At 65.2% G+C, this 57,671-nt stretch carries 49 protein-coding genes and 2 pseudogenes (1 of these 51 running past the window's edge); 30 read left to right on the top strand and 21 right to left on the bottom strand.

Features of this window, described 5'->3' with window-relative positions; genetic code table 11:
* Both ACFTWF_RS15805 and ACFTWF_RS15800 read right to left on the bottom strand, forming a co-directional pair.
* A protein-coding gene (locus tag ACFTWF_RS15805; RefSeq protein ID WP_378462145.1) for a kelch repeat-containing protein crosses the window boundary here: on the bottom strand, positions 1-1,433 show its 5' end (the start). It extends 1,582 nt beyond the left edge of the window; only the first 1,433 of its 3,015 coding nucleotides appear in the window; it begins with the start codon at positions 1,431-1,433; its stop codon lies beyond the left edge, outside the window.
* A 270-nt stretch (positions 1,434-1,703) separates the two neighbouring features.
* Positions 1,704-3,110: a diguanylate cyclase domain-containing protein gene (locus ACFTWF_RS15800; RefSeq protein WP_378462362.1), complete on the bottom strand. Its 1,407-nt coding sequence runs from the start codon at positions 3,108-3,110 to the stop codon at positions 1,704-1,706.
* A 182-nt stretch (positions 3,111-3,292) separates the two neighbouring features.
* On the opposite strand from ACFTWF_RS15800, the gene ACFTWF_RS15795 reads away from it, so the two are divergent.
* On the top strand, positions 3,293-3,790 hold the full coding sequence (locus ACFTWF_RS15795) for a hypothetical protein (RefSeq protein WP_378462361.1): 498 nt from the start codon (positions 3,293-3,295) through the stop codon (positions 3,788-3,790).
* 40 nt (positions 3,791-3,830) lie between these two features.
* Here the strand turns inward: ACFTWF_RS15795 and lexA are convergent, their stop codons facing one another.
* Positions 3,831-4,493, bottom strand: coding sequence for a transcriptional repressor LexA (gene lexA, locus ACFTWF_RS15790; RefSeq protein ID WP_378462144.1), 663 nt, complete (start codon positions 4,491-4,493; stop codon positions 3,831-3,833).
* Positions 4,494-4,663: 170 nt separating this feature from the next.
* Here lexA and ACFTWF_RS15785 point away from each other — a divergent pair, with 170 nt between their 5' ends.
* Positions 4,664-4,876, top strand: a complete 213-nt coding sequence (locus ACFTWF_RS15785) for a molybdopterin-binding protein (protein ID WP_378462143.1) — start codon at positions 4,664-4,666, stop codon at positions 4,874-4,876.
* 12 nt (positions 4,877-4,888) lie between these two features.
* On the opposite strand, the gene ACFTWF_RS15780 is transcribed toward ACFTWF_RS15785, so the two are convergent.
* Positions 4,889-5,764 carry a class I SAM-dependent methyltransferase gene (locus tag ACFTWF_RS15780; protein WP_378462360.1) on the bottom strand — a complete coding sequence of 292 codons (876 nt, stop codon included), beginning with the start codon at positions 5,762-5,764 and terminating at the stop codon, positions 4,889-4,891.
* 188 nt (positions 5,765-5,952) lie between these two features.
* Positions 5,953-7,230 carry a sensor histidine kinase gene (locus tag ACFTWF_RS15775; RefSeq protein WP_378462142.1) on the bottom strand — a complete coding sequence of 426 codons (1,278 nt, stop codon included), beginning with the start codon at positions 7,228-7,230 and terminating at the stop codon, positions 5,953-5,955.
* Positions 7,231-7,470: 240 nt separating this feature from the next.
* Between ACFTWF_RS15775 and ACFTWF_RS15770 the strand changes: the two genes are divergently transcribed.
* Positions 7,471-8,385 (top strand): hypothetical protein, encoded by a 915-nt coding sequence (locus ACFTWF_RS15770; protein WP_378462141.1) that lies wholly within the window; start codon positions 7,471-7,473, stop codon positions 8,383-8,385.
* A 103-nt stretch (positions 8,386-8,488) separates the two neighbouring features.
* On the opposite strand, the gene ACFTWF_RS15765 is transcribed toward ACFTWF_RS15770, so the two are convergent.
* Positions 8,489-9,208 carry a FadR/GntR family transcriptional regulator gene (locus ACFTWF_RS15765; RefSeq protein ID WP_378462140.1) on the bottom strand — a complete coding sequence of 240 codons (720 nt, stop codon included), beginning with the start codon at positions 9,206-9,208 and terminating at the stop codon, positions 8,489-8,491.
* A gap of 157 nt (positions 9,209-9,365) precedes the next feature.
* On the opposite strand from ACFTWF_RS15765, the gene ACFTWF_RS15760 reads away from it, so the two are divergent.
* The 5 genes from ACFTWF_RS15760 to ACFTWF_RS15740 all read left to right on the top strand — a co-directional run bounded on the left by ACFTWF_RS15760 (position 9,366) and on the right by ACFTWF_RS15740 (position 13,888).
* Complete coding sequence (locus ACFTWF_RS15760) at positions 9,366-11,006, top strand: bifunctional 3-(3-hydroxy-phenyl)propionate/3-hydroxycinnamic acid hydroxylase (protein WP_378462139.1); 1,641 nt, start codon at positions 9,366-9,368, stop codon at positions 11,004-11,006.
* Positions 11,007-11,047: 41 nt separating this feature from the next.
* A complete protein-coding gene (locus ACFTWF_RS15755) occupies positions 11,048-11,929 on the top strand; it encodes a fumarylacetoacetate hydrolase family protein (protein WP_378462138.1) in 882 nt (293 codons plus the stop codon).
* A gap of 12 nt (positions 11,930-11,941) precedes the next feature.
* The gene (locus ACFTWF_RS15750; RefSeq protein ID WP_378462137.1) at positions 11,942-12,868 is read left to right on the top strand and encodes a VOC family protein; all 927 of its coding nucleotides are present in this window, start codon (positions 11,942-11,944) and stop codon (positions 12,866-12,868) included.
* Positions 12,869-12,967: 99 nt separating this feature from the next.
* Complete coding sequence (locus tag ACFTWF_RS15745) at positions 12,968-13,435, top strand: hypothetical protein (protein WP_378462136.1); 468 nt, start codon at positions 12,968-12,970, stop codon at positions 13,433-13,435.
* 75 nt (positions 13,436-13,510) lie between these two features.
* Positions 13,511-13,888, top strand: a complete 378-nt coding sequence (locus ACFTWF_RS15740; RefSeq protein WP_378462135.1) for an ANTAR domain-containing protein — start codon at positions 13,511-13,513, stop codon at positions 13,886-13,888.
* 13 nt (positions 13,889-13,901) lie between these two features.
* On the opposite strand, the gene ACFTWF_RS15735 is transcribed toward ACFTWF_RS15740, so the two are convergent.
* Positions 13,902-15,194 carry a wax ester/triacylglycerol synthase domain-containing protein gene (locus ACFTWF_RS15735; protein WP_378462134.1) on the bottom strand — a complete coding sequence of 431 codons (1,293 nt, stop codon included), beginning with the start codon at positions 15,192-15,194 and terminating at the stop codon, positions 13,902-13,904.
* A 69-nt stretch (positions 15,195-15,263) separates the two neighbouring features.
* A pseudogene (locus ACFTWF_RS15730) lies at positions 15,264-15,717 on the bottom strand (malic enzyme-like NAD(P)-binding protein); the annotation flags it as partial.
* A gap of 59 nt (positions 15,718-15,776) precedes the next feature.
* On the opposite strand from ACFTWF_RS15730, the gene ACFTWF_RS15725 reads away from it, so the two are divergent.
* Entirely contained in the window at positions 15,777-16,304 is a 528-nt protein-coding gene (locus ACFTWF_RS15725; RefSeq protein ID WP_378462133.1) for a hypothetical protein, read from the top strand.
* Between the two features lie 154 nt (positions 16,305-16,458).
* Here ACFTWF_RS15725 and ACFTWF_RS15720 read toward each other — a convergent pair whose 3' ends face one another.
* Both ACFTWF_RS15720 and ACFTWF_RS15715 read right to left on the bottom strand, forming a co-directional pair.
* The gene (locus ACFTWF_RS15720) at positions 16,459-17,757 is read right to left on the bottom strand and encodes an acyl-CoA dehydrogenase family protein (RefSeq protein ID WP_378462132.1); all 1,299 of its coding nucleotides are present in this window, start codon (positions 17,755-17,757) and stop codon (positions 16,459-16,461) included.
* Between the two features lie 316 nt (positions 17,758-18,073).
* Positions 18,074-18,330 (bottom strand): annotated as a pseudogene (locus ACFTWF_RS15715) (NAD-dependent malic enzyme); the annotation flags it as partial.
* A gap of 198 nt (positions 18,331-18,528) precedes the next feature.
* Between ACFTWF_RS15715 and ACFTWF_RS15710 the strand changes: the two are divergent.
* The 4 genes from ACFTWF_RS15710 (at position 18,529) to ACFTWF_RS15695 (ending at position 22,976) form a co-directional block, all read left to right on the top strand.
* Complete coding sequence (locus ACFTWF_RS15710) at positions 18,529-19,278, top strand: rhomboid-like protein (protein WP_378462131.1); 750 nt, start codon at positions 18,529-18,531, stop codon at positions 19,276-19,278.
* Between the two features lie 130 nt (positions 19,279-19,408).
* Positions 19,409-20,032, top strand: coding sequence for a carboxymuconolactone decarboxylase family protein (locus tag ACFTWF_RS15705; protein ID WP_378462130.1), 624 nt, complete (start codon positions 19,409-19,411; stop codon positions 20,030-20,032).
* Positions 20,033-20,265: 233 nt separating this feature from the next.
* Positions 20,266-22,089, top strand: a complete 1,824-nt coding sequence (locus tag ACFTWF_RS15700; RefSeq protein WP_378462129.1) for an amino acid permease — start codon at positions 20,266-20,268, stop codon at positions 22,087-22,089.
* Positions 22,086-22,976: a universal stress protein gene (locus ACFTWF_RS15695; protein WP_378462128.1), complete on the top strand. Its 891-nt coding sequence runs from the start codon at positions 22,086-22,088 to the stop codon at positions 22,974-22,976. The genes ACFTWF_RS15700 and ACFTWF_RS15695 overlap by 4 nt, the downstream gene beginning before the upstream one ends.
* Before the next feature lie 354 nt (positions 22,977-23,330).
* Here ACFTWF_RS15695 and ACFTWF_RS15690 read toward each other — a convergent pair whose 3' ends face one another.
* The 5 genes from ACFTWF_RS15690 to ACFTWF_RS15670 all read right to left on the bottom strand — a co-directional run bounded on the left by ACFTWF_RS15690 (position 23,331) and on the right by ACFTWF_RS15670 (position 29,682).
* The gene (locus tag ACFTWF_RS15690; RefSeq protein WP_378462127.1) at positions 23,331-24,089 is read right to left on the bottom strand and encodes a GntR family transcriptional regulator; all 759 of its coding nucleotides are present in this window, start codon (positions 24,087-24,089) and stop codon (positions 23,331-23,333) included.
* Positions 24,090-24,346: 257 nt separating this feature from the next.
* On the bottom strand, positions 24,347-25,513 hold the full coding sequence (locus tag ACFTWF_RS15685) for a CaiB/BaiF CoA transferase family protein (protein WP_378462126.1): 1,167 nt from the start codon (positions 25,511-25,513) through the stop codon (positions 24,347-24,349).
* 1 nt (position 25,514) lies between these two features.
* Positions 25,515-26,666: a zinc-binding dehydrogenase gene (locus ACFTWF_RS15680; RefSeq protein WP_378462125.1), complete on the bottom strand. Its 1,152-nt coding sequence runs from the start codon at positions 26,664-26,666 to the stop codon at positions 25,515-25,517.
* Between the two features lie 21 nt (positions 26,667-26,687).
* Entirely contained in the window at positions 26,688-28,202 is a 1,515-nt protein-coding gene (locus ACFTWF_RS15675; RefSeq protein WP_378462124.1) for an aldehyde dehydrogenase, read from the bottom strand.
* A gap of 109 nt (positions 28,203-28,311) precedes the next feature.
* On the bottom strand, positions 28,312-29,682 hold the full coding sequence (locus ACFTWF_RS15670) for an MmgE/PrpD family protein (protein ID WP_378462123.1): 1,371 nt from the start codon (positions 29,680-29,682) through the stop codon (positions 28,312-28,314).
* 445 nt (positions 29,683-30,127) lie between these two features.
* Between ACFTWF_RS15670 and ACFTWF_RS15665 the strand changes: the two genes are divergently transcribed.
* The 3 genes from ACFTWF_RS15665 to ACFTWF_RS15655 all read left to right on the top strand — a co-directional run bounded on the left by ACFTWF_RS15665 (position 30,128) and on the right by ACFTWF_RS15655 (position 33,626).
* Positions 30,128-31,513, top strand: a complete 1,386-nt coding sequence (locus tag ACFTWF_RS15665; protein WP_378462122.1) for an MFS transporter — start codon at positions 30,128-30,130, stop codon at positions 31,511-31,513.
* Positions 31,514-31,528: 15 nt separating this feature from the next.
* Complete coding sequence (locus ACFTWF_RS15660; RefSeq protein WP_378462121.1) at positions 31,529-32,269, top strand: GntR family transcriptional regulator; 741 nt, start codon at positions 31,529-31,531, stop codon at positions 32,267-32,269.
* A 94-nt stretch (positions 32,270-32,363) separates the two neighbouring features.
* Positions 32,364-33,626, top strand: coding sequence for an MFS transporter (locus ACFTWF_RS15655; protein WP_378462120.1), 1,263 nt, complete (start codon positions 32,364-32,366; stop codon positions 33,624-33,626).
* Between the two features lie 4 nt (positions 33,627-33,630).
* On the opposite strand, the gene ACFTWF_RS15650 is transcribed toward ACFTWF_RS15655, so the two are convergent.
* Positions 33,631-37,113, bottom strand: coding sequence for a protein kinase (locus tag ACFTWF_RS15650; RefSeq protein ID WP_378462119.1), 3,483 nt, complete (start codon positions 37,111-37,113; stop codon positions 33,631-33,633).
* A gap of 254 nt (positions 37,114-37,367) precedes the next feature.
* Between ACFTWF_RS15650 and alr the strand changes: the two genes are divergently transcribed.
* A complete protein-coding gene (gene alr, locus ACFTWF_RS15645; protein WP_378462359.1) occupies positions 37,368-38,552 on the top strand; it encodes an alanine racemase in 1,185 nt (394 codons plus the stop codon).
* Positions 38,553-38,624: 72 nt separating this feature from the next.
* Here the strand turns inward: alr and ACFTWF_RS15640 are convergent, their stop codons facing one another.
* The 5 genes from ACFTWF_RS15640 to ACFTWF_RS15620 all read right to left on the bottom strand — a co-directional run bounded on the left by ACFTWF_RS15640 (position 38,625) and on the right by ACFTWF_RS15620 (position 44,529).
* A complete protein-coding gene (locus ACFTWF_RS15640; protein WP_378462358.1) occupies positions 38,625-39,935 on the bottom strand; it encodes an MFS transporter in 1,311 nt (436 codons plus the stop codon).
* A gap of 112 nt (positions 39,936-40,047) precedes the next feature.
* Entirely contained in the window at positions 40,048-40,791 is a 744-nt protein-coding gene (locus tag ACFTWF_RS15635; RefSeq protein ID WP_378462118.1) for an SDR family NAD(P)-dependent oxidoreductase, read from the bottom strand.
* A gap of 72 nt (positions 40,792-40,863) precedes the next feature.
* Positions 40,864-41,643: an alpha/beta fold hydrolase gene (locus ACFTWF_RS15630; RefSeq protein WP_378462117.1), complete on the bottom strand. Its 780-nt coding sequence runs from the start codon at positions 41,641-41,643 to the stop codon at positions 40,864-40,866.
* 126 nt (positions 41,644-41,769) lie between these two features.
* On the bottom strand, positions 41,770-43,083 hold the full coding sequence (locus ACFTWF_RS15625) for an MFS transporter (RefSeq protein WP_378462116.1): 1,314 nt from the start codon (positions 43,081-43,083) through the stop codon (positions 41,770-41,772).
* Positions 43,084-43,797: 714 nt separating this feature from the next.
* On the bottom strand, positions 43,798-44,529 hold the full coding sequence (locus ACFTWF_RS15620) for a GntR family transcriptional regulator (RefSeq protein ID WP_378462115.1): 732 nt from the start codon (positions 44,527-44,529) through the stop codon (positions 43,798-43,800).
* A 281-nt stretch (positions 44,530-44,810) separates the two neighbouring features.
* Here ACFTWF_RS15620 and ACFTWF_RS15615 point away from each other — a divergent pair, with 281 nt between their 5' ends.
* From ACFTWF_RS15615 to ACFTWF_RS15555, 13 genes are all read left to right on the top strand, one after another.
* Positions 44,811-46,346, top strand: coding sequence for an aldehyde dehydrogenase family protein (locus ACFTWF_RS15615; protein ID WP_378462114.1), 1,536 nt, complete (start codon positions 44,811-44,813; stop codon positions 46,344-46,346).
* Complete coding sequence (locus ACFTWF_RS15610; protein WP_378462113.1) at positions 46,343-47,455, top strand: NDMA-dependent alcohol dehydrogenase; 1,113 nt, start codon at positions 46,343-46,345, stop codon at positions 47,453-47,455. The genes ACFTWF_RS15615 and ACFTWF_RS15610 overlap by 4 nt, the downstream gene beginning before the upstream one ends.
* A 219-nt stretch (positions 47,456-47,674) precedes the next feature.
* Positions 47,675-48,850, top strand: a complete 1,176-nt coding sequence (locus ACFTWF_RS15605) for a thiolase family protein (protein ID WP_378462112.1) — start codon at positions 47,675-47,677, stop codon at positions 48,848-48,850.
* Entirely contained in the window at positions 48,847-49,245 is a 399-nt protein-coding gene (locus ACFTWF_RS15600) for a Zn-ribbon domain-containing OB-fold protein (RefSeq protein WP_378462111.1), read from the top strand. Before ACFTWF_RS15605 ends, ACFTWF_RS15600 begins: the two co-directional genes overlap by 4 nt.
* Complete coding sequence (locus tag ACFTWF_RS15595; RefSeq protein WP_378462110.1) at positions 49,242-50,378, top strand: CaiB/BaiF CoA transferase family protein; 1,137 nt, start codon at positions 49,242-49,244, stop codon at positions 50,376-50,378. The genes ACFTWF_RS15600 and ACFTWF_RS15595 overlap by 4 nt, the downstream gene beginning before the upstream one ends.
* Positions 50,378-51,313, top strand: a complete 936-nt coding sequence (locus tag ACFTWF_RS15590; RefSeq protein ID WP_378462109.1) for an SMP-30/gluconolactonase/LRE family protein — start codon at positions 50,378-50,380, stop codon at positions 51,311-51,313. The genes ACFTWF_RS15595 and ACFTWF_RS15590 overlap by 1 nt, the downstream gene beginning before the upstream one ends.
* Entirely contained in the window at positions 51,310-52,992 is a 1,683-nt protein-coding gene (locus tag ACFTWF_RS15585) for an AMP-binding protein (protein WP_378462108.1), read from the top strand. Before ACFTWF_RS15590 ends, ACFTWF_RS15585 begins: the two co-directional genes overlap by 4 nt.
* 161 nt (positions 52,993-53,153) lie before the next feature.
* Positions 53,154-53,546, top strand: a complete 393-nt coding sequence (locus tag ACFTWF_RS15580; RefSeq protein ID WP_378462107.1) for a Zn-ribbon domain-containing OB-fold protein — start codon at positions 53,154-53,156, stop codon at positions 53,544-53,546.
* Positions 53,543-54,688: a thiolase family protein gene (locus ACFTWF_RS15575; RefSeq protein WP_378462106.1), complete on the top strand. Its 1,146-nt coding sequence runs from the start codon at positions 53,543-53,545 to the stop codon at positions 54,686-54,688. Before ACFTWF_RS15580 ends, ACFTWF_RS15575 begins: the two co-directional genes overlap by 4 nt.
* Complete coding sequence (locus ACFTWF_RS15570; RefSeq protein ID WP_378462105.1) at positions 54,685-55,182, top strand: hypothetical protein; 498 nt, start codon at positions 54,685-54,687, stop codon at positions 55,180-55,182. The genes ACFTWF_RS15575 and ACFTWF_RS15570 overlap by 4 nt, the downstream gene beginning before the upstream one ends.
* Complete coding sequence (locus ACFTWF_RS15565) at positions 55,179-55,973, top strand: SDR family NAD(P)-dependent oxidoreductase (RefSeq protein ID WP_378462104.1); 795 nt, start codon at positions 55,179-55,181, stop codon at positions 55,971-55,973. Before ACFTWF_RS15570 ends, ACFTWF_RS15565 begins: the two co-directional genes overlap by 4 nt.
* 323 nt (positions 55,974-56,296) lie before the next feature.
* Positions 56,297-56,446, top strand: a complete 150-nt coding sequence (locus ACFTWF_RS15560) for a hypothetical protein (protein WP_378462103.1) — start codon at positions 56,297-56,299, stop codon at positions 56,444-56,446.
* 22 nt (positions 56,447-56,468) lie between these two features.
* The gene (locus ACFTWF_RS15555) at positions 56,469-57,227 is read left to right on the top strand and encodes an SDR family NAD(P)-dependent oxidoreductase (RefSeq protein WP_378462102.1); all 759 of its coding nucleotides are present in this window, start codon (positions 56,469-56,471) and stop codon (positions 57,225-57,227) included.
* Positions 57,228-57,671: the final 444 nt, after the last annotated feature.

Raw genomic sequence — 57,671 nt, 5'->3', positions numbered from 1 at the left:
GGCAGGTCCGGACCGGCCTTCCACGTGTCGATGGCCGGGTCGTAGCCCTCTTGCCGAGCGGAGACGCCGTCGTCGTCCAACCCTCCGAAGACCCACATCGTGCCGTCCGCGACGGTCGTCGCCGTCTGCTGGCGGGCAACGCGGGCATCGGCGACCGGCCGCCACGACGCCGTCGGGTCGACTGCGGGAGATGCGCCGGAATCCCCGGCGGCCGGTGCCGGGGCGCCGGGACCGGACGCTTCTCTGACCACCAGATAGCCGCCGACGGCCAGCGCGAGCACGACGACAAGGGTGAGCACGGTCAGGATCCCGCGTCGAGGTGTGCGGACCGGCGCGGGTGGCGGGGGCGGCGGGTCTGTCGGCGGCCAGAACCACGGGCCCGACGGGTGGGGCTCCGGCTGAAACTGGTGGGTCGGTGCGGTGAACTGCTGCGGGCCGACGATCGCGTCTTCGTGCCCGAACCGTCGGTCGGTACCGTCACCCGCGGCCGGCTGGTGCGGATCGGTGGTGTGCGCGGTTTCCCTGGGCGCCAGAGCCATCGTGTCCGAGCGCAAACCGGTGTTTCGCTGTGCCGCCTGGAGTTGGTGACCGAACTCCTCGGCGGAGGCCGGGCGGGCCGAGGGCGTGGTCGCCATCGCTCTCTCGATGGCGGCGCACACGACGTCCGGGAAGCCCTGGGCGCGCAGGTCCGGTACCGGCTGACTGCTGATCCTTACGAATTGCGCAATCAGCTCCTCGCCGGACCTCCGTTCGAATGCCGCCCGCCCTGCGATGAGCGAAAAGATCGTCGCGCCCAATCCGTAGACATCGGATCGTGTGGTCGGCGATTCACCGTTGAGCACTTCGGGCGCGGTGAACGCCAGTGACCCCGTGAATCCGCCGGTGGCCGTCTCGTAGCCGCCGGCGATGTGTGCAATGCCGAAATCGGTGAGCTGCGGCTCGCCGTAGTCGGTGAGGAGAATGTTCGCGGGTTTGATGTCGCGATGCAGGGTGCCGGTCCGGTGCGCCGTCTCCAGCGCTCCCGCCAACTTCACCCCGATACCGATCGCCTCGGGCCAGGGCAGCGGACCTTCGCGGCGGATCTGTACTGCCAGCGAATCCCGCGGATGGTAGTGCATGACGATGTACGGGCGACCGGCGTCGGTCACGCCGACCTGCAAGATGTTGACGATGTTCGGGTGACCCGAGAGCCCACCCATCGCGTAGCCCTCCCGGAGGAAACGCTCACGATTCCCGGGATCCAGATCCGACGTCAGGACCTTGATCGCAACAATCCGGCCCAGTGACCGCTGCAGAGCGCGGTACACGACACCGAAGCCTCCTCGCCCGACCTCCTCGGCGCCCGCGAACCCGGCGTCGTCCAACTCGGCCACGATCCCGCGGCCCTCTGGGCGGACCGCCGCCCGGGTCGCGTCCGGGTCGAGATCGGACATCGCGGCACCTCGGTTCTGTGATGCAGGGCGACCGGTTTCGTCGCTGATCACGACGGACGACGACTCGAATGTCTTTCTCTCACAATGGCGATGCGCGGAACCTCCGCGCCGAATGCCGGTGGGGTCCACCCTGTAGGCAAAGTATTCGGCCGGCCGGGATCTGCGTCAAGATGACAATTTCACCTCCCTAGGGTGCCTATCGGCAGCGCCAACTTCGTGTGTCGCGCCCCGGCAGACAGGACTCCGAGCACATCGGGTTCTGCTGCCGCCCTAGAAGGTGCCGTCGTAGAACGCGTAACCGCCCGCCCCCGCGGCCTTCGCCCGGTACATCGCCGAGTCTGCCCGGCGAACAAGTTCTTCGCGGGTGCTCTCCGGGTCGGAGAGTGCGACACCGACACTGCCGCTGATCGGCCACTCGAGCGCCCCTGCCCGGTTCAGGTCGGCGAGGCCCCCGGTGATGCGGGCTGCAATCGCTGCAGCCTCCGTTGCACCCGCGACGTGCTCACACACCACCACGAATTCGTCGCCACCGAGGCGGGCGACGGTGTCTCCCGGGCGCACCGCAGCCCTCAGATGGCCTGCGAGAACGATCAGTGCGTCGTCGCCGCCGGCATGTCCGAGACTGTCGTTGACGGTCTTGAAGTCGTCCAGATCGACCAGCAACAGCGCCACCCGCGTGTCACTTCTGCGCGCCGCATCCAGGGCCTCGTCGATCTGGCGGCGGGCCAATTCACGGTTCGGAAGTCCCGTCAGTGGGTCGTGCAAACTCTGGTGGACCAATGCCGCTTCCGCCTCGATGCGGCGAATCGCCGCGGAGAGCACCGCCGTCACCGAGCGCAGAAACGTGAGGTCGCGGTCGGTGTAGTCGCGGGGCCTACGACTGTGCGCGGTCAGCACACCCCACACCGCTTCGGAGCCGAACGGAACACACACCCCGCTCTGCAGCCCCCGACCGCTCATCCCCACCGTGGAGAACCGGGTCTCGGCGATCCGATCGGCGCACACGGTCACCTCCCCGCTGGCGGCGGCGAATCCGGGCTGTGAGCCCGTTCCCGGTGCGAAGGTCGCCGGTGACGGAGCGGGACCCCGATAGGCGAGCACCGTCAGTTCGCCGTCGTCGGACACCCGCGCGATCGACGAGCATTGCACACCCATCAGCGCCGCCGCCGCCCCCGCCGCCGCCAAGAGCAGTTCGTTCAGGTCGCCTGCGACAGCGAGTTGGCTCAGGTCGGCGATCGCCTGCTGTTCGCGGGCCCGGTACGCGGACTCCCCCAGAGCGCGGTACATGCGTTGCTCTTCGTCCTCCGCGCTCCGCCGGTCCTGTGCGATCGAGGCGATCAGCGACGGGCCGCCCGACGCGTGCTGCAACACGAACGTCGAAATCAGCGCCGGGATCGGCTCGCCCGTCACGAAATGGCGAAATTCCGTCAGACCGTTCCACTCACCCCGGTCGGCCAGAGCCGACTCGACCTCACGCGCCTGCACGAGACCGACATCGGTGAACAGCTCCGCCGTCGTCCTGGCGTAGGCGTGCACGGCTTCACCCAGGCCCAGCAGATCGACACCCGCGGGATTGAGATACACGATCCGTCCGGACACGAATTCTGACACGCACACCAGCGTCGGGGCTTGTTCGAGCACCGCGAGCAGCATCCCCGAATCCGGCAGCGACTCCATGGACACTCCCTCTCCTGCGGACCTTCCGTTCCGCACACGCCCGATGACCACCATCCACGATAAGCAGCGCCACCGAACACCGAGGTCGCCACGCATCCGCACAATCGATGCTACGAATTCTTCGGCACGGACGCGGGCGTGGGACGTTGATTCTGCCGTGGTCCAGGTGCACGATCGTGGACATGCGCCGAGCGCGTTGGCCGGCATTCGCGCCGCCGACAGCAGGTGGGACCGCAGTACACGGTCCCACCATCCTGGCGTCCGGAACTCACATCACCCTGGACCTGCTCGGCATCGTCGCCTTCTCGTCCGGAATCCAGGTCCGTCTCGCGCTCACTGCGACCGGGCGCGCCGCCGAACGTGCCCATCACGAGACACGGCCGTTGTCCGATCCGGCGGATGCGGACGCCCAGTGGTCGTATCTGTCGGTGCTGCTGCAACTCGGATCGATCGTGGGCGACGCCGACCCCTACCTGCCGCGGTCCGGCTCGCCGCTGAAGTGGGGCGGGGTTCCCGCGTACCGCACGGAGCCGAACTACTGGCTGGGAACGTGCACGCGCCCGCACGACATCATGATCTCGGCGGGGTGGCCGGAGATCGGCCTCGGGCCGACCTCCGTCACCACACTGCTGGAACCGAGCCCGTCCGCCGTCACATCCGACCGACACGACGCGGGGTGACGGCGGCGAGACTCGCTACACCGCCCGGGTGGCACGATCCTCAGATACGCCGCATCACCGATACCACCTTGCCCAGGACGACGGCGTCGTCGCCGTCGATGACGGTGTATGCGGGATTGCGGGGCTCGAGGTAGACGTGGCCGTTACGGCGCCGGAGCACCTTCACCGTGGCCTCGCCGTCGATCATCGCGGCCACGATCTCGCCCGAATGGGCTTCGTCCTGGCGTCGCACCACGACGACATCGCCGTCGCAGATCGCGGCCTCGATCATCGACTCCCCGCGCACCCGCAGCCCGAACACGGTGCCGGAGCCGACCAGCTCGCGAGGGAGCGTCAGCATCTCGTCGGCGTGTTCCTCGGCGAGGATCGGTGCGCCGGCTGCGATGTCGCCGACCACCGGCACCGCCACGTTTTTGTCTGAGGAGGAACCTCGCTTCGCCTCCGAGAGGAACGGGCGCACGTCCAATTGCCGAGCCATGGCCGCGCCCCGTCGGAGGAAGCCTTTTTCTTCGAGGCTCTTCAGATGCTTGGACACCGACGACGTCGACCGCAGGCCCACCGCGTCCCCGATCTGCCGGGTGCTCGGCGTACATCCGTGTGCCGCCACCCAATCCCGGATCGTTGCCAGGATTCGCTGCTGGCGGGGCGGCAGGGTGGAGGCATCGAGGCCACCGAACATGTCGAGATCGTCGTAATCGGTCACCGAAGAATGGTAGGGGGTGACGGCCGTCGCCTCGAGCACGGTGGGGTTGGGACCAGGAGCGGGTCGTGGTGCACCTGCCGCAGTCGGTGCCCGGATATCCCGCGGAATCCACGACGCCGGGCAACCGCCCCGGCTAGCGTCGAAACTACCCACCCGAGATGGAGGTCCACATGCGCTTGTCCACCCGGAACCAGCTCGCCGGCACGATCACCGACGTCACCCTCGGCAGTGTGATGGCGACGGTGAAGGTGACACTCGACGGAGGCGAGCAGATCGTCACCGCATCCATCACGAAGGAGGCGGTGGAGGAACTTGGCCTGAAGGCCGGTGTCGCGGCGACCGTGCTCGTGAAGTCCACCGAGGTGATGCTCGGCGTCGAGTAGACGCCGCCGGCTCTATTTCACCGCGGTCAGATACGACGACCGCTTCGACAGGCCGGCAAGCTCTTCGGGCAACTCCGGAACCGGCCGCCCATAGGCCGCTGCCAACTCGAGCGGATTGACGCGCTGCACCGACCAGCCACGCTCGGTCAACCATTGCACCGGATCGGCCCGCTCGTCGCCGTAGAACAATTCGGACACGTCGAGGTCACCGAACGGGTCCTTCGGAAAGTACTTCGCCCTGATGGCATCGAAGCGGCGCATATCCGCTCCTGCCGAAAAGTTGTCGACGGCAAGGTGGCTACCCGGTGCGGAGAGTTCGTCGATCCGCTCGAACAACGCGTCGTGCGCCGCGCCCGGGAGATAGGCGGGCAACCCTTCCGCCGACCACGCCGTCGGCTTCCCTGGGTCGAACCCCGCCGCCTCGAGAGCTGCGGGCCAGTCGTCGCGCAGATCGACGGCCACCGGACGACGATCTGCCTTCGCAGTGGCACCGTGCTCGACGAGCACTTCCTCCTTGAACTCCAGCACCTTCGGCTGGTCGACCTCGAAGACCGTCGTGCCCGCATCCCAATCCAGGCGGTACGCCCGCGCGTCCAGCCCGGCGGCCAGGATCACCGCCTGCGACACTCCCGCCGAGGTGAAGAACTCGTCGAAGAACCTCGTCCGCATGCCCATGAAACCCGAGAAGGGTGTGTCACCCAGTGACGACGGATCGGCCAACAGGCCGGTGAAATGCGGTTCACCCGCCGCCTCGACGAACCACGGCGCGAAGTCGTCCCGGATCAACGCATCGGGGCGGACGGTCTCCAGCGCGCGGAACGTCGCCACTCCCAGTGCGGTGAGACCGACGCTGCTGACGATGTCCCAGGTGTCTCCATCGGTTCGCATCACGGACGTACCCTCCCGATCTCGTCGACATACGGATGCGGCATGTGGCCACGACACATCGACGACGGGACCGGGGAATTCATCCCCGGCCTCACGGAACTGCCGGGCCTGCGGGCGCATCGACCGAACGCCGCAAGTCTACGCCCGACGCGCCGGACGCCTGTCCTACGATCTGCGCCCCCGCCCCGCTACAACGACGCAGTCGTGAGCGAAGCGGGTACCGCCGCGATCTCGAACGGCATTTCGATGTGGGCAACCGTCCCGGATCGAGGTCCGGGGTGAACCGAGAAGCTGCCTCCGGCCGCGACGACCCGGAGTTCGTGCGAGGTCAGTCCGATGTGGCCTCGGCTGAGACTCCGGTCGATTGCCTCACGGGAGATGCCGCACCCGTCGTCGGCGATGTCGAGGACCGCAAGCTCACCCGACCGCGTCAGCTCGACCCGCACGGTGCCGGCCTGCGCGTGTTTGACCACATTGGCGAGCAACTCGCGTGCCGCGCTGAACAGCACGTCATCGGCCGAGGTGCGCAGGTCGTCGACCCAGTCCGAGGTGAGCAGTTCGACGTCGAAACCGCCACGCGCCTGGGCAGATCGAGTGAGATCGCCGAGTGCGCGGGCGAGACCGACATGATCGAGCACGGTGGGATGCAGTTCGGAGACGGTGGCCCTGAGCAGGGTCGCGGATTCACCGAGTGCGTGGGTGATGCGATCGACCGCCTCCGGATCGGCGCTGCCGGTGAGATCGTCGAGATCCATCTTCGCGGCCAGGACGTATTGGAGGGCGCCGTCGTGAAGTTGCTCGGACAATGCCCGGCGTTCACGCTGTTCGAGACCCATCAACTCCGCGAGCAGCGCGGTGCGGTCGCGGACGAGGTGACCGATCGTCAGCACCCTGGACCGTTGAATTCGGCTGAGCATGACGGCGCCCGCGCAGAGAACCGCGAGAGCCATCGTGCTGAGCAGGATGGACGACCAGGGTTCTTCGTTCGAGGCCATCGTAGCCCAGCTCGAGGCCAGGAACACCAGGACCGTGGGGGCCACGACGGAAGCACAGACACCCGGCCGTAGTTGCGTGCAGGCCAGGAGCGGGATCACGAACAATCCGTTACTGAGAATGTCCGCGGTCCAACTCTGTTGTGCCGCAATACCGGTCAACAGTGTGAGACAACCGATCACCGCGAGGTCGACGAACAATGCGAGCCAGATCGCGTTCACCGGCCCCGGGCCGCCTCGTCGAGTCCACAGGGCGAGCCCGACGGCCCAGAGTGCGTAGCAGATCAGGATCGCCAGGCACACCCCCGCATCGTGCATGGGCGGGACGAACAGAAGCGTCAACGCGATGAAGAGTGCGAGCACGCCCCGGAGCACGATTTGCAGGTGAACCCCGCGATACGCGTGCTCGAGGATGATCCGCTCGAGATCCGGGCCGGCGCCGAGATCTGCGGGTAGTACCGATGACTCAGCCATGGGGTGGCCTCCTCGGGCGGGCGACTCCGACAGGGAGACGTGGGGGCGTCAACCGCTGGACCTGCGACAATGCACAGATTCTAACACCGCCCCGGGAGTGAACCGGGGCATGCGATCGAGGAAAACCGGCCGTCACCGGACACCGCCGTACAGCCGACTCCTCGGGTCGATGCGGCACGGCGCGCGGGTATTCGTGGGAACATCTCATCCGATCGGTCCGGACAGAGAGGGGTGTAGCGCATGACCAGGATCCGACTTCGGCCCGCCGTGGCGCTGGCAGCGATCGCGGGTGCCTCGACACTGTGGCTCGCGGCCTGCGCCCAGGGTGCGTCGCCGACCGGCGGCACCGAGTCGGCCTCACCCAGCTTTCCGGCCGAGGCACCGGGGACGGAAGCTGTGGTCAACGGCGTCGACGCGAAACAGTACGCGTCCAGCGACCCGGACAGTGCTGCCTACGGCTTCGTCACCCCATCGGGAAAGTGGTTGTGCGCGATCATCCCCACGAAGAAGATGGCCGGCTGCGCCTCGCACCCCACCGCCGGGCCACTGGAAGTTCCGGGGGTTCCGCCGATCCCCTCGCCGGACGGCGGCCCGCCGGCCGAGGCGAACATCATCGCGGTCGAGTCCGGGAAGGAGCCGGGCTTCCAGAACTCGAACGAGGCACTCTTCCCCGGCAACCCCAACGTCCTCCCCTACGACACCACCCTGGCGTCCGACGGATTCAGTTGCAATGTGCAGTTCTCGGGAGTCTCGTGCAGAGACGATGCAACGGATGACGGCTTCACCATCTCGACCAACGGCTACACGTTCGACTACACCCCGATACCTGTGTTCGTTCCCAGCGAAAGCCCGGCGCCGATGGCGCCCACCGTGGCCCCGCTCCCCCAGCAGGCGGGCGGATCGAATCAGTGTGGTCCCGTTGTCTATCCGGCGACGGGTAAGCCGGCGACCGTGGTCGTCGTGAAGGGAACACTCCGCTGCGACGAAGCGCACGCGATGCTCACGAAGTATTTCGCCGCCCCCGACAAGAGCGAGCCCGTGTACAGCTTCGACGGATGGGAATGCCGCCTCACGGGGGATCCGGAATCCGCGCAGATCGGCTACACGATCAACTGCACCGACGACAAGGGAAACACCGTCGTCGCCCAGCCGTGAGATGCCCCCGGCATTTTCGGTCTCCCACCGACCGCAACAGTCGACGCACACTGGGACTTCCCCGTACGCCGGCCGACCGCCACCCCTCGGCGTTCGCGGACCTTCAGGACTGGACTTCCTGTTGTGTCGTGTTGTGCTCGTGGATGAGTCGGAGGGCCCGGTCCCGGTCACGGTGGTCCAGGGCGTCGACGAGGTCGGCGTGCAGTTGCTGACGGTCGGCGATGTATTCCGACAGGGGCCTGTCGCCGACGGGTTCGACGGACACGGTGTGCGATTCGATCAGATCGAGCAGACTCAGGTAGATCGACTTCAGGATGGCGTTGGGGCTCACCCGGGCGATGGCGGCGTGCAGTTCCCAGTTGGCCCGGACGAAACCGGTCGCGTCGCCGGCGTCGGCGGACTGCTGCATGACGTCGAGAGCGGTCCGCATGCGAGCGATGTCGACGGCCGAACTGTGATCGAGTGCGTCCTCGATGAGTAGTGGGTCGAGGGCGTCACGGATGCGGACGGCGTCGGCGACGTCGCCCTCCGCGGCGTCGAGGGAGAGGATGGAATTTCCGAGGCGGGCGATCGGGGTAGGCGACGCCGCGAACAGTCCCCCGCCGGGTCCCGATCGAACCGTGATCACGCCGCGCGACTGCAGAATCCGCAGAGCTTCGTTGAACGTGCCCTTCGCGACGCCGCACTGTTCCTGAAGTTCTTTCTTGGTTCCGAGGCGCGCACCGTGCGGTGCCTGCTCCGCGAGCCGGCCGATGGCCAGCGCCGCCTGCTCGGTGCGGCTCAACGATGCGTCCATCATCATCCGCTGCGCGAGATCGGTCATCGTGTCCTCGTTTCGTCGTACTGCCCCCGTTGACAAGCGCATCTTCGTGGCCGGCGCAGCAACCCTATTTTACCGCATTGAGCATGCTCGATAGGGATTGATTAGCCCAGACCTCTTGACATGCGAGGTGGGTCACAGCATTCTGAATCTATTAAACATGCTCAATAGGGCTGAATTGTTTCCCTATTGCACTCGACTCCGAGGAAGAGCAACGAACATGCAGGACAACACCCACGATGTCGTGATCGTCGGCGCCGGACCGGTAGGGCTGGCGCTGGGGCGAATGCTCGGCCTGCGCGGCCACGACGTGATGATCCTCGAACGCTGGCCCCAGCCGTACCCGCTCCCCCGGGCCGTCCACTTCGACGACGAGATCGGCCGTGTCTTCCAGTCGATGGGTCTGACCGCGGCGGTCAGAGGCATCTCCGAGCCGGTACCCGACTGCTATGAGTGGCGCAACGCATCCGGTGAGGCACTGGTACGGATCGACTGGTCCGGGACCGGCGCGAACGGCTGGCCGACGGCGAGCTTCTTCTCCCAGCCGCAGCTCGAAAAGGTGCTGGCCGATGCGGTGACGTCGATGCCGAACGTCACCCTGCTCCGCGGCGCCGAGGTGGTCGGCATCGATGAGGGAGCCGAGGACGTCGTGGTGACGTTCACCAGCACCGTCGTCAAGCAACGCCAGGCGCGAGCCCGTTTCGTGATCGGCTGCGACGGCGCGAACAGCTTCGTCCGCGAGCGGATGGGTGCGACCATGCACGACGAGGGCTTCTTCTTCGACTGGCTGATAGTCGACACCGTTCCACTGGACGACGTCGAGTGGGCGCCGCAGAACTGGCAGCTGTGCGATCCCGCCCGGCCGACGACGGTCGTGTCGGGAGGACCGGGCCGCCGCAGGTGGGAGTTCATGCGGCTGCCCGGCGAGACACGGGAAGAGCTGAACACACCGGAGAAGGCGTGGGAGTTGCTCCAGGCGTGGGACCGGACGCCGCAGAACAGCGAGCTCGAGCGGCACGCCGCCTATACATTCGCCGCGCGGTGGGCGGACCGGTGGAACTCCGGCAGGCTCGCCATCGCCGGTGACGCCGCGCACCAGATGCCTCCCTTCGCCGGGCAGGGCATGTGCTCGGGTGTCCGCGACGCGGCCAACCTGTCGTGGAAGCTCGATCGCGTCCTGCGCGGAGAATCCGACCTGGGGGTGCTCGATTCGTATACATCCGAACGCGGCGAACACCTGCGGCACGCGATCACGATGTCGGTGGAACTCGGGCGGGTCATCTGCGTTCTCGACGAGGAGAAGGCCGCTGCACGTGACGCCCGCATGATCGCCGGCGAAGCGGACCCTGCCCGCGTCCTGCCCGTCGCGGCGTTACCTGTGCTGGGCCCGGGAGTCACCGACGAAGCGGGAGGACTTCGCTGCACCCTCGCACCGCAATTCCCGGTGCGGTCGGCCGAGCAGCACGGCCTCCTCGACGAGTTCACCGGATACGGTGCTCGCCTCCTCGTCCGATCGGACCTCCCTGCAGCAGAATTCGACTCGGGGATGTCGGACGACCTCGACGGGGCCGGCATCCAGGTGATGACCCTGGCCACCAGCGGCGCACCGGACCTGCACGACACCACCGGCAAGTGGGCAGCGTGGTTCGATGCGAACAAGATCGCCGCCGTCCTCGTACGTCCCGATCACTACATATTCGGCAGTGCACCCGACGCCACGGGCGTCCCGGCACTGGTCGCCCGATATCGCGACCGGCTTCGGATACCCACCCCGACTCACCCCACGCTCTCGACCGCATAAGCACACCGATCCACCGAATACACACCAGGAGAACTAATTTCATGCGTATCGCCAATATCGACAACCGCGCCGCACTCGTGATCGGAGACGAGGGCGCCGAGCGAGGCGTCGACCTCGCCCGCGCCTCGCAGGGCCGCTTCGGCCCCGAACTGCCCGCCGTGTACCAGGTGTGGGGTGACGTCACCACCTGGGTGTCCGAGCAGGACCTCGCAGCCCTGGCCGACGACGGCTTCCCGATCGACCGGTCCCTGCTCGGGGCACCCTCACCCGCCCCGCGGCAGGTCTTCGCGGTCGGACTGAACTACCACGCCCACGCCGCCGAATCCGGATTCGAATCCCCCACCCACCTGCCGCCGGTCTTCACCAAATACGCCTCGTCCTTCACCGGCCCCGACACCGACGTGATCATCCCCGCCGGCGGCAACGTCGACTGGGAGGTGGAGTTGGTCGCCGTGATCGGCCGGGAAGCCTCCGGGATCGGCGAGGCCGACGCGTGGGCGCACATCGCCGGACTGACTGTGGGACAGGATATTTCCGAACGCGTGTCGCAGCTCCGCGGCCCGGCGCCGCAATTCGGGCTCGGCAAGTCCTTCTCCGGCTTCTCCCCGCAGGGCCCGTGGCTGGTCACCCCGGACGAGTTCGCGAACCCCGACGACCTCGAACTCGGCTGCACCGTCGACGGCGACCAAGTGCAGAAGGGACGCACACGCGACCTGATCTTCCCGGTCTCCAAGCTGATCGCCGCCCTCTCCCACACCGTCACTCTCTACCCGGGCGACGTCGTCTTCACCGGCACCCCGGCCGGGGTCGGCGTCGGCCGCGATCCGCAACGGTTCCTGCAGGCAGGCGAAAAGCTCGACAGCTGGATCGAGGGAATCGGTCAGCTGCACCAGCGTTTCGTCGCCGACCCCCACGCGAAGTAGGGAGCACCGCTCATGGCACTACACGGACTGGGCAAGGTCACCGTCGGCGTCCCCAACGTCGACGAGACCGTCGCCTACTACACCGACTTCGGACTCGAGCACCGCGGGCGCGGGGTGTTCGCCACCCGCAACGGCGGCGAACAGCTCGAGATCGTCCACGCACCCACCCGGCGGCTGGTCGAACTGACCGTCGCGGCCGACGACCCCGACGACATCGCCGCGATCACAACGCGACTGAACGGGTTGGGGCTGACCGCCGAGCAGGGCGGCACCTCGGTGCGGGCCGTCGAACCCGTCACCGGCACTCTGGTGCGGGTAGAGGTCCGGCCCCGGATCGTCATCGAGCCCGCCGTACCCGCAACGCCGTACAACGGGCCCGGCCGGATCGACCGCTGGGGTCGTGCCCCATTCCTGACCCGCACCGGCTCGGTGCGCCCCCGCAAACTCGGGCACGCCGTGATCGGATCCACCGACCTCGAGGCCACCATGAGGTTCTTCACCGACGGCCTCGGGTTCAAGGTCTCCGACTACATGGGTGACAAGGCCGCATTCCTTCGGTGTTCCGTCGAGCACCACAACGTGCTCGTCATGGCCGCGCCGGTGAATTTCATGCACCACACCAGTTGGCAGGTCGACGACATCGACGAGGTCGGGCGTGGTGCCCACGCGATGCTCGACGGCAACCCGGAACGCCACATCTGGGGCCTCGGCCGCCACTACGCCGGCGCGAATTTCTTCTGGTACCTCAAGGACCCGGCGGGGAACTTCTCCGAGTACTACTCGGACATGGACACCGTTCCCGAGGACGAACTCTGGTCCCCGGAGGTGCTCCACGGGCTGCAAGGCCTTTACGCGTGGGGCCCACCGCCCCCGCCGTCGTTCCTCGAACCCGACGACCTCGCCGCTCTCATGACCGGAGCCCACTCCAGCGCCGGGTGACGTCCTGAGGGTTCGGTGCGGGGCCGGGGTCGCCAGTCGATCCCGGCCCCGCCGTTGCACCCGCGCATTCGGTTTGCCGACATCTGAGAGGTTGCTGCGATGGACGCAGACACGCCGTCACCGGGCACGGTCGTCGGCCGCGGCCGCACCGAAGATTCGTCGCGGTGGTCGGATCAACCTGCACCAGCCCCCGGCCCTGACCGAGCTGACCTGGTTCCAACGCGAACTCGGCGAACTCGATGCTCGGGTTCCAGGCGGCCGCAGCCTCTGCCTCGACACTCTTCATCAGGTGAACGACGTCGTCGACGCGGGCGAACGCGTCCAGCTCCCCCTGCTCGACCGGATGCAGACCGCCGCCTCGTTCGCCGCGAAGACGTCGTCGAAGTCGTCACCCGCGTCTTCCGGCACGCCGGCGCCTCCGCCATCCTCGAAGACAGCGTCCTGGCCAAACTCGTCCGGGATCTGAACACCATCTCCGCCCACGGCGTGATGTCCGAAGCCGGCTTCGAGAGCCATGCCGAGTTCATCCTCGGACTCCAAACCGACGACAACCGCCGGATGGTCTGAACGACGAGCACGCCCTGACCTACGTTTACGAGATCGCGCCCCGGGGAATTTCGTAACCAAAAGGGACGATGCGCAATGTCGAAAACCGAGACCCCGAGCCCGTCGCGGCCGGCCCGAAGCTTCCTGGACCGGCGCCGCGGCCCCTCCGACCGTGAACTCTTGACCTCCGCGAAGGCCGTGCTCATCACCAGCCGCGGCTACAGCGACGCCCAGGCGTTCGACGAACTGCTGGATGTGGCACGACGGCACCACCTCTCCGTGCAGGCCGCAGCCAGGTGCCTGATAGATCTGACCAGCAACACCAGGCACCTCACGAGTCGCCGCCCGGTCAGCTTCCCCGAGTGGGAGGGACTCCGCGGAGAGCCGTCACGGCACCACCACCGTCCGTCACAGCGAGTAGGCAGCCTGCAGGGACGGCACCATCCGCATCTGGCGACGCAGATACGACCCTGATCGGGACGCCACATCAGGTGAGCGCGGCGCCCCGGAGCTCGGCGTACGAAGTTTCCATCGCCTCCGCCAGCACGGCGACGTCGGGGAGCGCCTCGGGGTCGGTGCAGAGCCCGATGCCGACGATTCCCGCGCAGGAGATCGCAGAGATGCGGAGCGCGTGGTGAGCGGCGGGCTCCGACGAGGAGAAGAGGTGCTCGACTCGGCGTCCGGACACGCTGACCGGGGCGGGCGGGCCGGGGACGTTCGAGATCGACAGGCTGAACTCACGCGCACTTCCGGCAAGGCGCTGCGCGGCTTCCCCGAGGCGTTTCACGCGTCCGAGAGCATGGAAGAGGTCGAACAGTTCGTCGGCGTCGTCGAGGAGTTTGCGCGTGCTGGTCTCGGCATTGATCCGGTCGAGTCGGGTGAGCGGATCCGCCTCGGCGAGCGGCAGGTCGATGTTCAGGAAGGAATCGCGATTTCCGAGTTCACCTGCTCCCTCGTCGCGGTGGTGGAGGCTGACCGGCACCTGGGCACGAAGACGCGGCAGTGCCGCGTCTTCGCGGCCGAGCCAACTGCGCAAGCCACCTGCAACGATCGCGAGGAGCACGTCGTTGACCGTCGCGCGGGTGGGACGTGAGGCGCCGATTGCCTTCAACTCCGGCAGCGGGACGGCGATGAAAGCGAGCTCGCGGGCGGCACCGATCGGGCGGTCGAAGGGCGAGCGTGAGCCGCGATGGCCCAGCTCACGACGCACCGCGGCGGGCATCCGCAGCGCCTCGTCGACCCGCGAACGCTGGGCCGAATCGGCTCGAAGGCCCGGACGCGGTCCTCGCCGGAGCGGTTCGGGGTGCCGATCCCACAGCACGTCGTCGAGGAAACGCACCGCGCTGATCCCGTCGGCCATCGCGTGATGGATCCGCACTGCGATCGCTTCACGCCCGTCGCCGAGTGGGCCGATCAGATCAAACGCCCACAGTGGGCGCTCGTGGTCGAGGTGCTCGGACATCAGCGTGCCGACGGTCCGCCACAGATCGGCCCGCGAGGCACAACCGGAGCCTTCCGAACGCCGGACGTGGTCGGTGACGTCGAATGTGGTCGCTTCGGTCCAGCGCGGCTCGGGCCCCGAGGTGTCGATCCGCTGCATCGCACGCGGCTCGTTCGGAAGTCGCTCCGCCACCGCGGTCCGCAAGTCCTCGAGGTCGAGATGGCCGGCGCCCGGCTCGAGAACAACCAGCTTGAGCGTGTGGCCGGTGATCACCGCCGATTCGAGCCCGAGGATGTGTGCATCATCGTCGGAGAGTCGACCAGGATCCTCGCGGGTCACCTCGACCAGTGTATTCGGGTGTGTGCCGCCCCTGGGCGAACTTCCGAAGTCCAGCGTCGGGCGGTTTCGCTAGCCGGTGACGCCTTCCGCGCGAGCAGCGGCGGCGACTACCTCCGCGACAGCGGGGGCGACGCGAGGATCGAGCGGGCTGGGAACGATCTTGTCCACCGCCAGCTCGTCACCGACGACCGAGAGGATGGCCCCGGCGGCGGCAAGTTTCATGCCCTCGGTGATCCGGCGCGCCCCGGCGTCGAGGGCACCTTTGAATACTCCGGGGAAGACGAGCACGTTGTTGACCCGGTTCGGGAAATCCGAGCGACCGGTCGCCACGATCGCCGCATGCTTGCGGGCGATGTCGGGGTGGAGCTCCGGGTCCGGCGCCGGCGCCGGAGATGACCACCCGCAGCGAGGCGAGGTCCCGAACCTGCACCGTCACTGCACCCTTCAACGCGGCGAGGACGCCGATGGCGGTGCCGTGCTGGTCGTCGTGCATCACCGGGCAGTTGTAGGTTCTCGCGGCTCGTGTCAGTTCGAGTGAAGCTATGTAGGTGCAGCAAAAGCGGTGAGGTCGAGGTCAGGTACGTGCAGGACGCCGGTGGTCATGTCGCGACGACAGTCGCCGCGGTAGATCCGCATCGAATGATTCGCGCCGGTTCGACGGCCAACGGAGCCATCCTCGACGGCGGCATTACGCGGGATGTTCTGGTCAGCCACCAATCGCGACCACATCCTGTACGAGAGTCGCCGGAATTGGATCGGCCGCCCTTCTCCGACACCACCTGGCTCGGCAGCCACGGCCCGCCGTGGTGCTGTCCCCAACGGCGTCCCCGCGATAGCGCCGACCGAAAGGTGCAGCCGTTCTTCCGGCACGACCTCCGCGACGCCGCCACAATCAAAGCCGACGAGGACCTGTGCACAGCCCAGCGTTACTTGATCGCGTTGGCCAACGCCACCGACATCGACGACCCGAATTCTCCGCCGCGATACGACAGGACTACCGCGACAACCCGATTCGAGACCTTCTGCGACGAAGCCGCCGACAAACTCGGCATCGTTACCCGCGGCGCCTACCCCGACTCCTCCGACCATCGAGCACGGTGCCAATCCTGAAGCCGACCATTCCACGCAACGCCCCGCTGCGGAAACAAGCACCGGACCGCCTCGACGGGACACCAGGTCAGGAGTTCCGGTCACGGGGCCCGCGTCCGGGACGTGCCGGGGATGATTCGGCTTTCGGTATTGCTTCGTGTCGATCTGCGCAGTATCAGCTGATCACGGTAGCGAGGGGATCGTAATCGGATGAGGCGAGCAGGTGGTGGAGCTGGCGTCGGCGAACTCCCATGTTGCCGCCGTCGAAGAGCGGCAGCACAATCGCATCTTGCAGGAGTCCTGCAAGGGGCAGGTTGTGGTTGTAGCTGTCGATACCGACGACGCGCATGAGCTCGGTGATGACCTTGACCGCAGTCTCCGAGCCGTAGATCTTCGCCTGCACAGCCAGTTCGAAGGCGCTGGGCAACTCGTGGTCGAGAGCGTCGCAGGCTTTCCAACTGAGGTATCGAGCGGTCTCGATCGCGATCTTGGCGTCCGCGAGCGCGTAGCCGACCGCCTGATGCTCGATGATCGGCACCCGGCCTGCGCGACGCTCGTTCTTGGCGAAATGCAGCGCGAAATCGAAGGCCGACCGCATCAGACCTACGCCGAAGATCCCTACCAGAGCGGCGGTTCCGGCGAAGCTCGACTCGACCAGTGCCTTGCCGCCGCCGACCTCGCCGAGCACGTTCTCTCGCGGAACCCGAACGTCGTCGAAATGGAAACGCGGGGTGAGATGACCACGGTGGCCCATCGTGTCGAAGTTCTCATCGGAGACGAACCCACGGTCGGGCTTCGGAACAAGCAGTACGGACAGGGATCGGTCCGCGTCCGCCAGCGGGTTGGTGTCGGTTCGGCACACCACTGTCAGTATGTCCGCACCCTTCGAATCCCAGCCCGTGGCGCTGCTGATCCACTGTTTGGCGCCGTTGATCACCCACTGACCGCCGTCGAGCACCGCGCTGGTGCGGGTTCCTTCGGCCGGCGCCGGCTCGTCGAAGTTGGCGATGCCGCCGGGCTCGCTGTGACAGAAGGCGGCGAGCGGGGTGCCGGTGCCGGACAGGAACGGTGTGAGGGCCTGCTGGATCTGGTCGGGATTGCCGGCGTTGAGTACTGGGAGCAGCCCGAGGAGTGAGGCGAACATTGTCAGTGACACGTTCGCGTCGACGGCGTAGAACTCTTCGGCGATCAACGCCATGTCGACCATCCCGTTGCACTCGCCTCCCACCGGTGCCGGTATGACCTTCCGGAGCCATCCCTGGGCGACAAGCTCTTCATATGCGGGGCGGGTGGCGAGGAAACGTTCTTCGGCAGTCGGCAGATGACGGATGGTATCGGCGACGTCCACCAGTGTCTTGGCTGCAAAATCGCGGGCCGACTGTTGGAGTTCCCGTTGCTGTGAGGTCAAGGTGAAGTCGATGGCCATGGTGATCGTCTCCTGGTGGTCGAGTGCGGGGCAGCGGTACCGCACCATGGGTGATCGCTGGGGGATCCGGCATCGGTGACCCGATCCGATCCGCTGTGAGTGATATCACTAGCATCCGTCAACGAGCAGGCCAGTGTCTTGTCCGTGTGCGCACGAAACAGTTCAAAAAGCGAATGAGCAGGCGCAACCGACCACTGCCACCTGTGCAACCTGCGTACGACAACCTCAGGGCGATCTCTGACCGGTATAGGATCCGCTGACGAGATAGCGACCGAACTGAGGATTCGACAAGTTTGCGAGAATCAGGCACAGAGTCGGCAGCAAGAACCCGCAGCTCGGATGCACACCGAGGTGACACCGAGCTGTGGAACCTACAGCAGTCCAGCGCCTCGACGACGCGTTGTTCGACCTCGAAGCACCGGGGTGCCGTAGATGTTCTCCAAATTGACCGCCCCGAAGCTGGGGCGCAGGCGGATCAGGGTCGACGATCTCGTCGGGATCCTTCGTGTCCAGGACCAGGGGGATGGAGTTCAGGCCCGCGAAGTTCTTGAACAGCGCGGACTTGCCCTCCATCACCGGCAGCGAGGCGCGGGGTCCGATGTCACCGAGACCGAGGACCCCTTCGTCGGTCAGCTCGACCTCTGCGGTGCGGTGGGTTCGGACACGACAGATCGATCAGGCAGAGCCGGCACCGAGGTGATCACTTCTCACACCCCGCGGTACGACGGACAGGGTCTCCGCAAATCCGCAGGTAGTTCACAGCCACTTCACACCGTCGCCCCATAGCCTGGACCGGTAGCCCACCGTACGGAGTCCGACATGACCGCGCCCGCGACCACACCCGGCATGGTGACGTCTGGAATCAGACCTCTCTCACGGGACCACCGCCGCACTTCGGCGATACGCGTACGCCGCTACTTCGCGGGCGCTCCCGCGACGCTGGTGTACCTGTTCACACTGCTGGTCACGTGGTGGACCGTGCAGGGCACCGATCCGAACCTGACGCACCATCTCATCGTCAGCGCATCGACAAACCTGCACAACATGCAGACCGACCCGTTGCAGGTCCTGGTTGCCTCCGCGTTCTGGACCGACTCCACCGGGTTCCCCTGGCTGATGGTCGCGGGCCTTCTGCTCGTGATGGTCGCCGCCGAACGGCGGCTCGGCACCCGCCGCTGGATTGCCACCTTCGCGGCCGGACACATCGGGGCAACCATGGTCACCGTCACCGGCATTTGCTACGCGCTCGACCACAACATGCTGGCGGTGGATATCGCGCACACCACGGATGTCGGCGCCAGCTACGGCTTCTACGCCGTGACAGCCGCATTCATCATGCACTTCACCGGCCGTCGACGACTGATCGCGGCGAGCGCGCTGACCGGATACCTGGTCCTGGCCGCGTTGTACGGACAGTCCTTCACCGACTACGGACACCTCGCCTCGATCGCCATCGGCTTCGCCATTCACCCCGTCGCCACACTCGCCTCTCGACGCCGGGCACGCTCACGCTTCGCGGCGACGGCTGACACAGCTGCGCCTTCCCAAACATTCTGCGGTTCAATCTGATTCATCGGACACCCCAGCAGGGACCGAATCGGGTCGAGATGGGTGCCCGGTCCCTGACCGGGCCTACGATTGGAGCAGTCATCCTCCGCGGCATCGCACACGACGGTGCCCGCAATCGAGGAGGTGAGCGATGACGCGCATTGCCGGAGTCTCGCGCCAGGATGCAGGGCCGACGGTCAAGCTTGCGTACTGGTTCACCCGCCGTCACATGGCACGGCTCGCGGGACGTGAAACCGAGCAGATGATCGAGCCGGTCACGATGTATGCCCACGTGCCCGGCGTGTTGCGCGCGTACGGCATGCTCGAGCAGGCCACCGCGAAGCTGAAGCGGCTCGACGAACGGTACCGAGCATTGGCCGAACTGAAGGCGGCCACCGTCACCCAGTGCGAGTACTGCATCGATCTGGGTTCACAGATCGCGCGACGCTGGGGGCTCAGTGACGACGAACTGCTCGCGCTGCCGTCGTATCGGACGAGTGCACTGTTCACCGACGTCGACAAGCTGGTGCTCGACTATGCGGTCGGCATGAGCAGCACCCCGGTCACGGTGACCGATACGCTCTTCGCGAAGCTGCGTGAGCACTTCGACGACGCCCAGCTCGTGGAACTCACCCACCTGATCGCGCTGGAGAACCTCCGTGGGCGATTCAATCTTGCGCTCGGCGTCCCCGCGGCCGGATTCAGCGAAGGCATGACCTGTGCGGTGCCCGCCCCGGTCCCCCACCCGACACGGGGAGACGAAGGTACGAACTGACAGCGTGGGACCGATCGACGAACTGTCGCGTCCAACCGGAGAGTCCGGTCGCCGCCGTATCCAACTGCACAATCCCGCTCGCCGGGCGGGCGATGCGGCTTACGATTGATTTTCACGCCGCGCGGCCCAATTCCCTCTTGTCGCCCGCCCAGCCGAGGAGGCCCCGGAAAGGCGACAGTCGGTCTCGCCCATGAGAGCGAGCACGTCGGCGTGTGGAGTATCGGAGGGATGCCATGAGCGCAACACCCGAATTGAAGAAGGCCCTGAGCCAGCGGCAGCTGACGATGATCGCGATCGGCGGGGTGATCGGCGCTGGCCTGTTCGTCGGCTCGGGTGTCGTCATCGGAGACACCGGGCCGGGGGCGTTCATCACCTACGGCCTCGCCGGCGTCCTGATCATCATGGTCATGCGGATGCTGGCCGAAATGGCCGTCGCCAATCCGTCGACCGGATCGTTCGCCGACTATGCCCGCACCGCGCTGGGCAACTGGGCAGGCTTCTCGGTCGGCTGGCTGTACTGGTACTTCTGGGTGATCGTCGTCGGTTTCGAAGCGATCGCAGGCGCGAAGATCATTCAGTACTGGATCGACGTCCCGTTGTGGTTGGCCGCATTGGTTCTGATGATTCTGATGACAGCGACGAATCTGTTCTCCGTGTCGTCGTTCGGCGAGTTCGAGTTCTGGTTCGCCGGCATCAAGGTGGCGGCGATCATCGTGTTCATCGCGCTGGGCGCGCTGTTCGTTCTCGGCGTGTGGCCGAACAAATCGCTCGACTTCTCCAACCTGTGGGTCCATGACGGATTCCTGCCGTTCGGCGCCATGGCCATCACAGTGGGCGTGGTCACGGTGATTTTTTCGATGGTCGGCGCCGAGATCGCGACCATCGCCGCCGCGGAATCAGCGGACCCGGAGCGGGCGGTCACCAAGGCCGCCAACTCGGTGATCGTGCGGATCGCAGTGTTCTTCGTCGGTTCCACCTTCCTGCTGGCGACGATCCTGCCGTGGAACGACGAGAAGGCGGCCGCGTCCCCCTTTGTCGCCGCATTCACCGAAATGGGGATTCCGTACGCCGACCACATCATGAACGCCGTGGTGTTGACGGCAGTGCTGAGCTGTCTCAACTCGGGCATGTACACGGCGTCCCGCATGCTGTTCGTTCTCGCTGCGCGCCGGGAGGCACCCGCGCAGTTGGTCAGGGTGACCCGTCGGGGAGTGCCCGCGGTCGCGATCCTTGCGTCCTCGGTCATCGGTTTTCTCTGCGTCATCGCGGCGGCGGTCTCGCCGGACACCGTCTTCGCCTTCCTGCTGAACTCCAGCGGTGCGATCATCCTGTTCGTCTACCTGCTCATCGCCGTGTCCCAGATAGTGCTGCGGTACCGCACCCCGGACTCCGAACTGCGAGTCAAGATGTGGTTGTTCCCGGTGTTGTCGCTCATCACCGCAGCCGCCATCGTGGCGATCCTGGTGCAGATGTATCTGCAGGAGGACGTGCGGTCGCAACTGGTGCTGAGCCTGTTGTCGTGGGCCGTCGTCATCGTGCTGTTCCTCGCCAACACGTGGTTCGTGGGTCGGCGGCCCATTGTGGAAGGGGCCGCGGCGACGGCACGACCGCACCGCGTGCTAGTGCTGGCGAACCAGACCGTGGAGTCCAAGGAGATGCTCGACGAGCTTCGCCGTATCGGCGCGGATCGCGAAGCGACCTATTTCGTGGTCGTTCCTGCCAGCCCGATCGAGACCGGAACCGCTGCCACCCACGGCCCGCTCGACGTCGCCGAAGCCACGCGCGAAGTTGCACAGCAGCGACTCGACGACACGCTGGCGACACTCCGCGCAGACAACCTCGAAGCAGACGGCGAGTTGGGTGACTACCGGCCGCTGCGGGCGCTGTCCGCCGCCGTCGATTCCTTCCATCCCGATCAGATCGTCATCTCGACGCTGCCACCCGACGAGTCGGTGTGGCACCGTTTCGACGTCGTGGACCGGGCCCGCGCCGAGCACGATGTGCCGGTGACACACGTCGTCGCGGTCCCGATCGTCGCAGGGAGATCCCCCCGATGACAATCATTGCCGGATTCAGCGCGAGCCGTCAGGGGCCGGCGCCCGTCAACCTGGCAATGCAGATGGCACGCTGGACCGGCGACGAGATCGTCGCCGCGGCCGTCGTCGAACGCCCCTGGCCGGCTAAGGACGACCCCATCGAGCGCGAGTACCTGGGCTACGTCACCGAGCAGGCCTCGCTCGCCCTCGAGAGGGTGGTCAGCCAATTGCCGGGGGATGTCGACGTCCCTACCGTCGTCCATCAATCACAGTCCGTTCCCACAGGATTGATGGAACTGGTGGCCGCCCACGACGCGAGTCACGTTGTCGTCGGGTCGTCGTCGTCCGGGCTGCTGGGCCGGGTGGCGCTGGGCAGTGTCACCGAACGCTTGGTCCACACCGCGGCGGTGCCCGTCGCGATCGCCCCGCGCGGCTACCCCATGGTCGCCGAACCCATCCGCCGGCTCACCGTCGCATACGGAGGCGAAGCCGACGTCAACGGTCTCGTCGCGGCGACCGCCGAGATGGCCAGGAAATGGCCGGTGACGTTGCGGATCGTCTCGTTCACGGTGCGGCCGATGACGATGTACGGTGGCGCCATCGAGCGGTCGACGGAGGATCTCGTCGTGCAGCAGTGGGCCCGCAGGACGCGCGACGATATCAACAAGCAACTCAGCCTGGTTCGCGCCCGGATCCCCGTTCCCGACGTGGACCTCGTGGTCGGCAGCGGCCACGACTGGCGCGAGGCGGTCGAATCCGTCTCCTGGGAAGCCGGCGACATGCTGACGCTGGGTTCGGGAGCGGCCGGACCCGCAGCCCACGTATTCCTCGGCTCGGCCGCCTCGAAAATCCTGCGGAACTCTCCCGTGCCCGTGATGATCGTTCCGCGAAACATACCTGCCGCATAGTTGTTCACTCGAACCAGAGACTCCATCTTAAGCCAGTCGTGCGCCGCATTCGCCGATCGGCATTCCGGCGCTGGATGCACTTTCGGCGCACATCGTTTCTTCGACCCGAATGCCTTTCGTGCGGTGTTGCACGGACTGAACATCGCGCGCATGGATGCCACGGTCACCGCCCTGCGTGGGAGGATAATTGGGATGCGCGAGCCCTGCGTGGCTGGCTGACACCCCGAACACCAACTCTTCGGATCAGCCACTTCCGGACCCACCACAACCACCCCCACGCCGCACTCGCGACCATCCCCTTGCCCCAGAGTGGCGCCGCTATCCCGCCAATCAAAGGGCGGCGGCGACGGCGAATCAAGCTCCTCGACGCCGCAATTCCATACGATACGAGTACCGGCGCGGATTGAAGTGGGAGGACGTGAATTCCACGAACTTCCCGTCCGCGTCGTAGTAGAGACGCTCGATGAGCAGTATGGCGTCTCCAGCCTTACATCCGATCAGTTCGGCTTCATGTTCCGGGGCGTTCATGGCGGTAATCTCCTGCCGTGCGCCCATGATCGGCTTGGAGAGCAGTTTTTCGGCGGCGCCGATCACGGTTCCCTCGCCGACTGACGGAACCCCCTCCGCGGCCAGTTTCGCGCCGAGCTCGGGTTCGACGTAGTGGCGTGTCAGGACGAAGGGTATCCCCTCGAAGGTACGACGAACGGTGGCCTTGCTGACCTCGATGTACGGCAATTCCAATCGGGACGCGATGGAGGGCTCGACGACGACCGTAAATGGTTCTACCACCTCGGTGTTCGTGTTGGGCCAGACGATGATTTCGTCGAGGGATCCGATTGAGCGGACGTAGCGCCCCCGGGTGTCCTGTTGGCGGCCGCTCACATAGGTTCCGCTGCCTTGCACGCGGTAGATCAGCCCGTCGGAGAGCAGTATCTGCAGGGCTTCGCGCACCGTGTGACGGCTGACGTTGTGGACGGACTGGAGCACGCTTTCGGTGGGCATTTTCCGTCCGACCGAGTAGACACCTGCCTCGATGTCGGTCCTCAACTTCTCGGCCAGCACTTTGTACGCTGGGACGCCACGCTCCGCGGGAGTTACCTTGTTCGTCACCACGGGCCCTCCTTCTCCCCTGATGCGATCGGCAGGGTTCCATCCACCACCCTAGTGCTCGTACGGATGAATCCTCAACGTGGGGCAGTCGAAATTTGTGATCTACTGCAACGCTGGATTATTCGTGGCAATACGCCCTCACTCGGCATAGGTAGCTTGAAAATTGATACCGATCAATCACGTATGGAGGTGTGACCGTTTGCGATCACACCTCCATACTCCGCTCTTCCGGCATCGGAGTCTGGCAACCGAGGGGTGCGTCAGGCGGTGGTCGGTTGCACCTCCATCAGCAGTTCGTCGTTGTGCTCGCCGAGCTGCGGCGCCGAGTCCGTCCGCGGCCCCTCGTAGGTGTCGGTCAGAAAAGGTGTCCGGATCATCCGATGACGACCGGCATACGGGTCTTCGATCTCGAGAAACATACGACGGGCGTCGAGGTGTGGGCACTGGTAGAGCTCGTCGATGGTCTGGGTTTCCCCGGCGGGAAGCCCATGCGCGGAGAAGTGTTCGACGATCTCGCGGCGTGTACGCGACCGTGTCCACCGTTCAGCTTCGGGGCGGATCACCGATGCGAAGTTCTCGGCCCGGTGCACGACGGAGTCCAGCAGAGGATGCTCGAGCAGGTCGGGTCGCTCGATTGCAACACACAGCCGCCGCCACATTTCATGGGTGGGCAGGATCAGTGCAACATATCCGTCCTCGGCTTCGAGGGCGCCGAGTGGCGAATACCGATCCACGCCGCGCACTCGATGCTCGCCCGTGAAGTCCCACAGCATGAGTTCGCGTTCGAGCAGCGACGCCACCGAGTCGTACATGCTCTGATCGACGAACGCACCCATTCCGGTCTGTTGGCGCCCCTGCAGGGCGGCGAGGACACTGACGGTGGCCTGCACTGCGGTGAAGACGTCCGCGAAGCCGGTGACCGTCGGCAGCGGCGGGCCTCCCGGTTCGCCGGTCACCGCCATCAGCCCTCCCATCGCCTGGATTGCGGTGTCGAACGCCGGCCGGTCGGCGAATTCGCCCCGATGTGTCGACAACCGCCCGTATCCGCTGATGGCGCAGTAGATCAGGCGTGGATTGATCTCCTCGAGCGTGTCGTATCCCAGCCCCATGCGGTCGACGGCGCCGGGGCGGAGGTTCTCCACGACGACGTCCGCGGTGGCCGCCAAAGCCCGGTACCGCGCCCGGTCGCCTTCGTCGCGCAGGTCCAGGGTGACGGACTTCTTGTTGCGGTTGTAGCTCAGGAACCCGCCGCTCATGGACCCGGTTTCCGTCTGCTCGAGCGGATCGTACATTCTGCGCGGATCGCCGCCGTCGGGCCTCTCGATCTTGATGACCTCTGCACCCAGGTCGGCCAGCATCATCGCGCAGTAGGGGGCGGCGATGTACTGGCCCATCTCGAGCACCCGAATGCCGTCGAGGGGCCTCACGTCAGATTCCTTCGGTTCCGTGCGGGACGAGCATCGGCTTGATGTCCTCCTGCGCCCGCATCCGCGTCAGTGCCTCGGTGGCCTGGTCGAGCCGGTATCGGTTCGGGACCAGTGCACCGAAGTCGTACTTGCCGTGCGTGTTCTTCATGAATTCGAGTGCCTTGCGGTACTCGGCGATGTGCCCGGACCAGGTCCCCATGATGGTCAGCTGCTGTCGGGTGATGAAGCCGGGCCGGACCGGGACTTCCTTGCCGGGGCCGTCGATCTGGCCGGTGACCATGTAGCGGCCGCCCTCTTTGATCATTCCCAACCCTTCCGGGAATGCGGTGCGTGCGCCGGAGAATTCGAAGACGACTTCGGCGCCGTGGCCGCCGAGGAGGTCGCGGACCGCGGCGATCCGGTCTTCGGGTTCGGGATGTTCGGCGACGGAGACGAGGTCGGTGGCGCCGTATTGCTTGGCGATGGCCAGGCGGTTGTCGGGAGCTCCGATGGTGATGATTCGCCCGGCCCCGAGGTGATCGGCGAGGGCGGTCGCGAACAGACCGAGCGGGCCGGCGCCCTGGATGACGACGGTTTCCCACGGGTTCATCTTGCCGATCCGCTCGAACGAGTGCACGACGGTCCGCAATGCGCAGCTCGCCGCCGACGCCCAGGAGGTTTCCACTTCGTCCGGCACCCGCACGCGTCCCGAGTTGGGGAAGACGTAGGCGTATTCGGCGAAGCCCCCGACCAGATAGGGGGGACGCTCGCAGTTGGTGAACATGTAGTACTGACGGTTGGTGCACAGGGTGGGCTGGTTGTCGAACCGGCAGTGATCGCACTCGTTGCATGAGGCGTGGGTGAAGCAGATGCGGTCGCCGATCTCGAGCGGTGTACCGAAGGTGTCACGCTCGGCGCCGTCCCCGAACGCGATAACTTTGCCGACCATTTCGTGGCCCGGGATGACGGGCAGATCCAGGGCCTGGCTGCCGCCGAGGGAGCCATCCCACAGGTGCAGGTCGGATCCGCAGACCGTGGCGGCTTCGATCCGAACCAGCAGCGCACCTGGTTCGAGTGTTTGCGGCACGGGAATTTCACGGATTTCGAGCGGCGCGCTGTGCTCGGTGAGGACCGCGGCCAGGCTGGTCTTGGGGATGTCGAAGGTGGTAGTCATCTGTTTGTGCTCCTCGTGGGCTCAGCCGAGTTTGAACGGGTCGCGGCTTTCGCCGGTGAGTTCGACCCAGATGGATTTGGTCTGCAGGTAGGCGTCGAGGCCTTCGATGCCGTTTTCGCGGCCGATGCCGCTCTGCCCGAAGCCGCCGTAGGGGACGTTGTTGGCGAGCACGCGGTAGGAGTTGACCCAGATCGTCCCGGCCTCGAGCTGATGCGCGACGCGGTGCGCGCGTTGGACGTCTTTGGTCCAGACCGCCGCGGCGAGTCCGTAGGTGGTGTCGTTGCCGAGCTGGATCGCCTCCTCTTCCGAGGTGAAGGTGATGACCGACAGCACCGGGCCGAAGATTTCTTCCCGTGCCACGCGCATCGAATTGTCTACGCCGCTGAGGATGGTGGGCTGGAAGAAGTACCCGTCGGCCAGATCGGGGTCCTGTGGACGTGCTCCGCCGCACACCACCGTGGCGCCTTCGCTGACGCCGAGGTCGACGTAGAAGCGGACCTTCTCGAGTTGCTCGGCGAAGGCGATCGGGCCCATCTCGGTTTCGATGTCGAGCGGATCCCCCATCTTGATCTGGGGTGCGCGCTGAGCGAGCCGTTCGACAACGGCGTCGCGGAGCGATTCGTGGACCAGCAACCGGCTTCCCGCGATGCAGGTCTGGCCGGTGGCGGCGAAGATGCCTGCCATCACCCCGTTGACGGCCGCATCGATGTCGGCGTCGGGAAAGATGATGTTCGGGGACTTGCCGCCGAGTTCGAGGGTGACCTCCGCGATGTGGTCGGCGGCGCTCTTCATGACCGCGATGCCGGTGGCAGTCGATCCGGTGAAGGTGACCTTGTCCACGCCGGGTTCGGCGGTCAGCGCGGCTCCTGTGTCTCCTGCGCCGGTGACGACGTTGAACACTCCCGGCGGGAATCCGGCCTCATCGACGAGTTTGGCGAACTCGAGGGTCGACGAAGGCGTCTGCTCTGCCGGTTTGGCGACAAATGTGCAGCCGGCGGCCAGAGCGGGTGCGAGTTTGCTCGCGAGCAGGAACAGCGGGCTGTTCCAGGGCAGGATCGCGGCGACCACGCCGATCGGCTCACGGCGCGTGTAGGTGAAGAAGTTCGTCTGGGGTGCGGAGATGGTGTCGCCGAAAATCTTGTCGGCCGCGCCGGCGAAGAATTCGTAGGTCGCTGGTAGCCCGGCCATTTGGCCGCGTGTCTCGCGGATGACCTTGCCGTTGTCGGTGGTCTCGATGCGCGCGAGCTCGTCGGCGTGGGGCTCGATCAGCGCCGCCAGCCGCCGGATCAGGGTGCCTCGCTGCGCCGCGGACATCGATCCCCACGGCCCGGACAGTGCCCGGCGGGCGGCGTCGACAGCCTTCTTCACGTCGGCGGGACCCGCGAGCGGCGCGGTGGCCCAGGCCTGCCCGGTGTATGGGTTGACGGTTTCGAAAACCTCACCGGAAATCGCATCAACCCATTCGCCGTCGATGTACATCTTTCGGTGTTGGAGTTCGCTTTTTCGCCGTTCGGCGGTGGCGACGTTCTCGGTCATAGTGTTCTTTCTCGTTTCACGGCCGGGCCGAGTGCCCGGCGCAGTCAATAGAGTGGGGATCGCGGCGTCGGTCTTCGATCCGCGCAGTGCTAAGGATGGAAGGAGGAGTTCACGCTCCGATGGAGATTCCCGCCAACGTCGCCCGGATCAACGGGTCGACGGAAGATGCCTGCGGGAGGGTGGCCACGCTTTCGACCAGGGTCTCCAGTTCCTCTGTCGAGAGGGGGATTTCGGATGCGAGGCGTTCGGCATTGTGCACGACGCCGTCGATGTCCCACGACAGCATCGCATCGGAGTTTTCGATGGCGTCGTGGACCGTGGTCCCGTCGACCAGGACCACGGTTGAGCGCGCGGTTTTCGGGGAGCGGCCCGGCTCGGCGACGAGGTCGATCTTGCCGATCAGGTCGAGGATCTGAGGATCGGTGAACTGTTGCAGGTGGTCGTAGGTGATGTCGCCGTGGACGATGCCGGTCGCGAAGGCGAACCGGGCGCTCATCAGTGTCTGTGCGGTGCTGGTGAAGGGCCCGCGTGAGGGCATGCCCGGATAGGTGGCTTCGCGTTCGTTCATCCGCAGCCGGATCGATGCGACCTCGTCGGCGCGGAGACCGGACTCGCGCAGCCGTACTGCGAGCATCGCCGGTGTCTGGTTGAACGCACACACTGGGTACGGCTTGAAGGTGACGTCGAGCAAGTTCCAGGACCGTCCGATGTCGCGGCCGATCGTTTCCGCTGCTTCGTGCGATCGCGAGAAGCAGTCGAGGTATCCCGCTTCGGCTTCGAACGCGGTCCGTGACCCGGTGACCCCGGCTTCGGCGAGTTGCGTTGCCATCAGCCCGCCCATCGCCGCGATCCCCGACTGGAAATGCCATTCGTCTGTTCCTGCACCGAACGATTCGGACGTGCCACCCGAGATCGATGCGGCGATCGCCAAGGCGGAGGCCATGTTTTCGCCGCTCAAGCCACGGATCCGTCCGACGGCAGCAGCGGCAGCCACCGGCCCGAAGACCGCCGTCGCGCGAAAGGGTGGGGTGGTCAGGTCCGTGAGCGGCCTCGACAGTGCGATGCCCACCTCGTAACCTGCGACAACCGCCGCCAGGAAAGTCCGGCCGTCGACAGCGCTGGTTTCTGCGGCCGCCAGGGCGGCAGGTAGGACGCTCACCCCCGGATGGAACGTACCGTGTGTGTCTTCCTGCGCCCGGGCGTGCAGATGCACGCCGTTGATGAAGGCCGCTGTCGAGGCCGGATGCCATTGCCCGGTCACCAGCGAGCGGGCGTATCCCCCCAGGTTCGAGGGCGAACTCACTCCGGGGCCGGCCTGCTCGGCCCGCCGCCCGAAGCCGGCGGTCGACCCGGCCATTCCCACCGTCAGAGCGTGGATGAGGCACCCGGTCACCCGATCGACGACCGGTCTTGGAAGTGCATCGATCTCCAGAGTCGAGGCGAAGACGCCGAGTCGTTCAGCGATCGTGCTGTCAGCCATGCGCACATCCTTTCCCTGATTCGTGGACATGTCCGTTGCGGCTACTACGGGTGGTGGCCCGCGTGCGGATCCGGCCACCGTCGGCGACACAATTTGTCCGTATGACTTGAGACACTATGACGGTGCGCGGCATCTGTCAATTGCAATGCGAACGAATCCGGCCCATTCCCCCTCCGCCCATGACCTGGACGCTACCAGCATCAAATAGCCTGTTCACAGTCTTTCATCGGGCAGTTGGCGCGCGGAAGCCGAGCGGAAACCGCCGAAGGGTTGACGCCGGCACCAACCCTGACTAGCTTCAAGTCATCCGTACAACTGTGGCTCACTTCACTGTGCAACGCCCAGACGGTGAATCCATGAACGCGCGAAAACACCGATCAGATTCCCGCAGGACCACATTCACGTCGTGGCGAAACAAGTCACGACGCTTCCCGAGGAGAACTCGATGACGAACCCACCCCCCGTATCACCGTCACCCCCCACGATTCCGGGAAACGGACCGACGGTTGATGCGCTGACCTCATCGGGGACCCTGGCTCCCCACGTGTCTCGACGCGTCGCCATCGCCGCCGGCATCGGCCACTTCCTCGAGTGGTTCGACTTCGCGGTCTACGGGTTTCTGGCCGCAACCATCGGAGCACTCTTCTTCCCCTCCGGCGACGCAACGACATCACTCCTGGCCTCCCTCGCCGTTTTCGGTGTCGCGTTCCTCTTTCGACCGCTCGGAGGGCTGTTGATCGGCGCTTTCGGCGACCGCGCCGGCCGCCGCGCGGCGCTCTCACTCGCAATCGTCGTCATGGGCATCTGCACTATCGGCATCGGTGTCCTACCGACCTACGCCACGATCGGCCTCGCAGCTCCCGCCCTTCTAGTGCTCCTCAGGTGCGCCCAGGGCTTCTCTGCGGGTGGCGAGTACGCCGGCGCAGCCGCCTTCCTCGTCGAATACGCACCGGCCCGCCGACGCGGGCTGTGGAGCAGCGTGGTCTCCGCCGGCGCAGGCATCGGAGTCATGGCCGGGGGTGCGGTGACCCTGCTGCTGACCGCCCTGCTCTCCGACGACCAGATGGCGACCTGGGGTTGGCGAGTCCCCTTCCTCATCGCCGGCCCGCTGGCCGTCCTCGGCCTCTATGTCCGCCTCCGCCTCGAGGACACCCCGGTGTTCCAGGAACTCCAGCGCGCTCACGAGGTCGAGCACGCCCCGCTGCGCAACGCCGGCAAGCACAGCCGATCCGGAATCCTGCTGGTGTTCGTCTCCACCGCGGTAACCGGCCTCGGGTTCTACTACCTCGCAACCTTCGTGGTCACCTTCCTCACCATCGAGGTCCACATGACCAAGACCTCCGCCCTCGAACTCGCGGTGCTCGGCTTGCTCATCTACTCACTCATGTGCCCCGTGGCCGGGATGATCGGCGACCGCATCGGCCGCCGGCGCACCATGCTGCTCGGCGCCGGCGGTATTGCGCTCACCGCGATCCCGTGCTTCGCGCTGCTCTCGACCGGAACCTGGTATCTCGCCCTGATCGGCCTCGTCATTTTCGCGGCCTTCGAGGCACTGGCCAACGTCATGCTCGGCGTTCTCATGGTCGAGCTCTTCCCGGCCCGACTCCGGGTGACGGGTAGCTCGATCGGCTTCAACGTCGCGCAGGCTCTCATCGGCGGGCCCGGCCCGTTCATCGCTACCGCCATCGCAGCTGCGGCAGCGCTCATCGTCGCCCCAGCTTTCTACCTGGTCGTGATTGCGGCGCTGTCGTTCGTACTTTTGCTGCGGTATCTGCCCGAAACCCGCGGGGTGTCGCTGTTCAGCGAGGACGCACCCTCCGCGAGGAAATGACAGACAGGCCTGATTGTGGAGACGCATTCGCATCTGAGGCGTCCCGCGTACCGGCTCGTCGCCGAACATCTTCGGCGACGAGCCGAACGCGGTGAATACGCCGTCGGCGACAAGCTGCCCACCGAAGACCAACTTCAGCAGAGTTTCGGTGTCAGCAGGCACACCATCCGGCAAGCAGTCGGTCACCTGGTCGAGGAAGGGATGGTGCAACGCGTTCAGGGCAGTGGCACGTATCTGATTGGCCACGAGACGAACACAGGCCGCTACCAGCGTGCGATCGGCTCACTCGACGAGATCATGAGCTGGCCCGGCACCACCACTCGGTTACTCGAACCATTCCGGCGGGGAGTCAGCGAGCCCGCGATCGCCCGCGACCTCGGCACAGATATCGCCGACGTCCGCTGCGCACTCGTCCAACGCTGCTATAACCACGTCCCTTTCGCTCTGACTCGGCACTACATGGCTTCCTCCCTGGCGGACAAGGTGATCGAGCGGGGAGAATGGGAGACCGACAGCACGATCATTCAATCGGCGGAGCGGTTACTGCCCGACGGCATCGTCTCGGCAACTCAGAACATTCACGCCACCCAAGCCGACGAGGCGGAGAGCGAATTGATCGGATGCTCGGTGGGGGACGCAGTCCTACTCATCGAGCGGCTGTACCACGACGCCGGAGGGCGGGCGGTCGAGTTCACCACCTCCCGCCTCAATCCCCGCCGCTACAGCTACCGGATGGACTTGCGCCGGCACCGCTGATACGGCAAGCCACGGTCCGCTGCCGGGCCACCAAGCCGTAACCACCGATTACCTCGGTTGACCCGACCGATCCGGAACGCACGAAGGAGGCGGTGTGGCCCGAAAGCCGAGCACCGACATCGGTTCGATCAACCTCGTGTGGGATCGATACGCCCCGTCCGGACGAGTGATCGTGATTCTCACCGCCGCGGCGATCACCGCGGTGGGACAGATGTACTCGGTATTGGCACTGTTACCGCAGATGGCCACGTCCTTCGGTGTCGACCCTGCACACGTGACGGCAACCTCAACGGTGTTCGGGATCGCCTATGCTGTCGGCTTCCTCATCGCGGGGCCGCTGGCGTCGCGGTTCGGGCCGCACATCGTGATGTCTTGCGGCCTGTGCGCCGGGGCAGTCACCACAATGCTGGCAGCCTTGCCTTCCACACTCTTACAAGAGCTGATCGCCCGCGCGGCGCAGGGCTGCACGGCCGCCGCCTTCGCCCCAGCCGCGTTCACCTACATCGCCGAGAGTATCCAGCCTCGCCACCGCCTACTCGCATTGAGCTGCTTGACCAGCGGTTTCCTCGGGGCAGCGGCGGGCGTACCTGTCGTCGCGCAGATGATCGCCTCTGCGGCCGGTTGGCGTGCGGTCTTTGTGCTCGGTGCGGCCGCGCTCGCGATCGCCGCCGTGGCCGTGATCGCAGGGGTTCCGCGAACGCCGCGCATGGACCGCCCACACCGTGCACGACCCGTCGGCGTCCTGTGGGCGATTCTGGGCAGGTGGCGGTTGATCGCGCTGTTTGGTGCAGCGGCCACCTTCCTTGGGAGCTATGTGAGCGTCTTCACCACCATCTCGCTGGTGGGCCCGCCGTCGGTTGCCGGAAATCCCGATGCCCTGCAAGTGCTGCGCCTGACCACGGTGCCGGCGCTGCTCGTCATTCCGTTTCTGGGCCGGGTGCTGAGGCGGTGCCGACCGGGCGGCAGGGGCGCGGCGGCGCTGGGTGTGGCGGCGATTTCCGTCAGCACCGGGTCGGTGGCGTCACACTACCTGGTTGCACTGTCGATCACAGTGCTCGCGCTCGTGGCGGCGATCTCCGTTGCGGCGTCAGCCATCGTCGAATCACTTCTCGCACAGGTAAGTCCGGAGGAAACGGGCGGTGCAACGGCACTGTACGGCGCCTTCACCTTCCTCGGTGCCAGCGCTGGACCGGCTCTCGCCTCGGTGCTCAGCCCGTGGGGATTCGGCATCGGCATGCTGGCCGCAGCCATCTGGCTTGCCATCGGCGCCGGCTTGATCGTCGCCTCGTCCGCCGGAACCGCGACCCGCCGACAGAGTCGACACCGAACCGCGGGTGCAATGTCATCTCAGCGGTAGGGGCTCACGTCAGACCGGCATCCGCCGCGAGCGCGGCCAACACGAAATCGCGTGGAACGTCCGACGACAGCGGCGGCGGACGAGTAGGCGGCACATCGTCGTCGACGATGTGCCTGAGGAGATCCACGACGTGTGCGCCCCCATCGGCGAGAAACCGCACCAACCCGGCCTCCGCGCATTGGGCGACCACCCCGGTGAGCATGTGTGCGGCCTCCTCGCTCCGGCCGGCTGCGGCAAGGCAGCCCACCAGCAACCGGCGGGCACGCAGCGCAGCCCGGTATCGTTCGGTGCCCGCCAGCCTGTCCACCCACTCTCCCGCCCACTGACACGCGAGTTCTGCATTCGCCGACGATCCGGTTCGTACCAATCGCCTGATCGCCGCCTCCTCCTCGTTCTGCGCGATCACTTCATCGAGACCGGACACCTGCGTCTCGCGTTCGGCGTAGGTGAGATCAGCAGCTGGTGCGACACGTGCGGACTCCAGGACAAGATCCAGTCGCGCCGCTTCGGCGACGATGGCGCTGTAGAGCCTCGGCAGATGCATCTGCATCGAGAATCGTGCTCCCTCGTCCAGTCGTTGCACCGCCGCCTGCCGATCACCGCGAATCGCTTTGATCCGGGCACCGACGACGTACCGGGCGATCTTCAGGTCGACAGCGCCCGCGTGCGGTCCGAGGTCGTATCCGTCGTCGAGTAGTCGCTCTGCCTCGACGATCTGACCTTTTTCGTACAGAACTTCGCCGAGGAGCCCACCAGCCAACCGAGCGGTGTAGGACCGACGTCCATCGGCTTGCTGAGCAATCTTCATCGCGGTCCGGAAACTCGATTCGGCCACGCTCACGTCGAGTTGCTCGAACGCGGCGATACCCACCCAGCAGTGTCCGTGCACCGAGTTGTACGGCCCGTTGTTCCGCTGGTGATACGTTGCGGCCCAATGCTGAAGGGCATGGGCGGCGCCGTAGTCCGCTACGCAGATCGCGGCGAAGGTTGCGACGTTCGCGGCAACGGACGCGACCCACGGCCGGAGGTCATCGGGGCGATCGAGACACGGACGCACCAGGTCGTCGATGCGATCGGCGCGGTCGGAGCGCAATTCCACGACTGCTCTGACCACCGACGCTTCGGCAGCCAATGCGGGGGTCTGCGAGTCGTCGAGGTGCGTGAGCGCGGCATCGACGCGGTCGAGTGCCCGCAGAGCGGGATCGAGGTTGTAGAGCAGGATGTTGGACCATGCGACGGCGAGTTGCAGCCGCGGATTCGACATCGTGCTGTCGATCGGCAGCTTGTCGACGAGTCCACGCAACGTCGACATCTGCGAATGCTCGAGCAGATACGTCCCATCGCGTTCGACCAGTTTCACCGCACCGGGTGTATCGCCGGCAAGGAGCGCGTGATCGACCGCTTCGCTCAGGAAGTGGTGCTCGGCGAACCAGGTGGACGCGGACCGATGCAACTGCGCCGATCGCCCGGGGAACTCGGTGTCGAGGCGGCCGCGCAGGAATTCGGCGAACATGTGGTGGTACCGGAACCAGTGTCCTTCGTCGTCGACTCGGCGCAGGAACAAGTCGCGCTCCTCGAGCATCTCGAGCATCGCCTGACCGCGTCGGTCATCGGTCAGGGTTGAGGCGAGATCGGCGCAAATGCGGTCGGGGATGGCGGTGGCCAGCAGAAATGCGCGTGTGTCGGTGTCGACGGAGTCAAGGACGTTCTCGGCGAGGAAATCGCCGATCGCTTGGTGGCGTCCCGAGAGGTGTGCGATGAAGCGGGCGGGGTCTGCGGAGGAGCGCAGGGAGATCGACGCCAGCTGGAGAGCGGCGGCCCAACCGTCGGTCGACCTCGCCAAGTTCGTGATGTCGTCCGTTGCCAGGTCCAGTCCCGAGGTTTCGGTGAGGAAGTCGCGTGTTTCTTCTTCGTCGAACCGTAATGCTGCCGAGTCGATCTCCACGAGTTCGTCGAGAACGCGCATGCGGCTCATCGGCAGTCCTGTTTTGGTCCGACTGGTGACGATGACCTGGAGGTGGTGGCAACCGTTGTCCAGAAGGTACGTCAGCGTCGCCACGCTCGGGGGGTCCGAGACCCGATGCCAGTCGTCGATGACGAGGGCAAGGGATTGGTCTTGACCGTGCAGTGTGTTGATCAACGATGTCAGCACGTGCGGGCACGCATGGTCACCGTGTGCTTCGAAGGTGTCACGCAAGTCGTTCGCCACGGCCGGCAGTGCGGTGGTGACGGATTCGATGAGATGTGCAAGAAACCAGAGTGGATTGTTGTCGTCTCGGTCGATGGTCAGCCATGCGGTGGCGATGCCCTCGTCCGCGAGCTGATGGAGCAATTGTGCCGCTGTGGTGCTCTTTCCGTAGCCGGTGGGTGCATGAATCACGGTCAGCCGCCGCCGTCGATCGGAGCGCAGGGCCCGCATCAGCCGGCCACGGGTGACCGGGGTGCGGCTCGGCGGTGGTGGTCGGAATCTGGTGGCGGGGGTGGGAGGTGCCGAGTACCGGCCGGAGGGTGCCGGGGTCCGCGAGTGCGGTGCCGGGGATCGGACACCGGACACTGGTGAGGTGTACTCCGGGTCGGCATTCAATTCTGTCGCGACCGCCTCTGGCGCGCTGCTCGAACAGGTGTGATGGGCGCGGCGTAATTGGTCCGCCAAGTCCGCTGCCGAGCTGGGGCGGTTGCCGCGATCGCGGGCCATGGCGTGTTCGATCGCAGTGCAGACCTCCTCGGGGATGGCTTTCTGCCACTCGCGTAGCAGGGGGCCGGTCGAACTGGTGATGCGCCGGAACTGGGCGATCAGAGGCTCTCCGCTGCGCCGCTCGAAGGCCGCGTGCCCGGTGAGCGCGCAGAACAGCGTCGCTCCGAGGCTGTAGATATCGCTGGCCGCGCTGGGGGGATCCCCCAGCAGCACGTCGGGGTCGGTGTAGGCGGGTGATCCGGTCACGACACCTGCCGTAGTCTCGAATCCGCCGGTGACACGTGCGATGCCGAAATCTGTCAGCTGTGGCTCTCCGAAGGTGTCGATCAAGATGTTCGCGGGCTTGACGTCTCGGTGCAGGATGGATTGCTGGTGGGCGGTCTCGAGCGCGTCGGCCATCTTGATACCGAGGTGCAGGACACGGGTCCAGGGAATCGGACCCGACTCGATCAGTGCCTGGAGGGAACCGGTCTCGTGGTAGTGCATGACGAGATACGGGCGACCGGTGGCCGTCGTTCCGACGCGATAGATCGAGACGATGTTCGGGTGCCCGGACAGCCGCCCCATTGCCTTTTGTTCACGGAGAAAGCGGGCCACACCTTCCGGATCGTCATGGGTCGTGAGCACCTTGACCGCGACGACGCGGTCGAGGGTCCGCTCTTCGCATCGGTACACCACACCGAAGCCGCCCCGTCCGATCTCGGTGGCGCACTCGAATCCCTCCGCTGCCAGCTCCGTAGCGATCTCAGGAGTCTGGTCGCTCTGTGTTGCCCCCGAATCGGTCTCGGACATCTACGACCTCGAACCGGCACCTTGTGCCGTTGAATCGGTTCATCGCCCACTTCGCGCCTACTGAATCGAGGATAATCTGCGGCCGACCGAACCGGCCCTGAACGCGTCCAATACATCCCCCAATGACCGGGGTTGTGGCCGCGTAAGGTGTCAGGCAGAATTCGCCGCCTCGTCCGAGGCACTATCCGACCTCCCCCACCCCTTTTATGGGTGAACGCTTGCCATCCGAATCGAGGGACGTCACCGTGTCAGCCATGTACTCGGACACCGATGCCGCTCCTACCGCCGCATCCCGGGAACACCGGCGACCGGCGATCGAGGCGTGTGTGAACCTCGACGCCATCGCCGGCAACACGACCGCCCTCATCGCTCGGACCGCTCCGGCGTCGTTGATGGCGGTAGTCCAGGCAGACGCGTACGGCCACGGTGCGATACCGGTCGCGGCCACCGCCCTCGCCGCTGGAGCACGGGAACTGGGCGTTCGAACGATCTCCGAAGGGTGCGCACTCCGCCGCGCCGGTATCGGCGCCCCGATCCTGGCGTTCGCGCCAGTAGGTGGGACCGGGGACGACGGTCTCGATGCAGGAATCCGAGCGGACATCGCCGTAACGGTTGAATCCGGCGATCAGGTGGCGGCGGTGAGGGCGGCGGCACGACGCACGGCCGCCGCGACGATCCAAGTGGCAGTCGACTGCGAGCGTTCCCCCCGGCGGGTGCCGCAGTGGGAAGATCTGCTCCGGTCGCTACGCGCCGCTCAAGCGGACGGGACCGTGCACGTTCGCGGCATCTACTCTTCGACCGGCGACGACACGCATGCCGACGTTGTGGTGGATCGACATCGCGACAATTTTCTCGAATACCTCCGGTCCGCACGCGGAGCCGGTGTGGCCTTCGATTGCGCCCATCTTGCCGGTGCACAGGCGCTGTGTCGCAGCGACTTACGCTTCGACCTGGTCCGCGCCGACCTCAGTCTGTACGGCATCGCACCCACCGGTTATGCCCTCGAAGCGAAACTGATTCCGGCCCTGACCTTGTCGGCAGAGGTGGCGCTGGTGAAGAAGATCGCGGCGGGCGATGGGGTCTCGTACGGGTTCCAGTGGGTGGCAGAGAGGGACTGTTCGATCGCACTGCTCCCCGTGGGGTATGCGGACGGGATTCCACGTGCGCTGGGTGGCCGTATGTCGGTGCTGCTGGGCGGTAGGTGGCGCCCTCAGATCGGGCGGGTGTGCATGGATCAGATGCTGATCTACCTCGGGACGGACACTGATGTCATGGAAGGAGACCGCGCCGTGTTGTTCGGGGGCACCGCTGGCAGCACCGCGGGAGCGCAGCGGTGGGCGCACGCGCTCGGGACGACCCCCGCCGAGATACTCGGCGGACTGCGCGGTCGGATCCAGTGGCGTCATGTCGGCGGCTCGCCGGGCACCACCAACGCATAGCTCCGCGGACGCGCTGTCCACCGGTATGGACGGAACAACGCATCCGCGGAACGACTCGTCGGGGATCGCCAGTTATCGTGACGCCTCGAGCCGGCGTTGCCGAGTGGTATCGTCCGGTTGCTCCTCGGCACTGCCGATAGCGCAGGGTCTCCTACTGAGCGCGATCGTCGAGACGGCACCCACCACTCCCCACAGTGCAAGCCAGATACAAATCGGCCAGGTGGAGTGTGTCCAGCTGAAGAACAGCGTCGCCATGAATGGGGCGGTACCGCCGATGACACTGACCGAAAGAGCCTGACTCAACGCGACGCCGCTGAACCGCACATCGACACTGAATCGCTCCGCGAGGAGGGCCGGCTGTGGGGCTTGCAGTGCCGAATGCACCACCGCCAGCATGAAGGTAATACCCAAGAACGCCGCCCAGCCCGACCCAGTGTTCATCAGCCCGAACAGCACGAAGCCTCCGAACAGAGCGGTGAAGCACCCGGCGAGAATGACGGCGCGGCGTGAAAGCCGATCACTCAAATGGCCGGCCACCGGCAGGCTGATCAGATAAACGATCGAGGCGGCGAGCAGTGCATTGAGCATCGTGGTGCGGCTGATAGTCAAGACCGTGGTGCCGTAGGAGACGGCATAGGTGGAAACCAGATAGAACAGGATTCCTCCCGGAGCGATGACGCCCGCAGCCAGTGCGACTTCCCGCCATTGATTGCGCAGCAGTGAACGCACCGGGGTGCTCCGCTGAGCCGCTGCGGACTCCATTGCGGTGAAGTCCGGAGTTTCCTCGACGCCGAGGCGAATGAACATCGAGATGGCGAAGAGGACCGCGCTGAGTAGGAACGGAATCCGCCATCCCCAGGTTTCGAAAGCGTCGCCGGAGATGTGGTCACTGGCCGTGATCGCGATGGTCGACAACAAGAGTCCACCAGGTGCCCCCATCTGGACAGTGCTGCCGTACAGGCCGCGCCGATGCGGGGGTGAATGCTCAACGAGCATCAGAGCAGCTCCACCCCACTCCCCGCCCATCGCGATGCCTTGCACGAATCGGAGGGTGACCAGTAGCAGCGGCGCAAACCAACCGACTTGTTCGAAGGTCGGCAGCACTCCGATCAGCACCGTCGCGGTACCCATCATCAACAGCGAGAACACGAGCGTCTTGCGCCGACCGACCCTGTCACCCATTCCGCCGAAGAGGACACTGCCCAACGGCCTAGCGAGGAATCCGACCGCAAAAGTCGCGAAGGACGCGAGGGTCCCCGCCAGGGCGCTGTATGACGGGAAGAACAAGGGCCCGAACACCAGGGCCGCGGCGGTGCCGTACAGGAAGAAGTCGTAGTACTCGAGTGCGGTGCCGGCGAATCCTGCTGCGGTAACCCGCAGCATCTTTGTGGTGGAGCGTTGTTCAGACACGCTCATGATGAGTACCTCCAGGAGAACGGACTCGACGGAGTAGCCGCGGTGTCGTGTGGGCACCGCAGCCGGGAAGGGGCGACGTTCATGCGGACAGTCCGCCGTCGATGACGAGTTCGGCGCCGGTGACGAAGCCGCTCGAGGCGGATACAAGGTAGGCCACCGATTCCGCGATTTCGTCGGTCAGGCCAAGGCGCCCGAGCGGTGTCGCGCTCACCACGGCCTCTCGTTGGGAGGCGGAAACGACGTCCAGCATGCTGGTATCGATAAATCCGGGATGAACCGAGTTGACCCGGATGCCGAACTGTCCGAGTTCGACAGCGGCGGCCTTGGTCATACCTCGAACCGCCCATTTGGTGGTGGTGTAGGAGATTTGGTTGGGATAGGCGCGGTGCGAAGCGATGGAGGAGATATTGACAATGCTTCCGCGGCGGGCCGTCTTCATCAGTCCCGCGACGGCGTTCATACCGAGAAAGACTCCGAGTTGGTTGACCCGGTAGTGGTCGTTGAAGTTCTCGGAAGTGGTATTCGCGACGTCGCCTTCCGGTTTGTAGATGCCGGCATTGTTGACCAGTGCCGTGACCTTGCCGTGCCGGTCGACGGTACGGTCGACGACGTCCTGCCAGGATTGTTCGTCGGTAACGTCATGTGGGATGTACTGACAGCGCGGGCCCAGTTCGTCGGCGAGTCGACGACCGCTGTCGGCGCAGCCTCCAGCGATGGTGACCGCGCTACCGTGCTCGCTCAGTGTCCGCACGATGGCGGCACCGATGCCGCGGCTTCCGCCGGAGATGATGGTGACGTCATTGTCGAGGGTGGTGGGTTTCATTCGGTGTCCCTGTCCTGGGTGATTGCTGAGGTGAGGAGCATTGGGGGCGGGGATACGGCTGTGCGGCCGGGTCTACCAACGGGGCAGCGCATCGAGGAAGGTGGCCAGCGCCGCTGTCACGGCGTCCGGGTTTTCCTCGGTCACCAAGTGGCCCGCGCCAGGGATTCGGGCAAAAGCCGATCCCGGAATTCGGGCGTGCATCCGCTCGGCGGACGCAATGTCGATGCCGTTGTCGTCCTCGCCGTGCACGATGAGGGTCGGGATCTCGATCTCGGACAGGCGGGAGAGCCGTTCGCTCTTGCCGATCCACGAATTGTATTCGCCCCACACCGAACCCGAGGGTCGAGTCCGCCACTTGCGCACCCACGAATCGATCAAGTCGGGACGGTTCGCAATGGCCTGCGGGCCGAAAATGATCGGAACGAACGTCTGCGCAAAGCTCGCGGAGATGTGGTCTTCGCTTTTCATGGGCCGGAACACCTCGGCGAACTGAGCCTTCTCCTCGCTGGTGTAGGCGTCTGCCATCGTGTCCATCAGGACCAGCCCGGCGAGCCGTTCGGGATACTTCAGGGCTAGTTCGATCGCCATGAAACCGCCCACCGACATTCCCACCAGGACAAATCGGTTGACGCCTGCTCGCGCGGCCACCTCCAGGCAGTCGGAGACCAGTGAGTCGAGGTCGTACTCGGTGGCGTATTCCGAGGTTCCGGCCCTGCTGGTGTAGGCGATGGTTCGGTACCGTTCGGCCAGAGCAGCGGTTTGCGCGGCGTACATGGTCCGATCCAGGAGTGTGCCGTGGCTGAAGAGCACAGGTGAGCCGTGTCCATGGTCTGCGACGTCGAAAACGTTCATCGGTTCCTTCCTTCGTGCCAGTGCGCCGTGTCGCGCGGTTGAATTTCGGTGGGCGGACACGGGGAGACGGTGTCCGACGATGGCGGCGGCAGGATCGGGTTTGTTTCGGTTGTGCAGCAACCCATGTCAGTGCACCAGATCTTCGAGGTTGGAGTTGAGCGCTTTCGGCTGCGGGACCAGCCACAGGCCGACCAGCGCGATCAGCGGCAGGACGGCACCGAACACGATGACCAGCACATTCCAGCTGTAGACGGTCAGCAGCGGGGCGATGATGAGCGCGAGAGTTCCATAGCTGGCCCACAACATGCCCGAACCCCATGCTCCGCCCGTGCCACGGATGCGCGTGGGGAAGGCCTCCTGGAGGAAATTCGAGGACCCGCCCCACAGGCCGATGGTGATCAGGACGTACACGACGAACCAGGGCACGATCGTCGACGGTGTCGCCAGATACACCATGAAGACGGCGCATACAGATCCGAGCACCCCGACGGCGGTGAGGGTGTAATGGGCACCCTTGCCCCGTGTGAGGAAACTGGCGGCGAGGATGGTAACGATACCGAGCCAGTTTGCCCAGGTGATCGCGCGATTCGCTTCCAGGAACGAAATGTCCTTCGCCTGCAGGAAGCTCAGTCCGAAGTAGGACATGATGGCGTATTGGGGAACGATGAAGAGGAAGAACAGGGTGACCCCGACGGTGCGGCGACGCATGTCTGCCGCCCACAGCTGGGTAAGCACACTCTTCTCCGTCTTGGCGACGTCGACGCGGAACCTGCTCGCCCCTGTTCGCCGGGCATGCTGGAGATCCTGGAAGTGCGGCGTCTCTTTGATGACGAAGGAGACTGCGATACCGAAAGCCAGGGGGAGTATGCCGACGATCCAGAACACCGCCCGCCATCCCACGCCGGCTGCGATGTGTTCGGAGAAGAACGCCGATGATCCAAATCCGATGGCCCACCCCACCGGGACGGTCCCCGTCATCCACCCGCGATGCTTCGCGGGTACCGATTCCGCAATGAGTACGGTGGCTAGCCCCCACGAGACATAGCCGATGGTTGCGATCGACCGCATGACCCCGAATGACACTGTATTCCAAGAGAATCCAGTCAGAATCGTGAACATCGAGCACAGTGCGATAGCCGCTACGAAGAGGGGCTTACGTCCGAACCGGTCCGTCAAGGGACCGATGAGGAACATGGCGATGACACCGCAGGTGAAGAAGCCAGCCGCATAGATGTATCCGACGGCACTGTCGGAGAATCCCAGGCTTCGTTGGACGAGTGGGTAGCTGGTGGGGAAGATCGCGGCGTCGGCCGCAATCGTCGCGTAGCCGAGCACGCCGAGCACCATGACGGCCCAGTGATAGGGCCTCAGTTGCTCCTCGGAGGCAGAGGTGGCTGGTGGTCTTTCGCGCAAGCCGCCGTCTACGGCTATTTCTGTCATCGGGTCTCCTGGTGACATCGAGGGGCGATCGAGGAGGAGGGGAAGTCGCGCTGTGGCGCGCGCCACACAGTCTGCGTCTTTTTGTATCATTTATCAAGTCTTGGCGTACCGTCGAACCGATTCGACCTCACACAAATTAACGCTGAACTGGTCTTTAGTGCCATGGGCCGGGTACACGAACACTCGCGCGACCATCAAGAAGTGATGGGAAGTTGATGCAATTCTTGCGCCGCGGTGGCGATCAGGAAGAAGAGCGAGCTGTCGGCCATCCCTATTGCTATTCGCCGAACGGCCCGTAGCACCGACGTCTCGCCCGCTACCCACCGCGCCGCGATCAGACGGGCTGGACGATTAAGCCGTCCGACGCGTGGCTCTCGACCTCCTCAGCCACCTCGCTGCCGTTCCAAAGGACCTCTGCGGCAACGCCGGTACAGCATCCTGGCCACCATTGCGCGGCCGAGAGCGCGAGGTGCTCGAGTACCTGGTCGCCGGCTTCACCCAAACCGCGAGATCGGACAACGGCTCTACCTTGCCGAGCGCCCTGCGCCCGTGCACGTCAGCCATATCCTGCGCGACCGGGGAGGAAGTGATTGCACTAATGTTGCGCTAGGGCGACTCGTCGACAGTCACCCGCCAAGGCCCCTGCACGATGCCGGGCCGAGGCCGGCCCGTGAGCGACGAAGTGACGAAGTACTGACGAAGCGCGCACGTGCACTAGTCGTCGTCTGCGAGGATCCCATCGCGCTTGAGCTTGGCGATCACATACTCCCCTTCGAACTGCATGTGTTCGCGCGATGCGGCATCCGCCGCTGTCCCGTCTCCACTCCTCAAGGCATCCAGAATTTTCTGGTGCCCCCGGTTGGCTTCCGGGCTCGCCCCGGGTGGCGCCTCATACACGGTCCGCGGCAGGTTCTTGGCCAGCTGCCGCAGCACCGACAGCAGCCGCCGGCTGCCACCAGTCTGGTTGATGAGAGCGTGAAATTCCCAGTTCAGATTGTGCAACAGGTCGGGATCATCACTTTCCTGCATGCTCTCGTGCAGCACCTGCAACCGGTCGAGCGTTGGTTTTGTGATCCGCGACGCCGCACGCCGCGATGCGAGCCCCTGCACCATCCCGTAGATCCGATAGTGATCGTCGATGTCCTCGCGCCGGATGGGAACGACGAACGAACCTCGATGCGGTTCCGAGTCGATCAAACCCTCGGCCTCGAGAGTGATGAGCGCTTCCCGAACCGGCAGGCGACTGACCTGGAGGTCTTTGGCGATTTGGTCCTGTGGCACTCGCTGCCCTCGGATCAATGACCCGTCGAAGATCATGTTCTTGATGTAGTCGACGACCTGACCACTCATATTCCGCCGCGAGACGTGGGGACGAGCATCCTCACCCCTGCCGCCGTTCTGTGCACCACGGTTCGGCAGTTCGACCTCGGCGTCGGATGCGGTCATATCGACTCCTAATTTGATCAATCATCAACAATCGCTAGTGTAGCGCCGACGGCAAAGACGGTGAACACCTCGCCCTCGACGGCCAGCCAACTCACGTTCCTCCACCTCCCCGCCGCCCGAGAAAAGCACGTTGAACTGCACATTTATCCCCAACTACTGCGCCGACTCGACGAGATCTGCGTGTCGGGCTTCCGTACCACCCAAACAAGTAGCTCGACTTCACGCGCACCTTCACGTAACGTGCGTCACATGCAATGTATCAAATATCAATTCTGAGAGGCATGATGATAACCACCACATCAACCGATCGCCTGCTCTCCTCAGCCGTCGTCGCGCGTTTGGACGCGACGCCGCACGTCTTCATCGACGGGACACGGCGAGCAACGCGCAGCGGCGAGGAACTCCCCGTCTTCGACCCGGCCACCGGGCACCAGATCGCGGTTGCCGCCTCGGCGGGTGCAGACGACATCGCCGACGCGGTCGAGGCAGCCCGGCGCGCCTTCACCGACCCCGCGCCCTGGCGGCAGATGAGCCCACTCGACCGCGGACGCATCCTCCACCGAATCGGCGATCTGATCTACCAGTACGCCGACGACTTCGCGCAACTCGAGGTCGTCGATGCAGGAAAGGTTCTCGGCGCCGCACGAAACATCGATGTCGAGTTCGCCGCGCGGGCGTTTCACTACTACGCCGGCTGGCCGACCAAAATTGTCGGGTCGACCGTCCCCGTGTCTCATCCCAACATTCACGTACGCACCGAACGCGAACCGGTCGGGGTGGTGGGCGCGATCACCGCGTGGAACTTCCCACTTCTGCTGTGCGGATGGAAGATCGGTCCCGCCCTTGCGTCCGGGTGCACGATAGTCCTCAAGCCATCCGAGGAGACACCCCTGTCGGCGCTGTGGCTGGCGGAGCTGGCCATCGAGGCCGGACTGCCCCCCGGCGTGCTCAACGTCGTGCCGGGCACGGGCGGCACCGCCGGCCAAGCACTGGTCACCCATCCCGGAGTCGACAAACTCACCTTCACCGGCTCGACGAAGGTCGGCAAGCGCATCGCCCGCCAAGCCGCCGACACCGTGAAACGGGTGACCCTGGAACTGGGTGGCAAGTCCGCCAACATCATCCTCCCCGATGCCGATGTGCAGGAGGCGGTGACAGGGTCTGCGGGTGGCATCTTCTGGCACTCCGGGCAAACCTGCAGCGCCCCATCACGATTGTTCGTTCACAAGGATATTCACGACGAGGTCGTCGAGCAGCTCACCGCGATCGCCGGGCAGTTGAAAATCGGGCACGGAATCGACGAGGGCGTCGACTTCGGGCCCCTCGCCAACGGTGCGCAACTCGAGCGCGTCCGGGGATACGTCCAACGCGCACAGGACGAGGGCGCCACGATCTATCAGGGCGCGCAGCTACCCGCCGATCTGACCGGACACTTCCACTCCCCGACGATCATCACCAACGTGACCGACGACATGGAATGTGCACGCGAGGAGATCTTCGGTCCGGTCCTCGTCGTTCTCGCCTTCGAACACATCGACGAGGTCATCGAACGAGCGAACGCCAGCGACTACGGCCTGGCCGCGGGCATCTGGACGAAGAACGTGAACACCGCCCAGAGGATGACCCGCCGGCTGCAGGCCGGAACCGTCTACGTCAACGGCTGGGGCTTGACCGATCCGGCTGCTCCCTTCGGCGGGTTCCACCAGTCCGGCTACGGCCGCGACCTGGGCCCAGACAGCCTCGACGGATACCTGGAAACCAAGTCCGTCTGGACATGCACAGCTGAAATCCCCCTCGAACGATCGGAAGAACAATGAAGACACGCGCTGCCGTACTGACCGCACCCCACGCCCCCTTCGAGATCATGGACCTCGACATCGACGATCCCGGGCCCGGGGAGGTCATGCTGCGGATGTCCGCGGCCGGACTGTGCCATTCCGATCTGCACATGATGGACGGAGATCTCGCCGTTCGTTATCCGATGGTGGGCGGACACGAAGCGGCGGGCATCGTCGAGAAGGTCGGCCCCGGAGTGAAAAAGGTCGTGGTCGGTGACCACGTGGTCTGCAGCTTCACACCGAGTTGCGGCATCTGCCGGTACTGCTCGACCGGGCGCCAGAACCTCTGCGATGCCGGATCCACAATTCTCGAAGGCAGCATGCCGGACGGCACTTTCCGGCTGCACAAGGACGGCACCGACTACAGCGCCTTCTGCATGCTCGGGGCCTTCTCCGAATTCGCAACCGTGTCCGAGTACTCGGTCGTGAAGGTCGACCACTGGCTTCCGCTCGACAGCGCGGTGCTCGTCGGGTGCGGCGTCCCAACCGGATGGGGCACCGCAGTCAACGCCGGCAACGTTCGCCCCGGAGACACCACCGTCATCTACGGGATCGGTGGACTGGGCACCAACGCGGTCCAGGGTGCGGTGCACGCCGGAGCGAAGTACATCGTGTGCGTCGATCCCGTCCAGTTCAAGCGAGAAACCGCACTCAAATTCGGTGCTACCCATGCCTTCTCCACCGCCGAGGAAGCACAAGAAAAGGTCACCGAACTCACCTGGGGCCAGGGCGCCGACCAGGCCCTCGTGCTCATCGGCACCATGGACGAGGAAACCATTTCGGCGGCATTCAAGGTGATCGGAAAGGGCTCGACAGTGGTGGTCACAGGCGTGTCCAACGCCGCGAACCTCACCGTTCACGTGTCGGGCCAAGAAATGGTGTTCATGGAGAAGACCATCAAGGGCACACTGTTCGGATCGTCGAACCCGCAGTACGACATCGTCCGGTTGCTGCGACTCTACGATGCAGGCCAGCTCGAGCTCGACGAGCTCATCACCACCCGCTACAAGCTCGACGAGATCAACCAGGGTTATCAGGACCTGCGGGACGGTAAGAACATCCGCGGAATCATCGACTTCTCGCTCTGAGCGAGAGCCAGGCACTCGGCGACCTTCCGGTCCCCTCTACTCGGGGGGCCGGAGGCGTCCTCGGCATATTACACATCCGGTAACCCTCCCCCTGATCACCAATCCTCCAGCAGCACATCAAATCCGGCACGATCGAAGAGGTTCACCGCTTGCTAAGCGCTATCCGGCGTGGCAAAGTAGAAGTTGTCCGTACGTATCAATTATCAATTTGGAGCATCAGTGCAGATACACCGTGCAGACCGCAGCGCGTTTCGCGCAGCCACCGCGGTGGTCGGCGTCGGCACGACCGAATTCGGCGATCTCCCGGGTTCCTCCGCCGACGACTTGGGTCTGACCGCCCTCGAAGCCGCACTCGCCGATGCCGGATTGACCGCACCCGATCTCGACGGGTTGATCGTGAACCGGGTGAGTAGTTACGAGGCGGTGGCCTCGCGGATGGGAATCGAACCACGCTGGTCGGCTCAGCTGCCGGCGGAGGGTCGCATGACCGGCATTGCCATCCAGATGGCGGTGCTGGCCATCGCCACCGGAATGGCCACCACCGTCGCGCTGGTGTACGGCAACAACGGGCGCTCGGGTGGGCACACCTACGGAGGCGGCGGCGAAAGCGCCAGCGCGGCCGCCGAGGGATACGGCACCAACCCGACGCTGACCCTGCCGTATGGGATGACCTCGCCGGGAGCCTTTTTCGCGATGATGTTCCAGCGGCACTGCGCACAGTACGGCACCACCGCCGAACAACTGGCGCAGGTCGCGGTCACCCTGCGCGCCCACGCATCGCTGAACCCGCAAGCCGTGTTCACAGATCCCATCTCCCGCGAGATCTACCTCGAGTCCCGCTTCATCGTCGAACCACTGAAGATCTACGACTACTGCCTGATCAACGACGGCGGGGTGGCGATGATCCTCACCTCTACTGACCGGGCCCGCGACTGCGCTCAACCGCCCGTTCATGTCCTCGGATTCGGGCAACAAGGGCAGCTGCGCAACTCCGATTTCCCCCCGGAAGACTTCTGGCGCGAGGCGATCGCCAACGCAGGACAGCAGGCCTACACGATGGCCGACTGCACCCAGGCCGACATCGACCTTCTGATGGCATACGACAACTTCAGCCCCAATGTGCTTTTCACCCTGGAGGGCCTCGGCTTCTGCGCTCCCGGCGAGTCCGGGGCATGGATACAGGACGGCCGAATCGGGCTGCGAGGTGAGCTGCCGATCAATACCTCCGGTGGTCATCTGTCGGAAAGCTACATGCAAGGGTGGGGACTGAACGTCGAGGCGATCCGCCAGCTGAGGAAAACGTGTGGCGATCGTCAGGTGCACGATGCGACGATCGCTCAGTACCTGTGCGCCGCTCCCGTGGTGACCTCGGTCGTCTACGGAGCGCAGGCATGAGCCCCCGCTATTCGTTGACCCCCCACCTGGAAGGGCTGGCCCGCCACGAGCTGTTGATCAGCGCCTGCGCGGCCTGCGGATCACAGCAATTCCCGCCGAAAGCGGTCTGCACTCGATGCGGAAGCATGCAAAGGCCCCGGTGGAGCCGGGTGAGCGGCGACGGGCGGCTGTGGTCCTACTCGGTCTTCCACAAGACCTACCTGACCGACTTTCATCTGCCGAGTCCGTACGTCGTCGCGGTCATCGAACTCGACAACGGCGCCAGGATCTACGGGAACCTCGTCGGCGTGCCCATGCCCTCACTCCGGATCGGGCAGCGAGTCCACGCCGAATTCACTACCGACGATCAAGGGTCACACCTGATCTTCGTCGCAGCCGACAAGGAACGCACATGACCGACACAGCCCACTCCCCCGGCCCGCTCCGCGGATTGCGGGTCGTCGAGATCGCCGCACTCGGGGCAGCACCATTCGCCGCGATGATGCTCGCCGACGCCGGCGCGGACGTTCTACGGATCGACCGGCCCGGCCAGAACACCGACGACGTCGGCATCCTCGGCCGCGGCCGGGCGGCCGAATTGGGCCTCGACCTGAAGGACCTCCATGAACGCGACCGTGCTCTGGAGGCCATCGATCACGCCGACGTGCTCATCGAAGGATTCCGGCCGGGTGTGATGGAACGCCTCGGGCTGGGACCTGACATCTGCCTAGGACGAAATCCTGGCTTGATCTACGCCCGAATGACAGGCTGGGGGCAGGACGGACCGCTCGCCACCACCGCTGGGCACGACATCAACTATCTCGCCCTGACCGGTGCCCTCCGGTCCATCACCCGGCAGGGGGACGTTCCCGTTCCGCCGCTCAACCTCGTCGGCGATTACGGCGGCGGCGGGATGCTCCTGGTCGCAGGAATACTCGCCGCGCTCTACGAACGGGTGTCGAGCAATACCGGCCAGGTCGTAGACACCGCGATGATCGACGGGACCAGCCTACTGATGAGCGGTATCTGGAACCGGAAGTCCACCGGGAACTGGTCGAGCGAACCCGGCACGAACAGCATCGACAGCGGATCGCACTTCTACAACGTCTACCGCACCGCAGACGACGCCTTCATCGCAGTGGGCAGCATTGAGCCACAATTCTACGAGCGGCTGCTCCGCGGTCTCGGGCTCGCCGACACCGACCTGCCGGCACAACAGGATCGGGCGCAGTGGCCGGCCATGAAGGATCGGTTCGCACGCATCATCCGAACGAAAACCCGGGAAGAATGGACGGCGATCTTCGCCGAACTCGACGCATGCGTATCCCCCGTCCTCACACTCGACGAAGCAGTGACCGACCCGCACATGCAATTCCGGAACACCCTCCTCCGCGGCGAACGCGTCGAACCGTCGCCCGCCCCCCGATACGGCAGAACACCGGGCGCCGCCGGCGGCAGCAAGAGTACGAAGCCCGCTGAGACCGTGCTGACACAGTGGGCCTCCACCATCGAGGCGACGCCGGCAACCACCAGAACAGGACAGCACTGATGACGGCACCATCGATCCCCACCAGGACGGTCGACGACGGCCTGACCCTCGCAGAAAACATCGGCTTCACCGAAGGCCCCGTGTGGACCACCGACGGCAAATTGTTCGTCACCAGTGTCAGCCGCGGCGCACTGTACGAAGTCTTCCTCGACGGCCGACCGGCCGTTGCGGGCGCCGAAACCGGCGGCGGACCGAACGGCATGACGCTCGGATGCGACGGCCGTCTGTGGATCACTCAAAATGGTGGCGGCGTGATGCCCACCAGGTCACAGCTGCCGACCCTCCCATCCATCCAGGTCTGGGATCACCAGGCTGCCGCCGCGCCGAGCACGATCTTCAGTGGAAGCGTCGACGCTCCGTCGGACTGCACGTTCGGACCCGACGGCGCCCTCTGGTTCACCGACCCGAACGGCCACGGCTTCGGCGGCGCAGCACTGCCGGGTCGCGTCTGGCGGTACGACCCGGCAGCCGATCATGCGGCAGTCGTGGTCGAGGACGTCTTCTTCCCCAATGGCATCGCGTTCGGCCCCTACCCCGAGCACCTGTATGTCGCCGAGACCGCCCGCAGCCGGGTCCGCCGCTATACGGTCACAGCCCACACCGCGACCGTCGATCATGACTTCCCGCAGATCACTGTCCCCACCCCCGACGGCATCGCCATCGATGCTCAGGGAGGCCTGTGGGTGGCGGGCAGCAAATCGGGCACCGTCACCTACTTCGACCCGGCCGGGCAGCTGCGTGGGCAATTGGCGATCGGTGAAGGAACAATGCCCACCAGCGTCTGCTTCGCCGGCGACGCGCTCGACCGGCTCATCGTCACCGTCGCCAAGGGCGGACGCGTACTCGCCTTCCCCGTCGAAATCCCGGGCTTACCCACCCCGCCGGCAGCTGACCCGACCATTTCATCGCCAGCACAACCCGAGGAACTTTCATGACCGCATCAGCTCCTACCGCACACACCTGGGGGGCATTGCTGCACGAAATGGCCGACCGCTTCCCCACCCGCGCCGCGATCTCGTTCGAAGGGACCGACATCACCTTCGCCGAACTCGATCACGAAGTCAGCCGATGGTCGAAGGCATTGTTGGCCATAGGAATCGGCCGCGGTGACTCGATCGCCATCCTGGCAGGCAACCGACCCGAATGGTTGTACACCGCGATGGCCGGGGCCCGGATAGGCGCCGCCATCATTCCCGTCAACACCTGGTACAAGACCAATGAGCTCTCGTACGCGCTCGACCACGGCGACGTAACGGCCCTGCTGTTCTTCGACAGGCTGCGGGGCACCGACTATGTCCCCATCGTCGCGGGCGCCGTCGTGGCCGTCACCGACTCACCCGGCCCCGACGGCGCACTCCACGACACGGCACTGCCGAAGTTGCGTCAGGTCGTCGAGCTCGGAGAGAACCGCCTCCCAGCTGCCGTATCCCGACACCAGTTCCTCGGCCGCGGAGAACAGATCAGCGACGCCGCACTCGCCGACGCCGAAGCCGCGGTCCAGCCGAACGATCTCGCGTACCTCATCTACACCAGTGGCAGCACGGCCCGACCGAAGTGCGTCGCTCTCGAGCACCACCCCGCCATCGTCAATACCTTCAACATCGGCGTACGGCAGGCACTCGACGAACACGACCGATCCTTTCTCGCCACACCGCTGTTCTACGGACTCGGTGTCATCCAGGCCCTCGGCGCGACCTGGACCCACGGCGCGTGCGTGGTCCTCATGGAAGTGTACGAACCAGGCCAAGCCCTCGAACTGCTCGAACGAGAACGCTGCACGGTCTACTACGGACTGGGCAACATGACCCGCAGCCTCGTCGACCATCCCGACCACGCTCGCCGACAGCTCAGCCTCCTCAAAGGCGTCCTCGGCCTGAGCAAAGCTGACCGCCAACTCGCCCGCACTGAGCTCGGACTGATCCTGGGCACCAGCATCTACGGATTGACCGAGTCCTACGGGTTATGCGCGCTGACCGATGCCCACGACCCCGTCGAGCGGGCCGACAACACCATCGGCCGGCCCCTACCCGACTGGGACATCCGCATCGCCGACCCGGAAACCGACGACCCCCTACCGCCCGGTGCAATCGGACAGATCCTGATCCGCGGACACGTCATGCGCGGCTATTACAAAGATCCCGACCGCAACCGCGAAGTCATGACCACCGACGGATTCTTCCGCACCGGCGACCTCGGATACATGGACGAACACGGCTACCTGCACTTCCACTCCCGTCTCTCGGAGATGATGAAACCCGGCGGCATCAACGTCAGCCCCCTCGAAGTAGAACTACTGGTCGGCGAGATCGCCGGCGTCCGAGAAGTACATGCCGTGGGCATCCCCGATATCGTGCGCGGTGAGGCAGTCGTCGTCTTCGTCGACGCCGACCGCGACCACGTCACCCTCGACCGGATCCAAAACCACGTCCGCAGCAAGGCCGCCAAGTACAAAGCCCCGCACCATGTGATCTACGGAACCAGTGCCAGCTTCCCGCGGGTCGCCAGCGGCAAGGTACCCAAGGCCCGCCTACGCGAGCTTGCGCTCACCGAACTCGGCCTCGACGCAAACGGAACACCAACCCCGACGCCTAACACTCCGCTCGTCGACCACTGACACCGGACTCCCCCGTGAACTTCGAATCGCCAAGGAACACATGCACCACCCCAAACCGATACCTCCCACAACTCACCCCGACGACCGTCGATGAGAGCCCCAACGAATTCCCGAAGAAAATCTTTGCAACGCCGCTAGCTCAGAGAGACGGAATGTAGCCCATGACCTCCACAGGATCACCACTAAGAAGCGATGTCCTCAGCCTGGAACCGCACGGCCTCAGGGGTATCGCATGCCGGGCGTGCAGCCGACGCTCCTTCCCGGAGCGACCGCTGTGCCCCCACTGCGGAGCCGACGCCCTCGACAACGTACTACTGGCCGAACGAGGTCGAGTCGTCAGCTGGACCGTCGTTCACCAAGCGCCACCCCCGTTGCAGACGCCATACACCCTGGTAACCGTCGATCTCGACGACGGGGTCCGTCTCCTGGGCGCGGCGACCGGCACCGTCGAGATCGACGACGAAGTTGCCGTCGAGTTGTTCACGTTGAAGACCGATCCATCCGGAGAACCACTGTGGTGGTACCGCTTCCGAAGCACCGAGGAGAACCGATGAGCGAGACCTACATCGCCGGCGCCGGCATGGTGCGATTCGGCAAGTACCCCGTCGACGTCACGTTCGAGAAACTTGCCGTCGGCGCCGCACGCGACGCGATGTCCGATGCGGGCGTGACCACCAAGGACATCGAATCCGTTTACGTCGGGCACGTCTTCGGCGGCCCGGTCGCCGGCCAACGCGTCGCGACGCAGATGGGCCTCGGCGGACTTCCCGTATCCAACCACGAAAACTACTGCGCCAGCGGTGCCACCGCGATCCGCGAAGCCTGGATCGCGATCAAGGCCGGCCTGTACGACATCGTGCTGGTCATCGGTGCGGAGAAGATGACCGACCGTATCTCCGGCGGCGTCATGCCCGACCCGACCGACCTCGATGCCATCAACGGCTTGGTCATGGCCGCCAATCACGGGATGAGCGCACGGCGGTACATGTCCGACCACGGGGCCACCCGCGAGCAGATCGCCGCCGTAGCCGTAAAGAATCACGCCCACTCGGTGCACAACCCGTACGCTCAATACCAGCGGCCGATCAATTTGCACGAAGTCCTCGATGCCCGCACCATCGCCGATCCACTGGGACTCCTCGATTGCAGTCCCATCAGCGACGGCGCCGCCGCAGTGGTCCTGTGCAGTGCTGCCGGACTCGCCGAACTCGGGCGAACATCAGCTCCACGCATCGCCGGCTGCGCGCTGGTCAGCGGCACGATTGTCACCGCCGACAGCAACCTCAACGACGAGGACGTCTCACGCCGCGCGGGCGAACAGGCGTGGAACATCACCGGATACGGGCCGGAAGACATCGACCTGGTAGAGATGCACGACTGCTTCACGATCGCCGAGATCGTCCGTCTGGAAGGACTCGGTGTCGTCCCGGTCGGCGAGGGTGGACGTTGGGCCGAGAACGGCAACACCTCGATCGGCGGCAAACTCCCTGTCAACGCCAGCGGTGGTCTCCTCAGTCGTGGACACCCGGTGGGCGCCACTGGTGTCGCGCAGATCTGCGAGCTCACCTGGCAACTTACCGACCGCGCCGGCCAACGGCAGGTCGACAACGCGAATGTCGGGCTCGCCTACTGCAAGGGCGGCACCGTCAGCGGCACCGACGGTGGCTCGGTCACAGTCCTGCTGGTGACACGATGACCACCTCCACAGTCACCACCATCGACCTCGGCAACACCATCCAGCCCGTCGGCGTACCCACCGCCTCGGTCGTCGTGCTCGTCTACCGCGGCGCCCTGGGGGCTCAGACGCTCGATGCCGCGGACCTCGAGCAGGCGGTGGTACATCCGCTGACGGCTGCATTTTCCGCCATTCAACATCACTGGCCGGCCATCACCGAAGCACACCGGCGCGGCCGGGTGCTCGTCCTCGCCCCGGTGTCGGCGGCATTAGGAGACCCGCTCCGACCACTCGACTGCGCGGTCACCGGTGCGCTGATCAGCTTCGTCCGGTCTGTTGCAATCGAGCTGCAGCGACACGACGGCTCCGCGAACGCGATCTTCTACGAGACCGATCCCAACGAACCGGCCGTTACCGAGCTTGTCGCAGCACTCACCGCCGAGCACGCCGCGGCGGTGACCGGCCAAGAAATATTCGCCGCCAACGGCACCGACCTCGGGAGGCTGCACCCATGAACTCCGATGGCCAGAAGCATGCAAAACGGCCTCGCGTCGCCTTCATCACCGGTGCCGCGGGCGGTATCGGGCGGGGCATCGCCGAGTACTTCGCCGAACTCGGATACAGCGTCGGTCTCTCGGACATCTCCGAAAGTGCGCTGCAAGCAGTAGCGAACGACATCACTAAGACCACCGGCGTCGCAGTTTCGGCCCACGCCGCGGACCTCGCCGACCGGGAATCCGTCCAAGCCTCGGTCGATGCCACCGTCTCCCGACTCGGTGGGCTCGACGTTCTGGTGAACTGTGCAGGAATCCTCAAAGACGCTCGCATCGAGAAGATGGATCCCGCGATCTTCCGGCAAGTTCTCGACGTCAATCTGATTGGGATGCTGACCACCACTGCCGCCGCGTTGCCGGCACTGCGCAGCTCAGGAAGCGGCCGCATCATTTCGCTGACCTCGCGTGCCTGGCTGGGCAACTTCGGCTCCACCAACTACGCCGCCTCCAAGGGCGGGATCGCCGGCGTCAGTAGAAGCCTGTCGCTGGCACTTGCAGTCGACGGCATCACCGTCAACTGCATCGCACCCGGATTCATCGAGACACCGATGTCGAATTCGATGCCCGACGAGATCATCGAGCGCGTACGTCAATCCATCCCGGTCGGTCGAGTAGGACAGCCCACCGATGTCGCACGGACGGTTGCGTTCCTCGCCGACGCCAACGCCGGTTACGTGACCGGGCAGAGCATCCCGATATGCGGAGGACGAAGCATCAGCGGCTCGATGAGGAAAGACACCGTCTCGTCGTAACGAGACGGATGCACAGACTGAATAGGCCGAAGCGTTCAGCGAATCTCCCGAGGACTACAGCGCCCTGGTTCTACGGACAACGACCCGCAGTTCGATAAAGCGAGACGAATGGTCACCCGTCACTACACGCTCAACGAGATTGACAGTAGCAATCCGGTTTTGCGGATCGACGATCGCTCGCGGAAATTCAACTGCCGCGAAGCGGCCGGCACGAAGGCGCCCAGCCAATGCTCGGCAACTTAACAAGTATGGATACGCTGTTGGCGCCGACACACCCATTCTGGCCCCAGAGCCCGCGGATGCGTCATTGGATATCGATTGCTGTGATCGACGGCGACACCGCCACGACCGCGCTCGATTGCTTCGTCGCCGACGTCGTCCTCGCCCTGCGTTACGTCACGCCGATCACGCACTGGAGCCCCGCGCACGGCAGCGAAACAACTCCGCTGTCGGTGCCTGGCCCTCGCTGGTAATACCAACACGAAAGGCATCACCATGACTACTCCCGTCCAGAGAAACGATCTCAGTGACAAAGTCGCAATCGTCACAGGCGCAGCCAGCGGTATTGGGCGAGCAACCGTGGAGTTGTTGGTCGAGCGCGGGGTCCGGGTCGTCGCCGAGGACCGCAACGTTGCCGTGGAGACGCTCGCAAGCCCGAGCATTGCGCCGCTGGTCGCCGATGTCACCAACGAGGACAGTGCCCGCCGCGCCGTTGCGCTCGCCCAGCAACGATTCGGCGGACTCGACATTCTGGTCAACAACGCCGGGATCATCATCAACAAAACCGTCGTCGATATGACCCTCGACGACTGGAATTCCATTCTTGCAGTCAACGCCACAGGCGCGTTTTTGCACTCCCGAGAAGCCGTGCGGGCCATGACGCTGCAGAAGTCGGGTGCGATTGTCAACGTCGGTTCCTACGCGTGCTTCCAAGCTTTCCCCACAATCGCAGCATATGCAGCCTCGAAAGGTGCACTCGCCCAGCTGACTCGCGCGCTCGCCCTCGAGGTCATCGAACACGGAATCCGCGTCAACGCCGTCGGATCAGGCGACGTGATCACCCACATCCTCGACGAGATACACGAAGACGGATCGGGCTTCCTCGCCGAGCACGGCAGCGGGACGCCGATCGGCCGCGCCGCCCAGCCACGCGAAATCGCTCAAGTCATCGCATTTCTGGCCTCGGAACAAGCAGCGTATCTCGTGGGGTCGATCGTCATGGCCGACGGCGGGATGAGCGTCGCCGCCGGATGATGACTAGATGTCGTCGAGGATGTGGGCCACGGTGGAGGTGGGTTCAGTTCCGCACTGGTGGCCGCCGTGAACTCCTTCGGCAAGCCCTCTCGTAGGTCTCCTCAGAATCCGCTACGCCTCTCCCCGAGATTTCGACGGTAGCGCTCGCCACGGGATCAGCGAAAGCCCTCATGCATCCGAGAATCGTTACGTAACAACCTCTCTCACAGGCCGACACTACGACACCGTGAAGGTCTCGAATCGTGGGGCAACAGATACGTGGAACCGATCGAGGTCGGCTGATGCACCGACATCTGCAGACCTGACTACCAGGCCACTGCCAGTCACCACTACCGCCGGGATATACCGGAACCCTCGGGAATTGCATCAGACGGGCGAAAATCTGCTGGTCGCCTGATGGGGAGCAGCGTGAGATTACCGCAGTAGTGACGAGGGAATGCCTGT

This window comes from Rhodococcus sp. NPDC056960 (assembly GCF_042674125.1).
Lineage (GTDB): Bacteria > Actinomycetota > Actinomycetes > Mycobacteriales > Mycobacteriaceae > Rhodococcus_F.
The sequence above is the reverse complement of the archived record's forward strand: the minus strand, read 5'-3'. Positions and strand labels throughout refer to the sequence as shown.

Coding starts and splice junctions, on each gene's coding strand:
- ACFTWF_RS15585 (WP_378462108.1), top strand. CDS start 51,310: ATGACCGCATCAGCTCCTACCGCACACACCTGGGGGGCATTGCTGCAC.
- ACFTWF_RS15565 (WP_378462104.1), top strand. CDS start 55,179: ATGAACTCCGATGGCCAGAAGCATGCAAAACGGCCTCGCGTCGCCTTC.
- ACFTWF_RS15800 (WP_378462362.1), bottom strand. CDS start 3,110: ATGGAGTCGCTGCCGGATTCGGGGATGCTGCTCGCGGTGCTCGAACAA.
- ACFTWF_RS15665 (WP_378462122.1), top strand. CDS start 30,128: ATGACGAACCCACCCCCCGTATCACCGTCACCCCCCACGATTCCGGGA.
- ACFTWF_RS15770 (WP_378462141.1), top strand. CDS start 7,471: ATGACCAGGATCCGACTTCGGCCCGCCGTGGCGCTGGCAGCGATCGCG.
- ACFTWF_RS15640 (WP_378462358.1), bottom strand. CDS start 39,935: ATGCTGCGGGTTACCGCAGCAGGATTCGCCGGCACCGCACTCGAGTAC.
- ACFTWF_RS15615 (WP_378462114.1), top strand. CDS start 44,811: ATGATGATAACCACCACATCAACCGATCGCCTGCTCTCCTCAGCCGTC.
- ACFTWF_RS15720 (WP_378462132.1), bottom strand. CDS start 17,757: ATGGTGCGGTACCGCTGCCCCGCACTCGACCACCAGGAGACGATCACC.
- ACFTWF_RS15630 (WP_378462117.1), bottom strand. CDS start 41,643: ATGAACGTTTTCGACGTCGCAGACCATGGACACGGCTCACCTGTGCTC.
- ACFTWF_RS15620 (WP_378462115.1), bottom strand. CDS start 44,529: ATGACCGCATCCGACGCCGAGGTCGAACTGCCGAACCGTGGTGCACAG.
- ACFTWF_RS15695 (WP_378462128.1), top strand. CDS start 22,086: ATGACAATCATTGCCGGATTCAGCGCGAGCCGTCAGGGGCCGGCGCCC.
- ACFTWF_RS15765 (WP_378462140.1), bottom strand. CDS start 9,208: ATGACCGATCTCGCGCAGCGGATGATGATGGACGCATCGTTGAGCCGC.
- ACFTWF_RS15555 (WP_378462102.1), top strand. CDS start 56,469: ATGACTACTCCCGTCCAGAGAAACGATCTCAGTGACAAAGTCGCAATC.
- ACFTWF_RS15590 (WP_378462109.1), top strand. CDS start 50,378: ATGACGGCACCATCGATCCCCACCAGGACGGTCGACGACGGCCTGACC.
- ACFTWF_RS15795 (WP_378462361.1), top strand. CDS start 3,293: ATGCGCCGAGCGCGTTGGCCGGCATTCGCGCCGCCGACAGCAGGTGGG.
- ACFTWF_RS15750 (WP_378462137.1), top strand. CDS start 11,942: ATGGCACTACACGGACTGGGCAAGGTCACCGTCGGCGTCCCCAACGTC.
- ACFTWF_RS15610 (WP_378462113.1), top strand. CDS start 46,343: ATGAAGACACGCGCTGCCGTACTGACCGCACCCCACGCCCCCTTCGAG.
- ACFTWF_RS15650 (WP_378462119.1), bottom strand. CDS start 37,113: ATGTCCGAGACCGATTCGGGGGCAACACAGAGCGACCAGACTCCTGAG.
- ACFTWF_RS15635 (WP_378462118.1), bottom strand. CDS start 40,791: ATGAAACCCACCACCCTCGACAATGACGTCACCATCATCTCCGGCGGA.
- alr (WP_378462359.1), top strand. CDS start 37,368: ATGTACTCGGACACCGATGCCGCTCCTACCGCCGCATCCCGGGAACAC.
- ACFTWF_RS15580 (WP_378462107.1), top strand. CDS start 53,154: ATGACCTCCACAGGATCACCACTAAGAAGCGATGTCCTCAGCCTGGAA.
- ACFTWF_RS15570 (WP_378462105.1), top strand. CDS start 54,685: ATGACCACCTCCACAGTCACCACCATCGACCTCGGCAACACCATCCAG.
- ACFTWF_RS15785 (WP_378462143.1), top strand. CDS start 4,664: ATGCGCTTGTCCACCCGGAACCAGCTCGCCGGCACGATCACCGACGTC.
- ACFTWF_RS15780 (WP_378462360.1), bottom strand. CDS start 5,764: ATGCGAACCGATGGAGACACCTGGGACATCGTCAGCAGCGTCGGTCTC.
- ACFTWF_RS15775 (WP_378462142.1), bottom strand. CDS start 7,230: ATGGCTGAGTCATCGGTACTACCCGCAGATCTCGGCGCCGGCCCGGAT.
- ACFTWF_RS15705 (WP_378462130.1), top strand. CDS start 19,409: ATGACGCGCATTGCCGGAGTCTCGCGCCAGGATGCAGGGCCGACGGTC.
- ACFTWF_RS15595 (WP_378462110.1), top strand. CDS start 49,242: ATGACCGACACAGCCCACTCCCCCGGCCCGCTCCGCGGATTGCGGGTC.
- ACFTWF_RS15625 (WP_378462116.1), bottom strand. CDS start 43,083: ATGACAGAAATAGCCGTAGACGGCGGCTTGCGCGAAAGACCACCAGCC.
- ACFTWF_RS15680 (WP_378462125.1), bottom strand. CDS start 26,666: ATGACTACCACCTTCGACATCCCCAAGACCAGCCTGGCCGCGGTCCTC.
- ACFTWF_RS15600 (WP_378462111.1), top strand. CDS start 48,847: ATGAGCCCCCGCTATTCGTTGACCCCCCACCTGGAAGGGCTGGCCCGC.
- ACFTWF_RS15740 (WP_378462135.1), top strand. CDS start 13,511: ATGTCGAAAACCGAGACCCCGAGCCCGTCGCGGCCGGCCCGAAGCTTC.
- ACFTWF_RS15700 (WP_378462129.1), top strand. CDS start 20,266: ATGAGCGCAACACCCGAATTGAAGAAGGCCCTGAGCCAGCGGCAGCTG.
- ACFTWF_RS15710 (WP_378462131.1), top strand. CDS start 18,529: ATGACCGCGCCCGCGACCACACCCGGCATGGTGACGTCTGGAATCAGA.
- ACFTWF_RS15755 (WP_378462138.1), top strand. CDS start 11,048: ATGCGTATCGCCAATATCGACAACCGCGCCGCACTCGTGATCGGAGAC.
- ACFTWF_RS15670 (WP_378462123.1), bottom strand. CDS start 29,682: ATGGCTGACAGCACGATCGCTGAACGACTCGGCGTCTTCGCCTCGACT.
- ACFTWF_RS15745 (WP_378462136.1), top strand. CDS start 12,968: ATGGACGCAGACACGCCGTCACCGGGCACGGTCGTCGGCCGCGGCCGC.
- ACFTWF_RS15675 (WP_378462124.1), bottom strand. CDS start 28,202: ATGACCGAGAACGTCGCCACCGCCGAACGGCGAAAAAGCGAACTCCAA.
- ACFTWF_RS15575 (WP_378462106.1), top strand. CDS start 53,543: ATGAGCGAGACCTACATCGCCGGCGCCGGCATGGTGCGATTCGGCAAG.
- ACFTWF_RS15760 (WP_378462139.1), top strand. CDS start 9,366: ATGCTCAATAGGGCTGAATTGTTTCCCTATTGCACTCGACTCCGAGGA.